A 54180-nucleotide genomic window follows, 5' to 3' on the forward strand; every position below is an offset into this window, starting at 1 on the left:
GCGGCGCGCAGGGCGATCTCAGGCGCCATAGACGGCCGCCGGGGCTGGGGCGCGCGACAGCAGGTCGCGCACGACGGGGCCGAGCTCGTCGGGGTGCCAGCGGCGGCCGGCGTCGCGGGTCTCGCCGTGCTGCCAGCCGTCGGCGACGCTGACGCGGCCGCCGGAGACCTCGAAGACGCGGCCGGTCACGTCGCCGCTGTCGGCGCCGGCGAGCCAGACGACCAGCGGGGACACGTTGCCGGGGGCCATCTCGTCGAAGCCGCTGTCGGGGGCGCGCATGGCGTCGGCGAAGACCTCCTCGGTCATGGCGGTGCGGGCGCTGGGGGCGATGGCGTTGACGGTGACGCCGTAGCGGGCCAGTTCCGCGGCGGCGACCTGGGTCAGTGCGGCGATCCCGGCCTTCGCGGCGCTGTAACTGGCCTGCCCGACGCTGCCCATGAGCCCGGCGCCGGACGTGGTGTTGACGACCCGCGCGGCGACGTCCTCGCCGGCCTTGGACCGGGCCCGCCAGTGCGCGGCGGCGTGCCGCAGCGGGGCCGCGGTGCCTTTGAGGTTGACCCGCATGACGGCGTCCCACTCGTCCTCGGCAAGGTTGACGACCATCCGGTCGCGGGCCAGGCCGGCGTTGTTGACGAGGGCGTCGAGGCGGCCGTGCTCGGCGACGGCCCTGCCGATGAGGGCGGCGGCGAAGTCCCAGTCGGCGATGTCGCCGGGGAACGCCACCGCGCCGGTGAGCGCCGCGACCTCGGCGAGCGCGCCGGCGTCGAGGTCGTTGACGACGAGACGGGCCCCGGTCTCGGCGAACGCGAGCGCGTGCGCCCGCCCGAGTCCCTGCGCGGCCCCCGTGATGACGACGGATCTCATACTCGCAGCACCTCTCGCTGGTACCGGCGGACCTTGTCCCGTACGCCGACGGGATCGTTCGGGTCGGCGCGGATGACGACCCGGGCGACGCCGAGGGAGCGCAGCGTCTCCAGGTCCCCGACGTTGCCGGGGGCCCGCATGGTGATCTCGACGTCGTCGATGGTGCGGCCGGCGGCGGCGCATTCGGCGGCCAGGGCGGCGCGCAGCTCGGCGAACCGGTCGCCGGTGACGCCGAGGGGGTACCAGCCGCTGCCGAAGCGGGCGGCGCGGCGCACGGCGGCCATGGAGTGCCCGCCGACGATGATCGGCACGCCGCCGGGGCGGGTGGGCCGGGGGCGGCTGTGCACGTCCTGGAACGACACGAACCGGCCGGTGTGCGAGGCCGGCGCCCGGGTCCACAGGGCCTGCATGGCGGCGAGGTAGTCGTCGGCGCGGGCGCCGCGCTCCTCGAACGGCACGCCGACGGCGTCGTACTCCTCGCGCAGCCAGCCGACGCCGATGCCGGCCAGGAGCCGCCCGCCGCTGAGGACGTCGACGGTGGCGAGGCGTTTCGCGAGCTCGACGGGGTGGTGCTCGGGCAGGATGAGCATGGCGGTGCCCAGCCGCAGCCTCGTCGTGTGCGCGGCGGCGAAGGTGAGCCAGTGCAGCGGGTCGGGGATGTCGTCGTCGGCGCCGAGGCTCATCCGGCCGCCCGGATCGTAGGGGTAGGCGGAGGTGTAGTCGTCGGGGACGATCACGTGCTCGACGGCCCAGACCGACTCGCAGCCGAGATCCTCGAGCAGCTGGACGAAGCGGGCGGTGGTGGCGGGATCGGCGGCGCCGGTGCCGCCGAGAACGGGCATGACCCCGAGTTTCAGCTCCACGACGGGTACTCTACCAAACGCTTGCTTGGTAGCGTAAGCGCATGGATTTCAGGTTCCGCAAGGGCGTCGCCGTCGTCACCGGTGCCACCGGCGGCATCGGCTCCGCCGTCGCCCGCCTCCTCGCCGCCCGGGGCAGCCGCGTGCTGCTGGCGTACCGTGGCAACACCGCGGCGGCACAGGCCCTCGCCGCCGAACTGCCGGACGCGACCGCCCACCGCGTCGATCTGGCCGATCCGGCGTCGTGCGCGGCGCTGATCGACGCCGCACCGGTCGTGCACACGCTCGTGCACGCCGCCGGTCCTCATGTACCGATGCTGCACCTGAGCCGGGTCGCGCCGGAGCGGTTCGCCGCGCAGCTCAACGACGACGTGGCCGGGTTCTTCAACATCCTCGCCGTAGCGCTGCCGCGACTGCGCGAGTCACGGGGCAGCCTGGTCGCGGTCACCACCGCCGCCACCCGCCGGTTTCCCGTCCGCGACGGGCTCTCCGCGGCCCCGAAGGCGGCGGTGGAGGCGTTGGTACGCGGCATCGCCGCCGAGGAGGGACGCTTCGGTGTCCGCGCGAACTGCGTGGGACCGGGCATGCTCACCGACGGCATGGCGGTCCGCCTGATGGCCGACGGCGACCTCGACGAGCGGGCCCTGGAGGTGACGCGGGCCAACATCCCGCTGCGGATGTTCGGCACGGCCACCGATGTCGCCGAGGCGGTGTGCTTCCTCGCCAGCGACCGGGCCAGGTTCATCACCGGCCAGAAGCTCGACGTCGACGGCGGCTACGCCGCCTGACCGGACCCGCGCGGGGTCTGGCGATGGACATCACCGAGCGGACCGGACGGCGGGAAGGTGCTCACCGACGGCGAGTCGCCGAGCGGGCCGATCGGTGCGGATCCCGCGTGGTTCCTGCCGTTCGCGATCGGGGATGTCGATCCGGAACGCGTGCGGGCGGCGCTACTCGCGTGCAAGGAGTACACCTTCGCCGAGGAGCACCATGACGCGATCCTGAACAGTCTCGGGCTGCCGTCGTGCAACTGATGCACGGACCCGGAGATCGATGAGGGCGAGGCTCCCGGGCGCAGACGCCCGATGGGGTAGGCGGCCGGGCACCGTCATGGTGTCCCGGCGGATGGGGTGACCCGTGCGCCGAGGTAGGCGTCCAGCGCGGCGGCGCCGGCGAGCATGGCGCGGCTCCTGGCCGACAGGCGGGCGTGCCAGTCGCCCAGCATCGACTCCAGCGGCGCGACGCCTCCGGCGGCATGGACCTGGGCGATCACCGCGGCGATCTGCTCCAGCAGGTAGCCGCCGCGCCTGAGCTGGTGGGCCAGCAGCGCGTCGCGGACGTCGGCCTCGCTGTAGACCCGGTAGCCGGTGCGCGGGTCGCGGCGCGGCCGGATCAGCCCGGCGCGTTCCCACTTGCGCAGCGTCGCCGGGCGGATGCCGAGCCGCCGCGACAGCGGGCCGACGAACGTGTCGCCGCGGCCCCGTGGCACCGGGTCGAGGTCGCGGAGCGCGGCCTCGACGGCCTGGAGGGTGCGGCGGTCGTCGAGCAGCTGGGCGTGGCTCTCGTCGATGAGCCGCAGCGCGTCCTCGGTCGCGTCGCGGTGGACGGCCTGCATGACGGCGGTGGCCGTCTGGTGGCCGTGCCCGGGCACCAGCGCGAGGAACGCGCGCAGGGCGAGGGCGTGCAGCGGCGTGTAGGTGCGGTATCCGTGCGGGGTGCGGCCCGCGCCGGGCAGGATGCCGGCCGCCTCGTAGTTCCGGATCGCCTGGGTGGACAGGCCGTGCCCGCGCGCCAGGTCGACCGGCCTGAGCCGTTCGCCGTCTTGAAGGTTTCGCCCCACAGCACCACTCACCACCGCGTCCAGGTTTCAACCGGAGGTTCAACGATACCGTTGATGGCATGACGATTGGTACCGAGGATGTCATGCGGCTGCTGCCCACCCGGCCGCGGCTGCTCGCGCTCGGCGAGCCCACCCACGGTGAGGAAAGCCTGCTCGGCGTGCGCAACGAACTGTTCCGGCAACTCGTCGAGCGGGAGGGCTACCGGACGATCGCGATCGAGAGCGACTGCCTCATGGGCCTGGTCGTGGACGACTACGTCACGTCCGGCGAGGGCACGCTGGACGAGGCCATGGAGCACGGCTTCAGCCACGAGTGGGGCGCCTTCCCCGGCAACCGCGAGCTGGTGCGCTGGATGCGCGCATACAACATGCGCGCGGACGAGGAGGGCCGGCCCGGGCCCGAGCGGTTGCGGTTCGCCGGGTTCGACGGCCCCCTGGAGATCACCGCCGCCGCGAGCCCACGGCAGGCCCTGATCGGGCTGCACGCCTACCTCTCGGCGCGGGCCGACGCCGACCTGCTCCCGTGCGACGCAGGCACCCTCGAGGGTCTGCTCGGCGCCGACGACCGCTGGACGAACCCAGCCGCGATGTGGGACCCGGCGCACTCGGTGGGCCGGACCCCGGAGGTCGTGCGGCTGCGGGTGCTCGCCGACGACCTCGTGTCGGTGCTCGAGGCGCAGAGGCCGCAGCTGATCGCGACGTCAACGCGGGAGGAGTGGGACCGGGCCCGGCTGTACGGGCGCACGGCCACCGGCCTGCTGCGGTACCACTTCCGGATGGCCGACACCACAGAGGGCCGGATGGCGTGGCTGCTGGCCCTGCGCGACTCGATGATGGCCGCCAACCTCCTCGCTGTCGCCGAGCGCGGCCCGGCCCTGGTGAGCGCCCACAACGGCCATCTGCAGCGGCACAAGAGCACGATGCGGATGGGTGGGGAGCCGGTGCAGTGGTGGAGCGCCGGCGCGATCGTCGACGCTCACCTCGGCGGCGATTACGGCTTCCTGGCCACCGCCGTCGGCACCATCCGGCACCGTGGCGTGGACGCCCCGCCGCCGGACACCGTCGAAGGCCTGCTGTACGCGCGGCCGGAGGACCGGTGCGTCATCGGCCCGGTCCTCGGCGGCGGCACGCCCGTGCCGCGCGTGTCCCCGTGGTTCGGCTACGCCCCGCTGGACCCGGCCATGCTGTCCGGCCTGGACGGGATCGTGTTCGTCAAGGACGCCGTGCGATAGGAGCCGTCGGACTCACGGATGCCGAAGCGGCGGAACACCCGCAGCAGCGGCCCCGGCAGCCACCAGTTCGCCCGGCCGAGCAGCCGCATCGTCGCCGGCACCAGCAGCGCCCGCACGATCGTCGCGTCGACGACCAGGGCGATGATCATGCCGATGCCGATCATCTTGATGAACGAGATGCCGCCGGTGGCGAAGCCGCCGACCACGACGATGAGCAGCAGGGCGGCCGAGGTGATGATGGCGCCGGTGCGCTGCGGGCCGGTCGCGACCGCGGTGGTGTTGTCGCCGGTGCGGTCCCACTCCTCGCGGACCCGGGACAGCAGGAACACCTCGTAGTCGGTCGACAGCCCGAACAGCACGGCGAGGATGAGCACTCGCTGGCTCGCCTCGAGGTCGCCGGTTGCGGTGACGCCCAGCGCGCCGCTGCCGGCAGCGCCCGCCGGGGGATTGACAGTCGTCGTAGCATATCAAATATCAAAAGAGGAGCTGCGATGGGGAGAAGCCGCTGGACCCGCCGGATCCTCGAGCTGGACCCGGTGCGCGACCACGCCGAGATCTACCGGATCTCCGCCGGCTACGAGTTCCCGTGGGACTACCAGCGGGCCTTGGAGCTGGCGCTGCTGCGCACGTACTGCGTGCCGAGCATCTCGGCGCTGCTGGACGCGACCGGCGAGTTCCGCGACCGGCCGCAGCGCCGCTACGACGACACCGCCCTGCTCATGACCGAGCTGGCCGCGCACGGCTACGACTCGGTGCGCGGCCGCGAGGCGCTGCGGGTGATCAACCGGGCGCACGGGCGGTACGCGATCGGCAACGACGACATGCTCTACGTGCTGTCGACGTTCATCTACGTCCCGATCGACTGGATCGAGCGGTACGGCTGGCGCCGGCTCACCGGGCACGAGCGCGTCGCCGCCTACGAGTTCTACCGGGCGGTCGGCCGGCGGATGGGCATCCGCGACATCCCGGACGGCTTCGCCGAGTTCCGCCGCTTCAAGCTCGACTACGAGGCCGCGACGTTCCGGTACAGCGAGTCGAACCACCGCATCGCCCGGTACACCATCGGCCTGTTCGCCGGCTGGTTCCCGGCCCCGCTGCGCCCGGCGGTCCGGCTCGGCCTGCGCACCATGCTGGACGCGCCGATGCTGGCGGCGTTCGGCCTGCAACCGGCGCCGCGATGGGTGTCCGGCGCGGCCCGGGCCGGCCTGCGCGCCTGGGCCCTGGTCGTGCGGCTGCTGCCGGCGCGGCGCCGATCCCGGCTCGGCGTCGACCCGCGCAACCGCACCTACCCGGGCTACCCGCAGGGGTACCGCCCGTCGGACCTCGGCGCGCCGCCCCCGCCCGCCGACCTCGACCCGTCGTGGCTGCGCCCGCCCGGCCCATGAGCGGGTCGGGCGGGATCCCGCCTCAGGCGTAGAGGCCGTCGATGACGCCGGCGTAGCGGTCGATGATCACCCGGCGGCGCAGCTTCAGCGTCGGCGTCACCTCGCCGGTCACCGGCGACCAGGCCGACGGCAGTACGCGGAACGTCTTGATCTGCTCCGGTCGTGACAGCTTCGCGTTGGCGGCGTCGACCGCCGCCTGGATCTCCGCCAGCAGCACCGGGTCGGCCGACAGCTCCGCCAGCTCCGGGGTGAGGCCGCGGGCGCGGGCCCACGCCGGCGCCATCTCCTCGTCGAGGACGACGAGCGCGGTCACGTACGGGCGGCGGTCGCCGATCGCCACCGCCTGGCCGATCAGCGGATGCGCCCGCAGCAGGTTCTCGATCTGCGCCGGCGCGATGTTCTTGCCGCTGGAGGTGATGATGAGTTCCTTCTTGCGGTCGGTGATGGTGAGGAACCCGTCGCCGTCGAGCACCCCGACGTCGCCCGTGGCGAGCCACCCGTCGGCGTCCGTCGCCGGCTCCACCCCGCCGTCGGGGCGCAGGTAGCCCAGGCAGACCAGCGGGCCGCGCACCAGGATCTCGCCGTCGTCGGCGAGCCGCAGCTCCATGCCGGGGTTGACCCGTCCGACGGTGCCGGTGCGAAACGCTTCGGGGGCGTTGATCGTGGCGGTGCCGGTGGTCTCCGTCATGCCCCAGACCTCCAGCACGTCCAGCCCGCAGCCGGCGAGGAACCGCAGCACCGCGACCGGGATCGGCGCCGAGCCGCTGCCGGTCCAGCCGGCCCGGTCCAGGCCCAGGCGTGCCCGCACCGGCCGGAGGACCTTGTCGTCGAGGGCGGCCACCCGGGCGGCGAGCTCCTCGGGCACCGGCCGGCCGGCCTCGCGTAGCTCGTAGGACTCCTGGGCGGCCGCGCTCGCCGCCTCGAACGCGCCACGGACGGCGGGGTCGGCCGCGGCGAGGAAGCCCTGGATGCCGGCGACCATCTTCTCCCACACCCGGGGCACGCCGAAGAACGACACCGGGCGCACGGCGAGCAGCCCGGCGGCGAGCTGCGTCGGGTCGGCGCAGATGGTGACGTGCCCGGCCCGGTACACCGCGTTGTAGATACCCAGCATCCGCTCGGCGATGTGCGCGAGCGGCAGGTACGCCAGCGCGGGGGAGTGGTCCGGCACCGGCACCGTCGCCTCCAGCACGACCGCCTGGTACACCACGTTGCGGTGGCTGAGCAGCACGCCCTTCGGGTCGCCGGTGGTGCCCGAGGTGTAGAGCAGCGTGACGGGCTGCTCCGGTCGCACCGCCCGCCAGAGCCGCTCGAATCCGGCCGGGTCGGCCGCCGCGCCCGCCGCTTCGAGGTCGTGCAGCGCGACGGTGGCGGCCTCGGGCGGGCCGTCGACCTGCACCACCGCGTGCAGCGCGGGCAGCTCGTCGAGGAACGGCCGGATCCGGTCGAGCTGGGCGGTGTTCTCGACCACGATCACGCGTGCCTGGCTGTGCTGGGCGAGGTAGCGCACCTGCTCGCCGCTGAGCGTGGCGTAGGCGGTGGCCGGCACCGCGCCGAGGTGCGCGGCGGCGAGGTCGACCAGCCAGTGCTCCGGCCGGCTGGACATGAGCATCAGCATGCGGTCGCCGGGGCGCAGGCCGGCGTCGTGCAGGCCCAGGGTGATGGCGGCGACCCGGTCGCGCACCTGCGCCCAGGTCAGGGTGCCGGTGCCGCCCAGCGTGCTGAGGGCGGGCAGGTCGCCGAACTCGGCGGCGTTGCGGTCGAGCAGCGAAGGGATGGTCAGGCCGGCGGCGGTCGCGGCGAACCGCTGCGCGAGGTCGTCCTGGGTGTCGGTGGCAGGGGTCATCGTGGTGCCTCCCTTACCCGGCGACCGTGAACGGGGTGTGGTCACCGGAGTGTCGTGGCGTCAGACGTCGCCGGAGCGAGGCACGGGCACACCGCCGTCGCTCCTGTGGGCACTGTAAACGACGGTTAACTTTCTGGGAAGGTGGCGGGCGTCAGGCGGCCAGCGCGGTGAGCGCCAGCCGGGCGACGAACGCGTCGGCGCCGCCGGCCTGCGTGAAGCGCAGCGCCCGGCCCAGGTCGGTGACCAGGTTGATGGCGGCGTGCACCAGCACCCGGGCGTCGGCCGCCGGTAGGCCGGGCCGGACCTGGGTGAGCAGCCGCACCCACTCCTCCACGTGCAGCCGCTGGACCTTGCGCAGCTCGTGCCGGTCCGGCTCGGGCAGGTTGTTGTTCTCGGCGAGATACACCAGGACGAGATCGCTCTCGCCGAACGCGAACCCGACGTAGGCCTCGACCAGCCGGCGCAGGGCGTCGTCGGGGTCGGCGGCGCCCCGCAGTGCCGCCGCCGTCGACGCGGCGAGCCGGTCGGACGCGCGGTAGTACGCGGCGGCGAGCAGGTCACCCTTGCTCGGGAAGTAGCGGTACACGCTGGAGGCGTTGATCCCGGCGGCGCCGCCGATGTCCTCCATGGCGACGGCGTGGTAGCCGAGCCGGTGGAACAGCCGGATCGCGGCGGCGAGCAGCAGCTCCCGGCGCGACTCGAGCCCGGGCGCCGGCTGCTCGACGGGGTGCCCGTCGGTGCCCTCCGCGGTCCGGCCGGTCGCGGCGCGCGCGGAGCGGATCGCCGACGCGGACGGCGGGTCGGCGCGCAGCATCGCCCAGCCGAGCCGCTGCAGCGTCGCCTCGGCGCGGGTCTTCGGCGCGGTGGCCCGGTGGGTGGTCAGGCTGCCGAAGGTGCTCAGCGAGGCGCGCACCAGGAACTCGGCGCCGCCCGCGGACAGCTCCGGGCGCAGCCGGCGCAGCGGCTCCGTGAGCCTGCCGTTGAGGGCGGCGAGGGCGGTGCGGAACTCGGTGCGGTGCTCGTCGGCGAGGTAGCGCCACTCCCACTGGTAGAGCGCGCCGACCTTGCGCCGCTCGACGGTGAACCGCGCCAGGGACGCCAGCTGGGCGTCCAGGACCGCCGCCGGGTCGTCGCCCGGCGCCTCCTGTGCCGCGTCCAGTGCCGCCGTGACCAGCTCGCGGGTGGCGTGGACCAGGATCGCGTACTTGTTGGGGAAGTGCCGGTAGACCGCGGGCCCGCTGATCCCGACCGCCGCCGCGATCTCGTCGATGCCGACCAGGTGATACCCGCGCTCGCAGAACAGCTCTGCCGCGACGAGCGAGATCTGGGCCTTGCGGTTCTTCGGCCGCTTCCTGGGGGCGAGGTCGGTGGCTGGCACAAACGCAGAGCCTAACGCCCCGGGCCGGCGGCAATGCCGCCCATGTCACAGCCGATTCGCGCCGGTGGCCTTGACGGGCACGGAAAACGTCGGAGAAAGTTAACGCAGATTCGCACGCCGGCGCGCTGACGCGGCGGCGTCGGCCCGGAGAGGTTGCGATGACACAAGAGGCTTACGTGTTCGACGCGGTGCGGACGCCGCGCGGACGCGGGAAACAGCACGGTTCCCTGCACGGGGTGAAGCCCGTGTCGCTGGTCGTGGGGCTGATCGACGAGCTGCGCTCCCGCCATCCCGGCCTGGACCCGGCCACGATCGACGACATCGTGCTCGGTGTCGTCTCGCCGATCGGCGATCAGGGCGCGGACATCGCCAAGACCGCGGCGATCGCGGCCGGGCTGCCGCACACCGTCGCCGGGGTACAGCTGAACCGGTTCTGCGCCTCCGGCCTGGAGGCGGTGAACATCGCCGCGCAGAAGGTCCGCGCGGGCTGGGAGGACCTGGTCCTGGCCGGCGGTGTCGAGTCCATGTCGCGGGTGCCGATGGGCTCCGACGGGGGCGCGTGGGCACTGGACCCGGAGACGAACTACACCACGCAGTTCATCCCGCAGGGCATCGGCGCCGACCTGATCGCGACCCTGGAGGGCTACACCCGCGAGGACGTCGACTCCTACGCGGTCGAGTCGCAGACCCGCGCGGCCAAGGCGTGGGCGGGCGGATACTTCGCCCGGTCGGTGGTGCCGGTCCGGGACCGCAACGGCCTGGTGGTGCTCGACCACGACGAGCACGTCCGCGCGTCCACCCCGGAGGGCCTCGCGGCGCTGCCGCCGTCGTTCGGGGCCATCGGCGAGCTGGGCGGCTTCGACGCCGTCGCGTTGCAGAAGTACCACTGGGTCGAACGCATCGAGCACGTGCACACGGCCGGCAACTCCTCCGGCATCGTCGACGGGGCGTCGCTCGTCCTGGTCGGCACCGAGCAGGCGGGCGCGGCGGCCGGGCTGACCCCACGGGCGAGGATCGTCGCGGCCGCCGTGTCCGGCGCCGACCCGACGATCATGCTGACGGGCCCGGCCCCGGCCAGCCGCAAGGCGCTCGCCAAGGCCGGCCTCACCGTCGAGGACATCGACCTGGTCGAGATGAACGAGGCGTTCGCCGCGGTCGTGCTGCGCTTCGCCAAGGACATGGGCTTCTCCCTGGACAAGGTCAACGTGAACGGCGGGGCGATCGCGATGGGTCACCCGCTGGGTGCGACGGGCGGGATGCTGCTCGGCACGATCGTCGACGAGCTGGAGCGCCGCGGCCAGCGGTACGGACTGGTCACCCTGTGCATCGGCGGCGGCATGGGCATCGCGACGATCGTGGAGCGGATCTGATGACCATTCGATACGACCGGGGTACCGACGGCGTCGTCGTGCTGACCCTCGACGACCCCAGCCGCGGCGCCAACACCATGAACGAGGCGTTCCTGGCCGCCCTGGACACCGTCCTGGACCGCCTCGAAGCGGAGCGCGCCGACATCACCGGTGTGATCATCACGTCGGCGAAGCAGACCTGGTTCGCCGGCGGCGACCTGGACATGCTCGGCAGCATCGGCGCGGACCAGGCCGCGCAGGCGTACGCGGCGGGGAAGCGCGTCAAGGACCAGCTGCGCCGCCTCGAGACGCTGGGCCGGCCCGTGGTCGCCGCGATCAACGGCACGGTGCTGGGCGGGGGGCTCGAACTGGCCCTCGCCTGCCACCACCGCGTCGTCGCCGACGACCGCAGGATCGAGATCGGGTTCCCCGAGGTCACGCTCGGCCTGCTGCCGGGCGGCGGCGGCGTGGTCCGCACGGTGCGGCTCCTCGGGATCACCGAGGCGCTGCTGCAGGTCCTGCTGAAGGGCCAGCGGCACAGGCCGGCGAAGGCCCTGGAGATCGGGCTGGTGCACGAGGTGGTGCCCGCCGGGCAGGTCATCGACGCGGCCCGGGCGTGGATCGCGGCGAACCCCGAGGCGGTGCAGCCCTGGGACGTGCGCGGCTACAAGATCCCCGGCGGCACGCCGAGCAGCCCGAAGCTCGCCGCGAACCTGCCGGCGTTCCCGGCGAACCTGCGCAAGGAGCTCAAGGGCGCCCCGTACCCGGCGCCGCGGAACATTCTCGCCGCGGCGGTCGAGGGCGCGCAGGTGGACCTGGCGACCGCGTTCGACATCGAGGCCCGCTACTTCACCGAACTGGCCACCGGCCAGATCGCGAAGAACATGATCCAGGCGTTCTTCTTCGACCTGCAGGCCGCCAACGCCCGCGGCTCCTCGACGCCGCCGTTCACGAAGGTCGCGGTGCTCGGCGCGGGCATGATGGGCGCGGGGATCGCCTACGTGTGCGCCCGCGCCGGCATGCAGGTGCTGCTCAAGGACGTCACCGTCGAGGCCGCCCAGCGGGGCAAGGCATACTCGGAGCGCCTGGTGGCCAAGGGCCGCGGCGGGCCCGACCTCCTGGACCGGATCACCCCGACCGCCGACCCCGCCGACCTCGCCGGCGCGGACCTGGTCATCGAGGCCGTGTTCGAGGACCCGGCGTTGAAGCACAAGGTGTTCGCCGAGATCGAGCACCTCGTCGCCGCGGACGCGCTGCTGTGCTCCAACACCTCCACCCTGCCCATCACCCTGCTCGCCGACGGCGTGCGCCGCCGGGAGGACTTCGTCGGCCTGCACTTCTTCTCGCCCGTGGACAAGATGCCCCTCGTCGAGGTCATCCGGAGCGGCACCACCACCGACGCCACCGTCGAGCGCGCCCTCGGCGTCGTGCGGCAGCTGCGCAAGACACCGATCGTCGTCAACGACAGCCGCGGCTTCTTCACCAGCCGCGTCATCGGCACCTTCACCAACGAGGGCGTCGCGATGCTCGCCGAGGGCATCGCCGCGCCATCGATCGAGCAGGCCAGCTCGCAGGCCGGCTACCCCGCGCCGGTGCTGCAACTCATGGACGAGCTGACCCTCACCCTGCCGCGCAAGATCCGTCGGGAGACCGCCGCCGCGGTCGCCGCCGCAGGCGACACGTGGACGCCGCACCCGGCCGACGCGGTCATCGACCGCATGATCGACGAGTTCGGGCGGCCCGGCCGGTCCGGCGGCGCCGGGTTCTACGAGTACGCCGACGGCAGGCGCACCCGCCTCTGGCCCGGCCTGCGGGAGCACTTCGCCAAGGACGACGTGCGGCCGCCGCTGGTCGACCTGCAGGAGCGGATGCTGTTCGCCGAGGCGCTCGAGTCCGTGCGGTGCCTCGACGAGGGCGTCCTCACCTCCGTCGCCGACGCCAACATCGGCTCCATCCTCGGCATCGGCTTCCCCGGCTGGACCGGCGGCGTCCTGCAGTACATCAACCAGTACGACGGCGGGCTGCCCGGCTTCATCGGCCGGGCCCGGGAACTCGCCGCCCGGTACGGATCCCGCTTCGACCCGCCCCAGCTCCTGCTCGACAAGGCCGCCCGCGGAGAACAGTTCCGCTGACCCGGCACCGGTCCGCCGCCGGGCCCGGAGCCGCAACGGCCCGGGTCCGGCGCGCGCGGCCGGCCGGCTACCCGGCCGGTGCGGCCGGATCGGGTGCCGGGACGTCCAGCATGGGCACCAGGAACCGGCGGGCGACGGCCCGCAGCTCCTCCTCGTCGTCGAGGTCGACGACGAGGCTCGGGGTGATGAGGAAGGACGCGGAGAGCCGGGTCCACAGCTCGGCCACCAGCTCCACGTCCACCTCGGCGGAGATGGTGCCGGCATGCTGCTCGCGGCGCAGCTGGCCGGCGACGAACCGCTGCACGGTGGCGTGGGTCCTGCCGCCGTCGCCGACGATCGACGGCACGACCAGGTCGGGCTCGGCGCTCATCAGGCCGCCGATCAGCGGGTTGTGCCGGATCGCCTGCAGGGCGCTGACGAAGCCCAGCACGACCCGGTCGGCGACCGTCTCAGCCTGCTCGATGTCCACGAGGAACCGGTCGAAGTAGCGGCGGAACTCGCGGCGCACGACCTGCTCGACCAGCGCGTCCTTGGCGGCGAAGCGCCGATAGGCGGTGATGCGCGAGACCCCGGCCCGCCGGGCGACGTCCTCCATGGTGGAGCGCCGCACACCCATCCGGCTGAACTGCTCGTAGGCCGCGTCGAGCAGGCGCGTGGTGATCTCGTCGTTGTCCCCGGTGCGCTCGACCGCCTCGGCGAACGCCCGCTCCAGCAGCGAGTCCGAGTCGGAGGTCGCGACCAGGGCCGACAACAACGGTTCCACAGCCCGCCTCTCCCCGACTCCCGGACGCGGTCATCATACCGACGACCGCCGCCGTCCCGGGTCGGCCCGGCGGGCGAGCGTCCCCGCCGACCGGACGTGGGCCAGCGACACGGTGGCCAGGCTCAGGTCGTCCGGCGCCGGGTCGTCGACCAGCACGATCCGGCGCAGGCCGGGCAGGTCGGGCAGGATCGGCCGCCAGCGGGCGAGGTCGGCCGGGCCCGCCAGCACGAGCAGCTGGGCGGCGCTGTGCCGGGCCAGCAGCCGCAGCCCGTCGGTGCCGAGGGCGGGCCCGACCGGCACCGGCGTCGCGCCGGCGTGCACGGCGGCGGCGTCGATCAGCCACGACTCGGGCCGGCCGGCGAGCATGATCAGGACGCGGCCGCCGGGCCGCAGCCCGATCACGGTGAGCCCGCGGGCCAGCACGGCGACGTCCTCGGGCGGGTCGGTCTCGGCAGCGTCCACGACATGCTCCCTCAGGTCACTGAGCGGTCCAGCCGCCGTCCACGTGCAGGACGCTGCCGGTGACATAGCTGGCCGCGTCCGAGGCGAGGAACGCGACCGCGCCGACGACCTCCTGCGGGCGGCCGAACCGGCCCATCGGGATGCGCTCGCGGAGCCGCCGCGACCACACCTCGTGGTTGCGCAGGTCCTCGGTCATCTGCGTCTCCAGGTATCCGGGCGCCACCGCGTTGACCCGCACGCCGGCGTGCGCCCACTCCAGGGCCAGGGTCCGGGTCAGCTGCTCGATGCCGCCCTTGCTGGCGCTGTAGGCGGCCAGCCGGGGCAGCCCCACCTGGCCGTGCACCGACGACATGTTGATGATGCTGCCCGCGCCCCGCCGGAGCATGACGGCCCCGGCCGCGCGGGCGCAGATGAAGGCGCCGGACAGGTTGGTGTGCAGCACCCGCTGCCAGTCGGCCGTGGCGAGCAGCTCGCTGCGCTCCAGCGCGGGGCTGATCCCGGCGTTGTTGACCAGGATGTCCAGGCGGCCCCACCGCCGCTGGGCCAGGTCCACGACCGCGTCGGCGGTGGGCTCGTCGGTGACGTCGCCGACGACCACCTCCGCCGTGCCGCCGGCCGCGACGATCCGCTCGCACACGGCGCGCAGCGGGCCGGCGGACCGGGCCTGCAGGATCACGGTCGCGCCGTGCCCGGCCAGCCCTTCGGCGACCGCGGCGCCGAGACCCCGCCCGGCCCCGGTGACCCAGGCGACCCTGCCGAGCAGCGGTCCGGTCGTCGGTCCGGTCGTCGGTCCGGGCATCGGTCCGGGCGTCGGTCCGGGCATCGGTCCGGGCATCGGTCCGGTCATCCCAGGGCTCCGCGGGAGGCCTGATGCCGCCGCACGGCGCGGCGGGCGCCCGACCAGCGGTGCACCTCGGACGTGCTCATGCCGCCACCCGCGCCTGCACCATGGGCACGAGGAACTGCCGCGCCACCGCCGCGAGCTGCGCCTCGTCGTCGAGATCGACGATCTCGCCGGGGATCGCCAGGAAGGACGCCGAGACCCGGACCATCATCTCCGCGGCGAGGTCGGTGTCCAGCTCGCTCGACACGTTGCCGGCGCGCTGCTCGCGGCGCAGCTGCCCGGCCAGGAACTGCCGCACGGTCGCGAGGGTCTGCCCGCCGTCACTGATCATGGATGGCGCGACCAGGTCCGGCTCCGCCGCCATCAGGCCGCCGATCAACGGGTTGCGCCTCAGCGCGCGCAGGGAGCTCACGAACCCCACGACCACGCGGTCGGCCACCGTCTCGGCCCGGCCGATGTCGACGAGGAACTGGTCGAAGTATCGCCGGAACTCCCGCCGCACCACCTCCTCGACCAGCGCGCTCTTGTTGGCGAACCGCCGATAGACGGTGACGCGGGAGACCCGGGCGCGGCGCGCCACGTCCTCCATGGTGCAGCGCTGGATGCCCACCCGGCAGAACTGCTCGTAGGCCGCGTCGAGCAGGCGTGCCCTGGTCTCGTTCTCATCATCGATGCCTTTGACTGCGTCAATGTATGCGCGTTCGACGAGTGACGTCACGATCACCTCCTTGAACCGTCTTGTGATGGCCGACACGGTGTGGTCTTATACGTGAAACACCGAGGCAATCTGCGTTTCATCGTATCAGATCTGCGTTTGACCTCAAGAAGGAGAGACGGCATGGACCGGCTCAGCAGACGAAACGTGTTGGCGGCAGGTGGCGCGCTCGGCGCGCTCGGCGCCCTGGGGATGGCGACTCCGGCCTGGACCTGGGCGCCCGGCGGCTCGGTCGCCGGCGCCGGCGCGGGCCTGGACCCGCGGTACGTGTGGGACGAGGAGGCCGATCCGCTGGTCGCCTCGCTGATCGACCGCGGCGACGTGCCGCGGGTCAACGAGCTGCTGCGGACCTGGACCAGGAACGGCCAGGCGCTGCCGAGCGGGCTGCCGGCCGACCTGCGGGACTTCATGGAGCGGGCCCGGCAGCTGCCGGCCTGGACGGATCAGCGCAAGCTGGCCCTCGCCGTGGAGTTCAACAACAAGCGGGGGCTCTACCTGGGCGTGCTGTACGGGCTGGCCAGCGGCATGATGAGCACGGTCATCCCGAAGGAGGCGCGGGCGGTCTACCACTCGCAGGGCGGCGCCGACATGAAGGACCGCATCTCCAAGACCGCGAAGCTCGGCTACGACATCGGCGCGCGCAACGCGTACCAGCCCGACGGCGAGATGATCGTGACCGGCGTCAAGACGCGCCTGGTGCACGCCGCCGTGCGGCACCTGCTGCCGCAGTCGCCGTACTGGTCGGCCGTCGCCGACGAGGACATCCCGATCAGCCAGCGCGACATCATGGTCACCTGGCACAGCCTGCCGACGACGGTCATGCAGAAGCTGACCGCCTGGCGGGTGCCGATCCCGGCCGCGGAGTCCGAGGCGTTCCTGCACTCCTGGCAGGTCGGCGCGCACCTGCTCGGCGTCAAGGACGAGTACATCCCCGCCTCGTGGGCGGAGGCCGACGCGCAGGCCGCGCAGGTGCTCACGCCGGCGCTGGCCCCGACCCCCGAGGGCGTCAAGCTGGCCGACATCCTGCTCAACCTGGGATCGGTGATCGACGGCGGCCTGCTGACCAAGCCGATCCTCGGCGCGTTCACCCGCTTCATGCTGGGTGACCAGATCGCCCAGTGGCTGCACATCGACCGGGAGCCGGTCTGGGACACGCTGCTGCGCACCGCCTGGGGGCCGTTCATCGCCGTCCGGGAGGGGCTGCTGCCCTTCCCGCTGGCGCCCTCGGCCTACTGGCTCTTCGACGAGTTCCTGCGCAAGGCGGCGCTGCTGTTCCTGTCCGAGGCCCGGCCGATCAGCATCGAGATCCCGGTCACCAACCGCCCGACCTGATCTCGACGGTACCAAGAAACGCATGTCGTATCGACGTATCATTCGCGACCGCTTGAAAGGGTTTGAGACATGGCGGAGCTCAGCAGGAGAAAGATTCTGATCTCGGGCGGCGCGCTCGGCGCACTCGGCGCGCTGGCGGCGGTGTCCCCGGCGCACGCGGCGCCCTGGACCTGGCCGTCAAACGGTTCCATCGCCGGTGCGGGTGCCGGCGCGGCCGCCGACCCGCGCTGGGTGTGGGACGCCGAGGCCGACCCGCTGCTCGCCTCGCTGATCGACCGGGGCGACGTCCCGAGGGTCAACGAGCTGCTGTGGGACTGGGACCGCAACGACCAGCCGCTGCCCGCGGGGCTCCCGGCGGACCTGCGGGACTTCATGGAGCACGCCCGGCAGCTGCCGGCGTGGGCGGACCGGGCGAAGCTCGAACGCGCCGCGCAGTTCAACAAGTCCCGGGGGCTCTACCTCAACCTGCTCAACGGCGTGGGCGGCGGCATGCTCAGCACCGCCATCCCCAAGGAGGCCCGCGCGGTCTACTACTCCAAGGGCGGCGCGGACATGGAGGACCGCGTCGCCAAGACCAGCATCCTCGGCTTCGCCGTCGGCGACCTGAACGCCTACCGCCCCGACGGCGACTGCATCGTCCAGGCCGTCAAGACCCGCCTGGTCCACGCGGCGGTGCGGCACCTGCTGCAGCAGTCGCCGCACTGGGACGGCACCATCCCGATCAGCCAGGAGGACATGCTGGTCACCTGGCACACGCTGCCCACCTTCGCGATGCGCAGAATGCGCGAATGGCAGGTGCCGATGACCACCGCCGACGCCGACGCCTACCTGCACGTGTGGCAGGTGACCGCCCACCTGCTCGGCATCAAGGACGAGTACATCCCCGCCAGCTGGGCCGCCGCGAACACCCAGTCCGACCAGGTCCTGCCCCGCAACATGGGCCCGACGCCGGAGGGCGTCATCCTGACCGACATCCTGCTGGGCCAGCTCGCCGAGCAGACCAGCCCCGGCAGCATCAGCCGACCGCTGGTCAACGCGCTCGCCCGCTACCTCGTCGGCGACCAGGTCGCCGACTGGGACGCCATCCGCCGCGAGCCGGTGTGGGGGCCGCTCATCAGCACCGTCTGGCCGCTGCTGGTCAAGTTCCGCGAGGGGCTCATCCCGCTGCCGCTGGTGCCCGAGGTCGCCTGGATCATCGACGAGGCGGCCCGCAACTACATCCTGTTCTACCTGACCAAGGGCGAGGCGACGAAGCTCGAGATCCCCGTCATCAACCGCCCCGAGTGAGCCGGCGATGACCGAACCCTTCGGGCGGCGGCGGTTCCTCGGCTACGTGCTGGCCGGCCCGGTCCTGGTGACCGCGGCCGAGCTCGGCCTGGCCCCCGACCCCGCCGCCGCCCAGGCCCCCGAAGCCCAGGTGCCCTCACCCGAGATCACGGACCTGCTCGACCTCAACGACCTGATGACCGCGGCCGCGCTGCCGACGTCCGGCCTGATCTCGGTCGAGGTCAACCCGGACGGCACGGTGTCGTTCGCGCTGCCCCGCGCCGAGGTCGGGCAGGGCATCACCACCTCGACGGCCATGCTGATCGCCGAGGAGCTGTCGGTGCCGCTGCAGCGGGTGCGCGTCACCCTCGCCGACGCCCGGCCCGAGCTGCTGTTCAACCAGCTCACCGGCGGCTCCAACACCACGATCGCCACCTACACCCCGATCCGGGTCGCCGCCGCCGTCGCCCGCCACCGGCTGCTGCAGGCCGCGGCGACCGAACTCGGCGTGGCCGCCGCCGACCTCAGCCTGCGCGACGGGGTGATCCGCGACCGCGCCGGCCGGGGCATCGCCATCGGTGAGCTCGCCGCGAAGGCCGCGAGCGCGACGACCGTGCCCGTCGCGGTGGAGCTCACCCCCAGGGCGTCCTTCACCGTCATCGGCCGCCCGACCAGCCGCGTCGACGCCCTCGACGCGGTGACCGGGCGCAAGAAGTTCGCCATGGACCTCGACGTCGCGGGCGCGAAACCGGCGATGGTGTGCCGCCCGCCCACCGTCAACGGCAAGGTCGGCTCGGTCGCCAACCTCGCCGAGGTGCGTGGCATGCCGGGCGTGACCGACGTCGTCGTCATCTCCACCGGCGTGGCGGTGCGCGCGGAGACGTTCGGCCAGTGCATCGACGCCGTGCGGGCGCTGCGCGTGACCTGGCGGCCCGGCACCGCCGAGGGCAGCTCCGACCAGACCGTCCTGCGGTCCCTCGCCGCCGCCGAGATCCCGCTCGGGCTGCGCCCGCCGACCCCGGTCGTGGAGGGGAAGTTCACGTTCCACTTCCGCGGCAACAGCGCGTTGGAGCCGAACTGCGCGATCGCCGACGTACGCGCCGGCCGGGCCGAGATCTGGTCGGCGCTGAAGTCGCCGATCGTCGCCAAACAGGTCATCGCGGCCAGGCTCGGGCTGCCGGCCGCCAGCGTCACCGTGCACGTCACCGAGGGCGGCGGGTCGTTCGGGCGCAAACTGTTCTTCGACGCCGCGATCGAGGCGGCCGAGGTGTCCCAGAAGACCGGCAAGCCCGTCAAGCTCATGTGGCACCGGGCCGACGACTCCCGCCAGGGGCGCGTGCACCCGATGGCCACCTCGCGCGTGCGGGTGTCGTACCTCGGCGGGACGGTGCTGAGCTACACCCAGCGGCACACCAGCGTCGCCACCGATCTCAGCCACGGTCTCGGCGAGATCATTACCGCGTTCGCCGCCCGGCTGCCCGTCGGGGACATCGGCTTCTCGGAGACCTTCTTCCAGCTCAGCCAGCAGATGTCCTACAACTTCGGGGTCAGCAGCCGGCTGCTCAGTGAGACCGACACGAGCTTCAACACCGGCAGCATGCGCAACGTCTACTCACCCGACGTCACCTGCGCCCGCGAGCTGATCGTGGACCAGGTCGCGGCCCGGATGGGCAAGGATCCGTACCGGTTCCGGCGCGAGTTCCTGCGCGACGAGCGCTGCCGCGCGGCACTGGACGCCGTGGCCACCGCCGGCGGGTGGGGCCGGTCGATGCCGGCCGGCACCGCCCAGGGCATCGCGTTCCACGCCGAGTACAAGGCGGTCAGCGCCGCACTGGTGGAGATCGACTGCCGGCCGGGCACCGTCAACCGGCCGATCCGCGACGGCGTCACGGGGCCGCGGGTGACCAAGGTCGTGTTCGCGGTCGACGTGGGGCTCGCCGTCAACCCGCGCGGCCTGGAGGCGCAGATGATGGGCGGCGTCATGGACGGTATCGCCCTGGCGCTGACCTCCAGCCTGCACCTGCGCGACGGATACTTCCTCGAGGCGAGCTGGGACAACGCCTTCTACACCCGGCAGTGGAACACCCCGCCCGAGCTGCGGATCATCGTCCTGCCCAGCACCTCCGAGCAGCCCGGCGGCGCCGGCGAGCTGGGCGTCGCCGCGTCGATGGCCGCGGTCGCGTGCGCCTACGGCCGGGCCACCGGCACGATGCCGACCAGCTTCCCGGTCAACCACGGCACGCTGTCGTTCACGCCGAAGCCGACGATCCCGCCCGTCCCGCCGTCACCGACCGACGGCCTGTTGCAGCAATGGGAGCCCTGACATGCCCGAGCACACGTTCCGCGTCAACGGCGAGCAGGTCACCGTCGACGTCCCCGACGACGTGCGCCTGCTCTGGGTCCTGCGCGACGTCCTGGGCATCACGGGGCCGAAGTACGGCTGCGGCATCAGCGTATGCAAGGCCTGCACCAGCCACCTCAACGGCAACGGCATCACGCCCTGCGCGGTCCCCGTCGGTGAGCTCCGGCCGACCGACGAGGTGACGACGATCGAGGGGCTGGCGGCCACCGCCGGCCGGGACCTGCACCCGATGCAGCAGGCCTGGCTCGACCACGACGTGTCCCAGTGCGGATACTGCCAGCCCGGCCAGATCATGGCCGCGGTCGCGCTGGTCCGCCGCGTCGCCGCCGAGGGCCGGGCCATCACCGACGCCGACCTGGACAGCCTGCGCAACGTCTGCCGCTGCGGTACGTACCCGCGCATCCGCCAGGCGATCCGGGCGGGCGCGGCGAACATGTGAACCCCGTCCACGGGACCGCCGCCGGGGTGCCGCCGCCGGAGGTCCCGTGGATGAGGGGACGTTGGTCCCGTCGGTGTGGGTGGTTGTCCTCTGCGCTGCGGCGGTGCTGGTGATCGATGCTTCTGGCATCACAACGGAGCATTACCAGCGCCCTGGAGGGCATGCCATGAAGCGCAAGACGCTCGACATCCTCGTCGGTCTGGGCCTGGTCGTCCTGGCGGGTCTCCTGCTGGTCGCTGGTGTGGTGCTGACCAGTAACGCGAGCTTCGCCAACGACTATGTCAAGGATCAGTTGGGTCAGCAGCAGATCACGTTCAAGACCGCGGACACGATGACGGCGGAGGAGAAGCAGTCGGCGTGCCTGGTGAGGTACGCGGGTCAGCAGCTGACGAGCGGGAAGCAGGCGGAGTGCTACGCCAACGAGTTCATCGGCCTGCATCTGAAGTCGATCGCGGGTGGGAAGACCTACGCGCAGCTCGGTGATGTGCAGACGGATCTGCGGGCGCAGATCGCGAAGCTGGCCAAGGACGACCCGGCCGCCGCGGACCTGCAGAAGCAGCTGACGGATGCCACCGCGGCGCGGGAGACGGTGTTCAAGGGTGAGACGTTGCGTGGGCTGTTGTTGACTTCGTACGGGTTCAGCGAGTTCGGGGTGAAGGCCGGTCAGGCCGCGCTGGTGGCGTACGGCGCTGCCGGGCTGCTGCTCCTGCTGGGTGCCGCGGGCCTCATCCACGCCGCAGCGACCCCGGGCAGCAAGGGCTTCGCGGTCCCGGAGGCTGCCGGCAAGGGACTCGTCAACGCCTGAACCGCAGGCAACCTGACCCGGGCCTCCCACAGGGAGCCCGGGTCGCGTGCGTCCGGCCGGTGTTCAGCCCGTCCCGGGTCCGCCGGGGCGGGCGGTCTCGGCGTACCGGGGGAGCTGCCCGCCGCCGTCGACCAGCAGGCTCGCCCCGGTCATGTACGCCGCGAGCGGGGAGGCCAGCAGCAGCACCGCGTCGGCGATGTCGGCGGGGGTCGCCATGCGGCCCATCGGGACGGTCGCGGCGACCGCGGCCAGGGCGGCCTCGTCACCGTAGTGCGCGGCGTTGTCGTCGGTGCGCACCACGCCGGCGGTGACCGTGTTGACCCGGACCTTCGGCGCCCACTCCAGGGCCAGGGCGCGGGTGAGCGTCTCGAGGCCGGCCTTGGCCGCGGCGTATGCGGCGGTGCCCGGCGCCGGGCGGATCGCGGAGACGCTGCCGATGTTGACGATGAGCCCGCCGCCGTCCTGCGCCTGCATGACGGCGTTCGCGGCCTGCGAGACGAAGAACGGCGCGAGCAGGTTGAGCCGGACCACGGCGGTCACCAGGTTCGGCGACACGGTCGCGGCCGGCGCGGCGGGGGAGCCGCCGGCGTTGTTGACGAGCAGGTCGAGGCGCCCGAACGCGTCGGTCGCGGCCGCGACCAGCGCCGTGGCCTCGGCGGGCTCGCGCACGTCGGCGGCGGCGAAGTCCACCCCGGGCGGCAGGTCGGCGGGTTCGCGCCGGCCGCAGACCAGGACCCGGTAGCCGGCGGCGGCCAGGCGGGCGGCGAGCTCCCGGCCGATGCCGCGGGTGCCGCCGGTGACCAGCGCGGCGGGGTCAGAGCCGCTCGATGACGGTGACATTGGCCGTCCCACCGCCCTCGCACATGGTCTGCAGCCCGTACCGGCCGCCGGTGTCCTCCAGGGCGTGCAGCAGCGTCGTAATCAGCCGCGCCCCGGTCGCGCCGAGCGGGTGGCCGAGCGCGACGGCGCCGCCGCGCACGTTGACGCGCGACGGGTCGGCGCCGGTCTCCCGCTGCCAGGCGAGGACCACCGGCACGAACGCCTCGTTGATCTCGACCAGGTCGATGTCGTCGATGGTGAGGCCGCTGCGCCGCAGGGCGTGCGCGGTGGCCGGGATCGGGCCGGTGAGCATGTACACGGGGTCGTCGGCGCGGACGCTCAGGTGGTGGACGCGGGCGCGGGGGCGCAACCCGTGGGTGCGCACCGCCGCCTCGGAGGCGACCAGCAGCGCCGCGGCGCCGTCGGAGATCTGGCTGGCGAGGGCCGCGGTGACGATCCCGCCGGGGGTGAGCGTCGGCAGGCCCGCCATCCTCTCCAGCGAGGTGTCCGGGCGGGGCCCCTCGTCGGCGGTCACGTCGCCGAGCGGCACCGTCTCGCGGACGAAGCGGCCCTCGGCGCGGGCGGCGACGGCCTTGCGGTGGCTGTCCAGCGCGTACACCTCCATCTCCGAACGCCCCAGCGACCACTTCGCGGCGATCAGCTCCGCGGCCCTGAACTGGCTGATCTCCTGATCACCGTAGCGGCGCTGCCAGCCGGCGGAGCCGCGGAACGGGTCGTCGAAGCCGTACTCGCGGCCGGCGAGCATCGCGGCGGAGATGGGGATCGCGCTCATGTTCTGCACGCCGCCGGCGACCACGAGGTCGGCGGTGCCGGACATGACCGCCTGGGCGGCGAAGTGCAGCGCCTGCTGGGAGGAGCCGCACTGCCGGTCCACCGTGACGCCCGGGACCGCGTCGGGCAGGCCGGCGGCGAGCCAGGAGGTGCGGGCGATGTTGCCGGCCTGCGGGCCGATCGCGTCGACGCAGCCGAAGATGACGTCGTCGACGGCCGCCGGGTCGACGCCGCTGCGGTCCATGAGCGCGGTCAGCACGTGCGCGCCGAGGTCGGCGGGGTGCACGCCGGCGAGGCCGCCGCCCCGCCGCCCGACCGGGGTACGCACCGCTTCGACCAGGTAAGCCTCCGTCATACCCGACACCTTACCAAGCGAGCGCTTGGTTGGTAAGGTGCGTGACATGGAACCGTTGAGTGCCCGGACGCTGCCGGACCTGGTGCGCGCCGGCGCCGAGCACCATCGCGACCGCGAGGCGGTCGTCGACGGACCGGTCCGGCTCACCTACGCCGGGCTGGCCGAGGAGGTCGCACGGTTCGCCGGGGCCCTTGCCGCCAGGGGTGTCGGCAAGGGCGACCGGGTCGCGCTGTGGGCCCCGAACTCGTGGCGGTGGATCGTGGCCGCGCTCGGCGTCGTCACCGCCGGCGGCGTCCTCGTGCCGCTGAACACCCGCTTCAAGGGCCCGGAGGCCGGCTACATCCTGTCCCGCAGCGGCGCCCGGCTGCTGCTGGTCGACGACGGGTTCCTCGGCAACCGCTACGTCGACTCCCTCGCCGGCTCGAAGCTTCCGGACTTGTCGGACATCGTACCGTTCGACGAGTGGGACGCGTTCGTCGCGGGTACGGCCGACGTCACCGCCGACGTGGGGCCCGACGACCTGTCCGACCTGTTCTTCACCTCCGGCACCACCGGGCGGCCCAAGGGCGCCATGCTCACCCACCGGCAGAGCACCCAGGTCTACGTCGCCTGGAGCGAGCTCGCCGACCTGCGGGCCGGGGACCGGTACCTGCTGGTCAACCCGTGCTTCAACACGTTCGGCTACAAGGCCGGCGTGATCGCCTGCCTGCTGCGCGGCGCCACGATCGTGCCGCAGCCGGTCTTCGACGTCGCGGCTTCGCTGCGCCTGATCGAGCAGGAACGGATCACCGTGCTGCCCGGCCCGCCCACCCTGTACACCTCGATGCTGGACCATCCGGACCGGCCGTCGCGCGACCTGTCCAGCCTGCGGGTCGCGGTCACCGGCGCCACGACGGTCCCGGTGGTCATGATCGAGCGGCTCCGTGAGGAGCTGAAGCTCGCCACCGTCCTCACCGCCTACGGGCTCACCGAGTCCTGCGGCACCGCGACGATGTGCCGCCCCGACGACGACCCCGTCACCGTCGCGACCACCTGCGGCGCCGCGATCGACGGCGTCGAGGTCACCGTCGACCCGGTCAGCAGCGAGATCCTCGTCCGCGGGTACAACGTGATGCGCGGCTACTGGCAGGACCCGGCGGCGACCGCCGACGCGATCGACGCCGACGGCTGGCTGCACACCGGCGACATCGGCGCCCTCGACGAGCGCGGCTACCTGCGCATCACCGACCGGCTCAAGGACATGTTCATCGTCGGCGGCTTCAACGTCTACCCGGCCGAGATCGAGCAGGTCCTTGCCCGGCACGAGGCGGTCGGCGAGGTCGCGGTCATCGGCGTGCCGGACGAGCGGCTCGGCGAGGTCGCCCGCGCCTACGTCGTCCCGCGCCCCGGCTCCGCCGCTTCGGAGGAGGAACTCGCCGTGTTCTGCAAGGAACGGCTCGCCAACTACAAGCTGCCCCGCTCCTACGTGTTCCTGGACGCGTTGCCGCGCAACGCCAGCGGCAAGGTGCTCAAGACGGCCCTGCGCGGTGCGGCGTGACTTCCCCCCGCCCGACGGACACGGTCATCGTCACCGGGGGTGCCAGCGGGATCGGCGCCGCGATCGTCCGCCTCGCCGCGTCCCAGGGCCTGCGGCCGGTCGTGTGGGACCTGACCCCGACCGACGGCGGGTTCGTCGTCGACGTCCGCGACCCTGCGGCGGTCGCCGCGGCGCTCGAGGCGAGCGGACCGGCGCGGTACCTGGTCAACAACGCCGGCCCGGCCAGCGGCGGCGCGCCACTCGGCTTCGTCGAAGGCGTCACCGCGACCGTCGGCAGCGTCGAGGCGGTCACCGCCGCCTGGCTGGCGACCGGCCCGCCCGCGGATGCCGCGGTGGTCAATGTCGCCTCCGTCGCCGGAAACCTCGTCGGCACCGACTCGGCGTGGTACTCCGCCGGCAAGGCCGCGATCGCCGGCTACACCCGCCATCTCGCCACCCGCTTGGCTCCCGCGGTCCGCGCGAACGCCGTCGCGCCCGGGTTCATCGACACCCCGCGGATGGCCGGCTTCGCCGACACGCCGCTGGGCCGGGACCTCATCGCGCGCAACCCGATGCGCCGCGCCGGACGCCCCGAGGACGTCGCCGCCGCCGTGCTGTTCCTGCTCTCCCCGTCCGCCGCCTACATCAACGGCGTCCTGCTGCCCGTCGACGGTGGCTGGACCGTGTCCCAGTAGAGGAAGGGTCATGCCCGAAGCCGTCATCGTCTCGGCCGTGCGCTCGCCGATCGGCCGCGCCTACAAGGGAACCCTGTCCGGCGTGCGCGCCGACGACCTCGCCGCGCAGGTCGTGCGGCTCGCCCTGGACCGCGTCCCGGCCCTGGACCCGGCCACGCTGGACGACCTGATCCTCGGCTGCGCCCAGCCGGCCGGCGAGCAGGGGTACAACCTCGGCCGGCAGGTCGCGATGCACCTCGGCTACGACATGGTGCCGGGGACCACCGTCAACCGGTACTGCGCCTCGTCGCTGCAGGCGATCCGGATGGCGTTCCACGCCATCAAGGCGGGGGAGGGGCACGCGTTCGTCGCCGCCGGCGTCGAGGTCGTCTCGCACTATCCCGCCGGCAAGGCCGACGGCATGCCGGACACCCGCAACCCACGCTTCGACGGCATCGTCGGCGCCCGGCCCTGGTCGGACCCGCGTGCGCGCGGCGCGCTGCCCGACGTGTACATCGCCATGGGAGAGACCGCCGAGAACGTCGCCGAGCTGTGCGGGATCACCCGTGGCGAGCAGGACGAGTTCGCGGTGCGCAGCCAGAACAACGCCGAGAAGGCCCTCGCCGACGGCTTCTGGGACCGCGACATCACGCCGGTCACCCTGCCCGACGGCACGGTCCTGCGGTCCGACGACGGCCCGCGCGCCGGCGTGACGCTGGAGAAGGTCGCGGCCCTGCAACCGGCCTTCCGCCCCGACGGCACCGTCACCGCCGCCAACTGCTGCCCCCTCAACGACGGCGCCGCGGCCCTCGTCGTGATGAGCTCCACCCGCGCCCGGTCGCTGGGCCTCACGCCGCTGGCCCGCATCGTCAGCACCGGCGTCTCCGCGCTCAGCCCCGAGATCATGGGCCTCGGCCCGGTCGAGGCCTCCCGCCGCGCCCTCGCGCACGCGGGCCTCACGATCGGCGACATCGACCTGATCGAGATCAATGAGGCCTTCGCCGCTCAGGTGATCCCGGCGTACCGCCAGATGGGCGCCCCGCTCGACCGGGTGAACGTGCACGGCGGCGCCATCGCGGTCGGCCACCCGTTCGGCATGACCGGCGCCCGCATCGCCACCACCCTGCTCAACGGCCTCGTGCACCGCGACGCCCAGTTCGGCCTGGAAACCATGTGCACCGCCGGCGGCCAGGGCATGGCCATGGTGATCGAGCGGCTCTCATGACGGGCTTCCTCGACGGCAAGGCGGTCGTCGTCACGGGCGCGGGCCGGGGCCTGGGCGCCGCCTACGCGCGGCTCGCGGCTGCCGAGGGGGCCGCGGTACTGGTCAACGACGTCGACGCCGACCTGGCACATGCCGTCGCGGCATCGATCACGGCCGACGGCGGCCGCGCCGTCGCGGCGGCCGGCACCATCGGCACCTGGGACGGCGCCGGGGAGGTGATCGACCGGTGCGTCGCCGAGTTCGGCGCGATCGACGGCCTGGTCAACAACGCCGGGATCTTCCGCCTCGCCCACCCTGCCTCCCAGGACCCGGACGAGTTCCGCGCGGTCATCGAGGTGAACCTGCTCGGCACCGCGTACTGCGGCCTGCACGCGATCCGGGCGATGCTGTCGCAGGGCGGCGGGTCCGTGGTGAACGTGACGTCGGGCGCGCACGCGGGGTCGGCGGCGATGGGTGCCTACGGTGCCAGCAAGGGCGGCGTCGCGTCGCTGACCTACTGCTGGGCGGCGGACCTCATCGGCACCGGCGTGCGGGTCAACGCCGTCTCACCCAACGCGCACACCCGGATGGCCGACGCGTTCGAGGCGTACCTCGGCGCCGACGCCCAGGGCCAGAACGTGCACAAGCCACCGGCGCAGAACGCCCCGGCGGTCATCTACCTGCTCTCCGCCGCGGCAGCCGGGGTGCACGGCCAGGTCGTCCGCATCGACGGCGACGAACTGTCGATGATCGCCCACCCCGTCGTCCAGGGCACCGGCGCGCAGGACCCTTCGTGGACGGTGGAGAAGGTCGCGGCGGCATTCGAGGCCGGCGCCGTCGGCCCGATCAGCCCCGTCGGCCTGCACCGCGCCTGAACCACCGGCCGCGGCCGTGGTGGCGCAGGCGGCTGGCCGCGGCCGGGACCGCGGCCGCGCTCGTCCTCGCCGGGGGCGATCGTCTACGCGGTCACCCGCGGGGGCGGCGGCGGAGACGACATCGGGGGGCCGGACGTCCCCGTGGTGACCGGCTCCGCGGTGACCCCCTCCGCGGGCCGGACGGCCGACCAGGATGAGGAGCGGCTCAAGGGGATGATCAACGACGAGCGCATCGTCGCCCGTGTCGGCGACAGCAGCTCGAAGACCGCCGCCGACTGGCTCGACGACCACCGCACCGAGCTGCTGGCCTGAGCTTGGCCGCGGTGGCCGCGGCCGGGTCACCGCGTCTTCGACAGGCCGTCCAGGAACAGTGAGGTGCAGTCCTCGGCGAGGCGGGTGATCGGGTACGCCGCCGTGGGCTTGAACCAGCGCACCGACAGCCAGACGGCGTCACGCATCAGGCGGTAGAGGATCTTGGGGTCCAGGTCGTCGCGGATGACGCCCTCGGCGATGCCGGCCTCGATGACCGACAGCCAGGTCTGCTGGACCTCCTTGCCGGCGGTGCGCAGGTATCCGAACCGTTCGATCTGGGTGAGGTAGTTGACGTCGTTCTGGTAGATCTCGGTGGCGTGCGGGTGCGCCTCGACGACCTCGAGCGAGGCCACGATGAGGTCGTGCAGGCGGGTCCGTGGGTGGCTCTCGCCGTCCAGCACCCGCTTGTACCGGGTGCGCAGGTCTTCCAGGTAGGAGGTCACGATCTCGTCGACCATGGCTTCCTTGGACTCGAAGTGGTGATACAGGCTGCCGGACAGGATGCCGGCCTCGTCGGCGATCTCGCGCACCGTCGTGGCGGACACGCCCTTGCGGGCGAACAGCGCCGCGGCGCTGGCGAGAATCCGTTCGCGTCGATCCCCAGGCTCTCGCGCCATCCCGCTCTTCCTCACCGACGTCGTTGTGCAGCCTCGTCTATCCCGTTCGCACCAGGAGTCTACGTGGACCGCGGCCGTGAGATACGGCTCGGACGCGAGTGTAGCGTAATCAAGCAAGCGCTTGGTACGTTCACCGGGCAAGGTCCAGCCTGCGCGGTGAAGAAGGCGGCGATGGCGAACAAGCAGATGACCGAAGACGAGGTCGTGGCACAGCTGCGCTCGGGCATGACGATCGGGATCGGCGGCTGGGGATCCAGACGCAAACCGATGTCCCTGGTGCGCGCGATCCTGCGCTCCGACCTCACCGACCTGACCATCGTCAGCTACGGCGGGCCCGACGTCGGCCTGCTGCTGGCCGCGAAGAAGGTCCGCCACCTGGTGTACGGGTTCGTGTCGCTGGACACGATCCCGCTCGAGCCGCATTTCCGGGCGGCCCGGCAGTCCGGCGCGGTGGAGGTGACCGAGTACGACGAGGGGATGCTGCGCTGGGCGCTGTACGCCGCGGCCTGCCGGCTGCCGTTCATGCCCAGCCGGGCGGGCCTGGGCTCCGACGTGCTGAAGGTCAACCCCGGCCTGCGCACCGTCGCCTCGCCGTACGGCGACGAGGAGCTGGTCGCGATCCCGGCGGTGCGCCTCGACGCGGCCCTGGTGCACCTCAACCGGGCCGACGTGCACGGCAACGCCCAGTACCTGGGGCCCGACCCGTACTTCGACGACCTGTTCTGCACGGCGGCCGACAAGGCGTACGTGTCATGCGAGCAGATCGTGGACACCGCCGAGCTGACCCGGGACGCCCCGGTGCAGTCGCTGCTGCTGCAGCGGTGGATGGTGCACGGCGTGGTCGAGGCGCCCCGTGGCGCCCACTTCACCTCCTGCGCCCCCGACTACGAGCGGGACGAGGCGTTCCAGCGCGAATACGTGCAGGCCGCCGCCGACCCGCAGGCGTGGGCCGCCTTCTACGACCGCTACCTGGGGGTCCCAGCATGAGTGCCGTCACCCGCGCGGAGGTCTGCGTCGTCGCGTGCGCCGAGGTGTGGCGCGGCGACGGGGAGATCCTCGCCAGCCCGATCGGCCTCGTGCCGAGCATCGCCGCCCGGCTCGCCCGCGCCACCTTCTCGCCCGACCTGCTGCTGTCCGACGGCGAGGCGTACCTCGCCCAGGGCACCTGGGCGATCGGCGGCACCCCGCCCGTCATCGAGGGCTGGATCCCGTTCCGGGCCGTGTTCGACCTGCTGTACACCGGCCGCCGGCACGTGATGATGGGCCCCAGCCAGATCGACCGGTACGGCAACGCCAACATCTCCGCCATCGGCGACTTCGCCCGCCCCACCCGCGCGCTGCTCGGGGTCCGCGGCGCGCCCGGCAACACCGTCAACCATCCCACCAGCTACTGGGTGCCCCGGCACGGGCACCGCTCGTTCGTGGCCGCGGTCGACATGGTCAGCGGCGTCGGCTACGACCGCGCCGCGGCGAACCCGGCCGCGGGCCGGTACCACGAGATCCGCCGGGTGGTCAGCAACCTCGGCGTCTTCGACTTCGGCACCGACGACCACCGGATGCGCCTGGTCTCGGTGCACCCCGGCGTGAGCGTCGACGAGGTCCGCGCGGCCACGGGATTCGACCTGGCCGTGCCGGCGGACGTACCGCAGACGCGGATGCCGACACCGGAGGAGCTCGCCCTCATCCGTGAGGTCATCGACCCGGCGAACGTCCGCGCCAGGGAAGTCGACACGTGAGCGCGCTCAGGACGCCGATCTGCGAGCTGTTCGGCGTCCGGTACCCCATCGTGCAGACCGGCATGGGCTGGGTCTCCGACGCCAGGCTCACGGCCGCCACCGCCAACGCGGGCGGCCTCGGCATCCTCGCCAGCGCCACCCTCTCCTACGAGGAGCTGGTCACCGCGGTCGCCGACGTGCGGAAGCTGACCGACGCGCCGTTCGGGGTCAACCTTCGCGCCGACGCCCCGGACGCCGCAAAGCGCGCCGATCTGCTCATCCGGGAAGGTGTACGGGTTGCCTCGTTCGCCCTGGCGCCGAAGCCCGAACTGATCGAGCGGCTCAAGGCCGCCGGTGTGGTGGTGGTGCCGTCCGTCGGCGCGCGCCGCCACGCGGAGAAGGTCGCCGCCTGGGGCGTGGACGCCGTCGTCGTGCAGGGCGGCGAGGGCGGCGGGCACACCGGCCCGGTACCCACCAGCCTGCTGCTGCCCCAGGTGGTCGACGCCGTCGACATCCCGGTCATCGCCGCCGGCGGCTACTTCGACGGCCGCGGCCTGGTCGCCGCCCTCGCCTACGGCGCCGCCGGGATCGCGATGGGCACCCGGTTCCTGCTCACCAGCGACAGCCCCATCAGCAGGAACGTGCAGCAGCGGTACCTGGACGCCACCGTCACCGACACCGTCGTCACCGCCGCCCTCGACGGCGTCCCGCAGCGGGTCCTGCGCACCCCGTTCGTCGACGGGCTCGGCGAGACCGGCGCGCTGCGGCGGCTGCCGCGGGCGGTCCGCAACGCCCAGGCGCTGCGCAAGCTGTCCGGCCGGTCCTGGCTGAGCATGCTGCGCGAGGGCCGGGCCATGCGCGGCAGCCACGACCTGCGGCTCGGCCAGCTCGTCCTGGCGGCCAACACGCCGATGCTCATCCGCGCCGCCATGGTCGACGGCCGCGCCGACGCCGGCGTCATGGCCACCGGCCAGGTCGCCGGCCTCATCGACGACCTGCCCAGCTGCGCGGAGCTCATCGAGCGCATCATGGCCGAGGCCACGGACACGCTGAAACGGCTCGCCTGATGCCCGCCTACGCCATCGAGGACGTCATCCCGGTCGTGCATCCGACGGCGTACGTCCACCCGACCGCGGTGCTCATCGGCGACGTCCACGTGGGTGCCGGCTGCTACGTCGGCCCCCTGGCCAGCCTGCGCGGCGACTTCGGCCGGATCGTCCTTTCGGCCGGCTCGAACGTCCAGGACTCCTGCGTGCTGCACACGTTCCCCGGCACCGTGCTGAGGCTCGGCCCGGACGGGCACGTCGGGCACGGCGCGGTCCTGCACGGGTGCCGGGTCGGCGAGGGCGCCCTCATCGGCATCAACGCGGTCGTGCTGGACGGCGCCGAGATCGGCGAGTTCGCGTTCGTCGGGGCGCACTCGCTCGTCAGGGCCGAGTTCGTGGTGCCGCCGAGGACCCTGGCGGCCGGCGCGCCGGCCAAGGTCGTGCGGGACCTGACGGACGTGGAGTTGGCCTGGAAGGCGCACGGGACCGGGGTGTACCAGGCCCTCGCGGTGCGCAGCCGTGACTCGCTTCGCCCGGTCACGCCGCTGCCGCACGAGGAGCCGGACCGGCCGCGGCTGTCGACGTCCGCCGCGACCGCGGTCCCGCTGGATCAGGCCCGGCGCGCCTCTGGTGGACCAAGCAAGCGCTTGGTAGAGTCGTGATCATGCCGAACAGGACACAGGGGCACGGGCTGCTCGCCGGTCGCACCGTGCTGGTGACCGCCGCCGCGGGCACCGGCATCGGCTTCGCCACCGCCGAGCGGTGCGTCGAGGAGGGGGCCAGGGTCGTCGTCTCCGACCGGCACGAGCGCCGCCTCGCCGAGACCGCCGAGCGCCTCGGTGTGCCCGGCATCCCGTGCGACGTCACCGACCAGGCCCAGGTGGAGCACCTGTTCGCCGCCGCCGTCGAGCACTTCGGCGGCGGGCTCGACGTCCTGGTCAACAACGCCGGGCTCGGTGGCACCGCCGCCGTCGTGGACATGACGGACGAGCAGTGGAGCACCGTGCTGGACGTGACGCTCACCGGCACGTTCCGCTGCACCAGGGCGGCGCTGCGGCACATGATCCCGCGTGGCACCGGCGTGATCGTCAACAACGCCTCCGTCATCGGCTGGCGGGCGCAGGAGGGTCAGGCGCACTACGCCGCGGCGAAGGCCGGGGTCATGGCGCTCACCCGCTGCTCCGCCCTCGAGGCGGCGCACGCCGGGGTGCGCGTCAACGCGGTCGCGCCGAGCCTGGCGATGCACCCGCACCTGGCGAAGGTCACCACCGACGAGCTCCTCGCCGAGCTGTCGACCCGGGAGGCGTTCGGCCGGCCGGCGGAGCCGTGGGAGGTCGCCAACGTGATCGTGTTCCTGGCCAGCGAATACAGCTCGTACATGACCGGCGAGGTCGTCTCGGTCAGCAGCCAACACCCCTAGGAGCCAGCCATGGTCGACGACAGCGCCGTCGGGGTGACCGGCGAGCCGTTCACCCTCGACGTCGAACGCGGCAAGATCCGCGAGTTCGCCCGGGCCACCGGCTCGGCGAACCCCGCGTACCTCCAGGCGGAGCACCCCGTGATTCCGCCGACGTTCCTCACCACCGCGTTCTTCTGGCAGACCGGCGACGCCGACCCCTGGCAGGCGGTCGCGATGGACCAGCGCAAGGGCCTGCATGCCGAGCAGGAGTTCGTGTTCCACGGCCCTCCGCCACGCGCCGGCGACCGGCTCACCGGCAGGTCCAGAATCGAGTCGGTGACCCGCAAGGAGGGCCGCAGCGGCGTGCTCACCTTCGCGGTGATGGTCACCGAGTTCCACGACGAGACCGGCCGGCACGTCGCCACCGCCCGCCTCACGGGGGTCGAGACAGCATGAGCACCTTCGGCCCTCTGACCCGCACGGACCTGGTGCGGTACCAGGGAGCGTCCGGCGACTTCAACCCGATCCACCACGACGAGCCGTTCGCGCTGTCGGTGGGCATGCCCGCGCCGCTGTCGCTGGGCATGCTGCAGGCCGGGTTCCTGGCGACCTGGGCTACCGACCGGTTCGGCGCCGAGGCGATCCGGTCGTTCCGGGTCCGCTTCGCCGCCCAGGTCTTCCCCGGCGACACCGTCACCTGCGACGGCAGCGTCGTGCGGCGCGACGCGGACAGCTTCGACGTCGAGATGACGTGCACCACCCAGGACGGCACCGTCGCCGTGTACGGCTGGGCCACCTTCACCACGGAGGCATCGTGATCGAGTCCACAGTGGACGAACTCGGGGTGGCCGAGATCGTCATGGCCAACCCGCCGGTGAACGCGCTGCCGGTGGCGGGCTGGTTCGCCCTCGCCGCCGCCCTCGACGCGGCCGGCGCCGACCCGGCCGTGCGGGCCGTGGTGCTGCGCGCCGAGGGCCGCGGCTTCAACGCCGGCGTCGACATCAAGGAACTGCAGGCCGCGACGGGCTTCGGCGCGCTGGTCGGGGTGAACCGCGGCTGCGCCGCCGCGTTCAGCGCCGTCTACGACTGCCCCGTCCCGGTCATCGCGGCCGTGCACGGCTTCTGCCTCGGCGGCGGCATCGGCCTGGTCGGCAACGCCGACGTCATCGTCGCCTCCGACGACGCCACCTTCGGGCTGCCCGAGGTCGACCGGGGCGCGCTCGGCGCGGCCACCCACCTGTCGAGGCTGGTGCCGCAGCACAAGATGCGGGCCATGATGTACACGTCGGCGACCGCGACCGCCGCGGAGCTGCACGCGTTCGGCTCGGTCCTGAGCGTCGTGCCCCGCGCCGAGCTGCGCGCCGCCGCGTTCGCCGTCGCCCACGACATCGCCGGCAAGGACCCCGCGGTCATCCGCGCGGCGAAGGAGTCGCTCAACGGCATCGACCCGTGGGACCCGAAGCGCAGCTACCGCTACGAGCAGGGCTTCACCTTCGAGCTCAACCTCACCGGGGTGGCCGACAGGGTCCGGGAGGACTTCGGCCAATGATCTCCCTGACCGACACCGCCGAAGAGGCCGAGTTCCGGGCCGAGGCCCGCGACTGGCTGCGCGCCAACGTGCCCGGCCCGCTGCCGTCCGGCGACACCCGCGACGGCTTCGCCGCGCACCTGCACTGGGAACGCGCCCTGTTCGACGCCGGCTGGGCCGTGGTGTCGTGGCCGCGGCGGTACGGCGGGCGCGACGCCACCCTGTGGCAGTGGCTGATCTTCGAGGAGGAGTACTACGCCGCCGGCGCGCCGCAGCGCGTCACCCAGAACGGCATCTTCCTGCTCGCACCGACCCTGTTCGAGTTCGGCACCCCCCAGCAGCAGGACACGCTGCTGCCGCGGATGGCGGCGGCGCAGGACCTGTGGTGCCAGGGCTGGTCCGAGCCCGGCGCCGGCAGCGACCTGGCCGCCATCAGCAGCCGCGCCGTTCGTGAGCCCGGCGGCGGCTGGCGGCTCAACGGGCAGAAGACGTGGACCACCCGCGGCGCGTTCAGCACCCACCTGTTCGGCCTGTTCCGCACCGACCCGGAGGCCGCCCGCCACCGCGGCCTCACCTACTTCCTCGTCCCGCTGGACGCCGACGGGGTCACCGTCCGCGGCTTCGGCCGCCTCGACGGCGACGAGGGCTTCGCCGAGGTCTTCCTCGACGACGTGCACGTCGCCGATGACGCCGTCCTCGGGGAGCCCGGCAAGGGCTGGCAGGTCGCCATGTCCACCACCGGCTCCGAACGCGGCCTCACGCTGCGCTCCCCGGGCCGGTTCCTGCACACCGCCCAGCGGCTCGTCGCGCTCGCCGCCGCGCAGGGCGACCGGCTGCGCCCCGCCCTCCGGGAGCGGGTCACCCGCGCCTGGCTCGGCGCCCGCGCCTACCAGCTGTTCACCCTCAACCAGGTCACCGACCTCGTCGAGGGCCGCGCACCCGGCGCCAGGTCGAGCCTCAACAAGCTGTACTGGTCCCGGCTGGACATCGAACTGCACGAGATCGCCCTGGAACTGCTCGGCGGCGACGCGGCCCTCGACTCGCCGTGGACCCGCGGCTTCCAGTTCTCCCTCGCCGGGCCGATCTACGCCGGCACCAACGAGATCCAGCGCAACATCGTCGCCGAGCGGGTGCTCGGCCTGCCCCGAGCGTGAAGGAGCCACCGTGCGGTTCGCGTTGACCGAGGACCAGGTCGCCCTGCGCGACGCGGTGCGGGCGCCCCTCGCCACGGGCGACTGGTCAGCCGTGGCCGCGACGGGCGTGTTCGCGGCCATGACCGACCTGGGCCTGGACGAGACCGATCTCGTGCCGGTCCTCGAGGAGGTCGGGTACGCCGCCGTCGCGCTGCCGGTCACCGCGACCGCGTTCGTGGCGGCGCCGCTGCTGGCCGCGCTCGGCGACGACCGGGGCCCGCGGGTCGCGATTGCCGGGCCGGGCGGGCTGACGCCGTTCGGCGGCCACGCCGACCTGATCCTGCACCTCGACGGCGGTGCCGCCCGGATCGGCGGTGCCAGGACCGCCGCGTCCACGGTGGACACCAGCCTCGACGCGGTCGTGTCCGTCGCGGGTGAGGTCCTCACCGGCGACCCGGCGCTGGTCGGGGCGGCCGCCGCACGGGCCGCCCTCGGCCACGCCGCCGAGCTCGTCGGGCTCGGCCGGCGGATGCTGGAGCTGACCGTCGGCTACGTCAAGCAGCGGCAGCAGTTCGGCGCGCCCGTCGGCAGCTTCCAGGCCGTCAAGCACCAGCTCGCCGACGCGTACCTCGGCCTGGAGTTCGCCCGCCCCGCCGTCCTGGCCGCAGCCTGGGCGCTGCGCGAAGGCGTCGACGCGGGACCGGCCGTCGACGGCGCCGTGGTGCTCGCCGCGGACGCCGCGCACGCGATGAGCCGCGCCGCGATCCAGTGCCACGGCGCCATCGGCTACACCGTCGAGTACGAGCTGCACCACTACGCCAAACGCGCCTGGGCCCTCGCCGCCCTCGCCACCCCCGGCGACCGGCTCGACGCGCTCGCCACCACCATCGGCCTGCCGGACCCTGAGGAGCTCACATGACCGAGGAAGACGTCGTCCGGTACCGCACCGAAGGCCCGGTGGCGGTCGTGACGATGCACCGGCCGCAGTACCGCAACGCCCAGAACTCCGCGATGACCTACGCCCTCGACGACGCGCTGTACCGCGCCGCCGACGACGACGAGGTGAAGGTCATCGTGCTCACGGGGGAGGGAAAACACTTCTCCGCCGGGCACGACATCGGCACCCCCGGCCGGGACATCGACACCACGTTCCCGCGCCGCGCCGGGCTGTGGTGGGACCACGTCGGCAAACCCGGCGCGGAGAGCCGCTTCGCCCGCGAGTCCGAGGTGTACCTCGGCATGTGCCGGCGCTGGCGGGAGCTGCCGAAGCCGACCATCGCCGCCGTGCAGGGCGCCTGCATCGCCGGCGGGCTGATGCTCGCCTGGTGCTGCGACCTCATCGTCGCCGCCGACGACGCGTTCTTCGCCGACCCGGTCGTGCGGATGGGCATCCCCGGCGTCGAGTACTTCGCCCACCCGTGGGTGATGGGCCCCCGCCACGCCAAGGAGTTCCTGTTCCTCGGTGAGCGCGTGTACGCCGACCGCGCCCTGCAGCTCGGCATGATCAACCGGGTGGTGCCGCGCGCCGACCTGGAATCGTCCACGATGGACATCGCCCAGCGGATCGCGCAGATGCCCCGCCTCGGCCTTGCCCTGACGAAGAAGGCCGTCAACCAGGCCGAGGACCTGATGGGGCTGCGCGCCGGCATGGACTCCGTGTTCGGCCTGCACCACGTCGCGCACGCGCACAATGCCGAAGTGGGCCAGGACTCCCTCGCGGGGCACGACGCCAGGTCCATGCGCGACGGCGGTCGCTGATGCCGCACCGGTACGACGGCCGCGTCGCCCTGGTCACCGGCGCGGCCTCCGGCATCGGCCGGGCCACCGCCGCCCGCCTGCGCGACGAGGGCGCCCGCGTCGCCGGCCTCGACGTCGCGACCGTGGACCTCGACGGCGTGCACGGCATCCGCTGCGACCTGCGCGATGAGGACCAGGTCGACGCCGCCGTCGCCGAGGCCGCCGAGTGGGGCGGCCGGATCGACCTCCTGGCCAACGTCGCCGGGGTCGCCTCGTCCGCGCACACCACCGACGTGACCCTCGCCGAGTGGGACCGGATCCTCGCGGTGAACCTCACCGGCACGTTCCTCGCCTGCCGGGCCGCGCTGCCGCACCTGATCGCCGCGCAGGGCGCCGTGGTCAACGTCGCGTCGCTCGCCGGGGTCCGCGGCTGGCGGTACAGCGCCGCGTACTCCGCCGCGAAGGGCGGGGTCGTCGCGCTCACCCGGGCCCTCGCCGTCGAGTACGCGCCGGACGGGGTGCGGGTCGCGTGCGTCTGCCCCGGCTCCGTGGACACCCCGCTGAAACGCGACCTGGTGCCCGCGCCGGACCAGGACCCGCGGCTGGCCGGGCACGCCCGGGCGCTGCTCGACCCGCCGGTCGCCGACCCGGCCGAGGTCGCCGCCGCCATCGCGTACCTCGGCTCGGCCGAGGCCCGCTTCGCCACCGGCGCCGTGCTGCGTCTCGACGGGGGCGCCGGTGTCTGAGTACCCGCCGGACGTGATCGCCGCCCACCACGCCTCCGGCGCCTGGACCGCCGACACGATCGCCGCGCTCGTCGCCCGCAACGACCCGTCCCGGGTCGCGTTCGTCGCGCCCGAGGGCACCTTCACGTGGGGCGACTACGACGCGCTCTCGTCCCGCCTCGCCCGGTCCTATGTGGACGCCGGGTTCGCGCCGGGGGACCGGCTCGCCGTCCTGCTCACCGGCGGCGCGCTCACCCACGTCGCCTACCTCGCCGCGCAGAAGGCCGGCCTGGTCACCGTCGGCATCGGCCCGCGCGCCGGCGACGCCGAGATCACCCACCTGCTCGCCAAGACCGGTGCGGCCGGCCTCGCCACCGCCCCGTCGCACCGCGGCCGCCCCGGCGCTTCGATCGCGGCGCGCTGCGGCGCGATGAGGCACGTCGTGCTCGACCTGGACGCACTGCCCGCCGCCGGGTTTGCCGGCCCGGGGCTCGGCGCGGACGACCTGTTCTTCGTGAACTCGACCTCCGGCACCACCGGGCTGCCGAAGTGCGTCCGGCAGACGATGAACAACCGCAAGTACTTCGGGCCCCTCGCGCACGCCGCCGGCCGTTTCGGCGACCACGAGGTCTTCGCCAGCGTGCTGCCCGCACCGTACGGCTTCGGCCTGTGGAGCGCGCACGTCGTGCCCGCCATGTACGGCTACCCGACCGTGCTCACCGCCGAGTTCGACGCCGCCGAGACGCTGCGCCTCATCGAGGAGCACCGGGTCACCGTGCTGTGCGCCGTCACCGCCCAGTTCATCATGCTGCTGAACTCGCCCGCGTTCGCGAGCACCGACCTGTCGTCGCTGCGGGTCATGTTCACCGGCGGGGAGCGGGTACCGGTGGCGCGGGCCCGCGAGTTCGAGGAGCGGACCGGCTGCGCGGTGCTGCAGTTCTACGGCTCCAACGAGGCCGGCCCGCTGTCGGTGACCACCGTGGACGACCCGCAGACCGCCCGGCTGACCACCGCCGGGCGCCCGGTCCCCGGAGCCCGGCTGCGCCTGCTCGCCGACGACGCCGACGTCCCCGGCGGGCCGGGGCAGGTTGCCGCGAAGGGACCCGGCTGCACGCCCGGCTACCTCGACGACGACGCCGCCAACGCCGCCCTGTTCCGCCCCGACGGCTGGCTGCTCACCGGCGACGTGGCCACCGTCGACGCCGCCGGCTACCTGGCCATCACCGGCCGGATCGCGGACTTCATCATCCGCGGCGGCCACAACGTCAGCGCCCTCGTCGTGGAGGAGGCCGTCGGCGGCCACCCGGCGGTCGCTCAGACCGCCGTCGTCGCCGCGCCCGACCCCGTCCTCGGCGAACGTGTCTGCGCCTACGTCGTCACCCGCTCGCCCCTGACCCTCGACGCGCTGCGCGTCCACCTCGACGCGGCCGGGGTGTCCAAGCAGAACTGGCCCGAATACCTGGTCACCCTGCCCGCGCTGCCGCTGGGCACCGGCGGCAAGGTCGACAAGGCCGGCCTGCGCGCCGACGCGGCCGGTCGCTTCGGGGGCGAGCCGACCGGATAGCGTGACGGCATGGCAGATGCTGCGACGTACCGGGAGCTGGGGGAGGCGGCCTGGGCGTGGACCCTCGGCCAGGTGCACCACGACGAGGACGGGCCCTGGCTGGCCGAGCGGGTCGTCGACGGCGAGCCGAAGCCGGCGGGTGCGCGGGACTGCTTCTACGACGGCATCGCGGGTCTCGCGCCGGTCCTCGCCGAGCTGCGCCTGGCCCGGCCGCTGACCCGGGCCGAGACGGCGCTCGCCGACGGGATCGCCGAGCGGCTGGCGGCGCAGGCCGGGACGCGCGTCGAGCCCTCGCTCTACGACGGCCTGGCCGGTGACGTCACCGCGTTGCGGCTGCTCGCGCCGGGACGCGAGGGCGTCGCGCTGGAGCGTCTCGCGCGGCTGCGCACCCCCGCCGGATGGCCGACCACGATGCGGGCCGACTCCCGTGAGCCGTCCACCGACGTGGTCATGGGCAGCGCCGGGATCGTGCACGCCGCGGTCTGGGTCGGCGGCGACCGGGCCGAGGAGATCATGACGACCGGCGGCGAGGCGCTGCTGGCCGTCGCCGAGCCGACGGACGCGGGCCTGGACTGGCGGATGTGGCCCGGCTACCGCTCCAGCAGCCCGAACTTCTCGCACGGCACCGCCGGCGTGGCGGCCGCCCTCGCGGTGGCCGGGCGGGCGCTGGACCGCGCGGACTTCGTCGAGGCCGCGCGGCGCGGCGCCGATCATCTCCTCGCCGTGGCGGACCTGTCCGGCGGCGGGTTCGTCGTGCCGCACACGTCGCCGCCGTCGCAGCGGGAGGTCGAGCCGGTCACGTACAACTGGTGCCACGGACCGGCGGGGACCTCGCAGCTGTTTCCGGCCCTGGCCCTCGCCGGGGTCGAGGAGGTCGGCGGTCACCCGGTCGGCGAGCTGCGCCACCGCTGCCTGCACTCGGTCCTCACGTGCGGTCTCCCGGCCCGCCTGCGCCCGGGCTTCTGGGACAACGACGGCCGCTGCTGCGGCACCGCGGGCGTCGGCGACATCCTCCTGGACGCCGCCCAGGACAGCACCGGCCCCGCGCCGTACCTCGACGGCGCACGGACGATGGCCGACGCCCTCGCCGACCGCGCGATCCGCGACGGGACGGGCGCCTATTGGCGGTTCGTCGAGCACCGGCAGGACCCGCCGCTGCTGCCGCCGGGCACGGGCTGGATGCAGGGCTCCGCCGGCATCGCCGCCTTCCTGCTGCGCCTCGCCCGGGTGGAGGAGGAGGGCCTCACGGCCGCGGTCGTCGACCGGCCCGACCAGTGGTGGGCCGTGCCCGCCGCCCGCCGCGTCACCGGGAGCCGCGTCACCGGGAGCTGAGTCATCGACCGCCGCGTCATCGACCGCCGCGTCACTGGCCGCCGCGTCACCACCGGGCGGCGCGTCACCGGGTGGTGGTGACGCGGGCGGTGGTGAAGCGGGTGACCAGGTCCGGTTCGGCGAAGACGGTCACGGCCGCGAGCCCGCCGGCCGCCGGGGTGAGCACCGCGACGCCGAACGGTTCGCCGTGCCACCACGCCAGGGCCGCCGGCTGGCCGTTGGCGCCGGCCGGCTCCATCTGCCACGCGCCCGGGGCGTCCATCGACGGCGCCGCGAGCGCCACACAGGCGGCGTTGCCCTCGGCCCGGACCCCGGACGGCAGCAGCTCGAGAACCGCGTCGGTGCGCAGGACACGCTCGAACGCGGCCGGGTCCGCCTGCTCCCACGCCGCCATGTACCGGTCGAGCAGCGCACGGCTCTCCCGGTCGGCCGGCTCGGTGAGCCGGTCCGGCGACGGCGCCACCTCGGCCAGCCGGGCCCGGGCCCGCTGCAACGCGCTCTTGACCGCGGCCACGCTGATGTCCAGCATCCGCGCCACGTCGGCGGCCGGGAAGGCGAGGACCTCACGCAGCAGGAGCACCGCCCGCTGCCGGGCCGGCAGGTACTGCAGCCCGGCGACGAACGCGAGGCGTACCCCTTCCCGGGCCACCACCTCGGTCGCCGGGTCCGCGCCGACGAGCGCCGTCGGGATCGGCTGGATCCACAGTGCGGGCTCCTCCGGATCGGTCGCGAGCCCCGACGGCAGCGCCCGGCGGCTCCGGCCGGTCAGCGCGGTGAGGCAGACATTCGTGACGATCCGGTACAGCCACACCCGCACCGTGGACCGCTCCTCGAATGCGGGCCAGGCGCGGAACGCGCGCAGGTACGCCTCCTGGACCGCGTCCTCGGCCTCGTCCCACGACCCGAGCATGCGGTAGCCGTGCGCGAGCAGCCCGCGGCGCTCGTGCTCGAACCGTTCGGTCAGGGTGTCGGCGCGGTGGTCAGTCGTCATGTCGGTGCAGACCTCGTTCGACCGCGAAAGGAATCGGCGGCGCACCGATTCTTCCACCGGTCACGCCGGGTCTGTACCCGTACCGGCGGCGCAGCGGGCGACGCGGGTGAGAGGAGCGACGATGAGTGTGGACGACGATCCGGTCCGGCGGCACTGGGTCCGGTCGCGGCAGCGGTGGCAGGGCGAGACGGACGCGACCGAGCCGTGGGAGTCGCTGACGGCGGAGCCACCCGGCGTGGGGCACCGGGAGGCCGACGCGGGCGGCGTGCCGGCGCTGTGGGTGGAGCCGCACGAGGCGCCCGGCGGCGCGGTCATGCTGTACATCCATGGCGGCGGGTTCGTCAGCGGCAGCGTCTGGACGCACCGCAAGCTGGCCGGCCACCTGGCGTCGGCGACCGGCACCAGGGCGCTGCTGGTCAGCTACCCGTTCGCCCCCGAACAGGTGCACCCGGCGCAGCTGGACCAGGTCACCCGCGCGTACACCTGGCTGCTGGACCAGGGCACCGACCCGGCGCGGCTCGCGCTGGCCGGCGACTCCTGCGGCGCGTGGCTCGCGCTGTCGCTGGCCCTGCGTGCCCGCGACCGGGGGCTGCCGCTGCCGGCCGCGCTGCTGCTCATCTCGCCGTGGGTCGACCTGACCCAGAGCGGGACGAGCTACCGCACGAACGCCGCGACCGACCCGTTCTTCACCAAGGACCTCGTCGACGGCCTCGCGGCGGGGTTCCTCGGACCGGCGGACGCGGCGGACCCGCGCATCGACCTGCTGCAGGCCGACCTGACCGGGCTGCCGCCGATGAAGATCCAGGCGGGCGGGGACGAGGCGCTGCTCGACGACAGCCGCACGCTGCACGCCATCGCCGGAAAGGCGGGCGTGGAGGCCGACCTGGAGGTGTTCCCGGGGCAGCTGCACACGTTCCAGATGGCCGCCGGCACGACCGCGGTGGCCGACCGGGCCGTCAGGTCGCTGGCGAACTGGGTTCGGCCACGCCTGCGCGGCTGACGAGGGTCTGGGCGACCTGGCCGTCGCCGATGCGGCGGCCGTCGACGGTGGCCTGCACGTCGAAGAGGTAGCGGCGGCCGCGGACGTCGGCGATGACGGCGGTCACCACGAACTGCTCGCCGGTGCGGGCGGGGCCGGTGTGCCGCACCCCGATCCAGGTGCCCAGCGACGCGGTCGCCGGGGCGAAGTGCGGGCGCAGCGCGTCGGCGGCGGTGTCCTCCAGGCAGGCGATCAGCGCGGGCGTGCTGAGCACCGGCGCCGCGTCCGGGACGTGGTCGGTGGTCTGGCCGGCGGTGACCGTGAAGGTGCGGGTGCAGGAGACGCCGGGGGCGAGGTCGCTGCGCAGCAGCCGGTGCGGCGACTCGTCGCGGGTGCGCCGTGGCGCACGCGGAGGTCCGCGACGAGCCGCTCGCCGCGCAGCAGCCGCAGGGTCTGCACCCGGCCGCCGGTCCCGCCGCCGACCGTGGTGAGCCGCAGCGGGGCGTCGCCGGCGCCGGCCGGGTCGCCGTGCCAGATGAGCTGCTCCACGTGGGCGCCCGCCGGGATCGGCAGCATCGGCAGGACGCGGAGGTCCGCCGGGGTGCCGGCGGGTGCTGTCCAGAGGTCCGGCACGCGACGCTCCCTACCTTGACATGCTCGAAGGGCCGGGAACAGAATGACACAACCAAGCGCTTGTTTGGTAGAGGTCTTGGGGGTATTCGTGCACGACCTGTTCCCCGCCGGTGCCGCGCCGGCGCCCGGCAGCGTCCACGAGCGTTACGTCGCCGACCGCCTCGCCGGCGTGCGGGACGGCGAGACGCTGCCCGACACGGTCCGCCGGCACGCCGCCGCGCAACCGGACGGCATCGCCTTCGTCGCCGGCGAGGACCGGCTCACGTGGGCGCAGTTCGACGCCCGCTCCACCGCGTTCGCCCGGCGGCTCGCCGACGCCGGGCTGCCGCGCGGCGCCCGCGTCGGCGTCCTGCTGCCCGACGGCGTCGAGGTGCACGTCGTGTACCTCGCCGCGATGAAGGCCGGCATGATCGTCGTGGCGATCGGGCCGCGCGCCGCCCGCCTCGAGGTCCGGCACCTGCTGAGCGTCGGCGGCGCGACCGCGCTCGTCAGCCGGTCCGACCACCGCGGCGAGCCCGTCAGCGACCTCGTCGAGGGGCTCGGCATCGTCGTACACCTCGAAATCGACCGGCTCGAGGACGGCGTCGTCGCGCCGAGGTCGCCGCACGAGCTGCGCCGTGCAGAGATCCACCTGCTGAACTCGACGTCCGGCACGACCGGCATGCCGAAGTGCGTGGTGCACAACCAGGACCGGTGGTTCTACTACCACGAGCTCGCCGTCGAGTGCGGCGACCTGCGCACCGACGACGTGTTCCTGACCCTGATCCCCGCGCCCTACGGCTTCGCGCAGTGGACCGCCAACTTCACCCCGACGCTGCTGGGCGCGCCGACCGTCGTCATGCCCCGCTTCTCCGCCGACGAGGCGCTGCGCCTCATCGAGCGCGAGCGGGTCACCGTGGTCTGCTGCGTCAGCACCCAGTTCATCATGATGCTCAACTCGCCCGTCGCCGCCGAGGTGGACCTGTCGTCGCTGCGGGTCATGTTCACCGGCGGCGAGGCCGTGCCGTTCGAGCGGGCCGCCGAGTTCGAGCGCCGCACCGGCGCCAAGGTGCTGCAGTTCTTCGGCTCCAACGAGACCGGCGCGCTGTCGCGGACCTCCGTCACCGACACCGTCGACCAGCGGCTGCGCACCGCCGGGAAGGTCATCGACGCGATGCGGGTGCGGCTGTTCGCCGAGGACGGCACCGACGTCACCGCCGCCGGCGGCCCCGGCCAGGCCGCGTGCGCGGGCCCCGCGACGTGCCTGGGCTACTTCGCCGACCCGGCCGCGAACGAGGCACTGTTCACAGCGGACGGCTGGATGCTCACCGGCGACATCTGCACCGTCGACGCCGACGGCTACCTGCGGGTCGTGGACCGCAAGTCCGACTTCATCATCCGCGGCGGCAAGAACATCAGCGCCGCCGCCGTCGAGGACCACGTCGGCTCGCACCCCGCGGTCGCCATGGTCGCCGCCGTCGCGGCGCCGGACCCGACGTTCGGCGAGCGGGTCTGCGCGTTCGTGGTGCTGCGCGAGGACGCCAGCCTCGACCTCGACGACCTGCGCAAGCACCTCGACGCGCGCGGCGTCTCCCGGGACAACTGGCCCGAGCGCCTGGAGATCGTGCCCGACCTGCCCCGCGGCTCGGGCGGCAAGGTCGCCAAGGCCCAGCTCCGCCAGCGCCTGCGCGCCTGAGCCACGGCCGGGCGTCCGGTGGGAGCCGGGCGCCGGGCGCCGCCGGCTCCTTCGCCTGAGCCACGGTCGGGCTTCCGGCGGGAGCCGGACGCCGCCGGAGCATGCCGCGACGGGTTGCCCGGTGCGGGTTCGGAGCGCGTTGTCACGGCGGGCGCAACAGGGACACCGTCAGCTGTTCCGCGACGGCGCCGAGCCACTGCACGACCAGGTCGACGTGCCACACCTCGGGGTTGTGCGCCGTGCCCAACAGGCCGCCGAGCCCGGTGGGCGCGTCGCCGTGCCCGGCCGCGAGGTACCCCTCGACCTCCTGCGCCGTGGCAGGACCCGGGCTCATCCCGCCGGGAAGGTAGACCTGCGCGGGGTTTGCCCGGGCCCATGCCTCCGCCGCCGGGCCGAACCGGGCCAGCAGATACCGGCGATGCTGGTCGGGAGCCGTCATCATGAGCGGGGCGCCCCGGTAGCCGGGCGGGACGGGATCCCCGGGCATGCGCTGCCGGCGAGGATCGCCGCGCCGAGCGGACCCTCCACCGACCACAGCAGCAGGAACAGGAACACGTCGAGGGCCGGGTTGGCCTCCGGCGGCGTCTCGGCGGCCAGGAGCCGCTGGTCCTGGACCTCCTCGGTGCCGAGCGTGGCGCCGCTGTGGACGGCCTCAGTCGTCGTCGACGAGCGGTGCCGCGAACCTGACCGACGCCTTCCTGAGCCCGTCGGGGTCCAGGTCGCCGGCCTGCGCGGCGATCCGTTCGTCGAGCCGCCGCACGAAGTCGATCACTGCGGTGAACGGGTGGGGCGTCGCCGGTTCCCCCGGCTCGTGCGGTGTCCGTGACCGGTCGGGATGGGCGAAGCACGAGCCGTCGCCGATCCAGCCGTTCGCGGCCGCGATGACGGCGTGCCCGGCGTGGTCGCCGCCGTCGACGGGCTCGCCGCCGGGGCGGGAGAACAGCCGGTCCGGGTCGAGGTCGTGGCCGAACAGGCGCAGGACCGCAGACCGTGCCGGCTCGGCCCGCTGCGGGCCACGGGCGATCCGGAACCGCATGGTCTCACTCATTGCTCATCCGTTCGTCGGGTCGTCCGCCGGTGCGGAAAGCTTGGCCGCGTGTTCCGGGGGCCGCGTCTGGATGAAACCCGGCCCGCCGCGGCGATACCCCTGTGTCGCCCACCCGGCAGTCCCCACCGCCCTGCCGCTCCGGGGCCGGCGGGGCGGGAAGTCGATAAGGCGCGCTTATCGGAGCGTGCTGGATGGGTATTGGACCGGGGCGCGGGACTGCCGCACCCTGGCCACATCGATGACGGTCAGGGGTGGCGATGCACGAGTCGACACGCGCCGGGTTGGCGCGGGAACAGGCCGGGGACCTCGCCGCGGCGGAGCGGCTGTTCCGTGAGGCCGACGCGGACGGCGACGCCGACGCCGGGGCGCATCTCGGCGCGCTGCTGTTCGAGCGGGGCGACGTCGCCGGTGCCCGGGAATGCCTGCGCCGGTCGGATCAACGCGGCAGCGCGCTCGGCGCGTTCCGGCTCGGGTTCCTGCTGGCCAACCAGCGCGACTACGCGGCGGCCGAGGAGGCCTACCGGCGGGCGGTCGAGCGCGGCAACGAGTGGGCGGCGGGCAACCTTGCGACCCTCGGCCGGTACCGCGAGCGCCGCGACGCGTCCGACCCGGCCGCGCTGGTGCGCGCCGGGGTGACCTACGCCGAGGCCGGCGACACCGCCCGCGCCGAGCAGGCCTACGCCGCGGCCATCGACGCCGGGCACCCCGACCATACCGCCAACGCCTGGTTCAACCTGGGCACACTGCACCAGCACAACGGCAGCGTCGGGGCGGCGGTGCGGGCGTACCGGACGGCGATGGCGTTGCGGCACCCCGAGTTCTCCCCGAAGGCGGCGGTGAACCTGGGCTTCGTGCTGTTCAACGCCCTCGACGACGGGCCGGGCGCCAGGGCGGCGTTCGAGGCGGCCGTGGCGTCCGGCCATCCCGTCCAGGCGCCGCTCGCGGCCCGCAACCTGGCCGCCATGGACCGGGTGCTGGCCGGCCACGACGATCTGGAGCCGGTCGACGACGACGTGAACGTGGCCGTCGGTCGCGGGCCGGGCGGCTTCAAGATCCGGCGCTGGCGCCCTCGGGGGCGGTGAGCAGGTCGCGCAGCCGGCCGCGCTGGATCTGGCCCGTGGCCGGGGTCCGCGGGATCGACGTCGCCGTTGCGACCCGCCGCGGCAGCTTGAACCCGGCCAGGCGACCGTCCACATGGGAGCGCACCTGCGCCACCGTCGGCGGCGGGCAGCCGTCGGGCAGCACGAACACCGCGCAGACCACCTCGCCCCACCGGTCGTCCGGCAGGCCGACGACCGCGACGTCGAGCACGCCCGGCAGGTCGCGCAGCGCGTGCTCGACCTCGGCCGGACCGACGGACTCGCCGCCGGTGCGGATCACCTCGCGGGTGCGGCCGGTCAGGAACAGGTAGCCTTCCTCGTCGATGCGGCCGACGTCGCCGGAGCGGTACTCGCCGGTGAGCGGGGCCGCGCCGAGGTAGCCGTTCATGAGCGCCGGGCCGGCGACGCAGACCTCGCCGTCGTCGGCCAGCCACAGCGCGTTCGGCGTCGCGGCGCGCCCGACGCTGCCGGGCTTGCGGGCCAGGTCCCAGTCGTGCAGGGCCGCCATCCGGCCCGCCTCGGTGGAGCCGTACAGGATCGTCGTGGTCGTGCCGGGCAGCCTGGCCTTGATCCGTTCGACGAGGTCGGCGGCGACACTGGAGGTGCCGGTGTCGGCGTGCAGCAGCGACCGCAGGTCGGCGGTGCGGTGCTCGCGGTCCAGCAGCCGCTCCCAGACCGCCGGGATGCAGTACAGTGCCGACGGCCGCCGCCGCTGGACCACGTCGATCACCTCGACGGCGTCGGCGCGGCGCACCAGGTGCACGGCGGTGCGGTGCTGCCACGCCTCCATCACGTAGTGCCAGCCGCCGTAGTGGTACAGCGGGAACGTGCACACCACGCCGCCGTGGCCGCGCAGCCCGCTGGTGAACGTGCCGCCGCCCGGCGCGGCCCGCAGCCAGCTCGCCCGGTGGCTGACCAGGGCGCCCTTGGGGGTGCCGGTGCTGCCGCTGGTCAGGTAGACGATGTGCGGCGCGCGGTCGTCGACCGTCCTTGGATCGAAGCGGCCGGCCCCCATTTCCAGGGTTTCGTGGTGTACGACTCCCGCCTCGCCGAACGGCACGTCCGACAGCGCGAGCCTCGGGTCGAGGTACCGCCGGACCGCGTCGCGCTCGTGCACCGGGAGGGCGGGGTTGAGCGGGGCGAACACCGCGCCGAGCCGGGCGCAGGCGACGAACACGTCCAGGGATCGCAGCGTCGGCGTGGCGCACCACAGCACGACGTCGCCGGTCTGCACGCCGAGCCCGGCGAGGGCGTTGGCGGTCCGGTTGGCGGCGACGTCCAGTTCGGCGAACGTCACCGCGTCCGCGCCGAGGGTGGCCGCCGTCTGCCGGGGAGCGGTCAGCGCGGCCAGGGTCACGATGTCGCCGATGAGCAGGCTCATGCTCATGCTCATGCCGCCACCTTCCGCTGCGCTCCAGGCGTCGGCATGAGCCAAACCTGCGACATGATTCGCTCGCGGGGCTCGCTCATGGCGCCACCTTCCGCTGCGCTCCAGGCGTCGGCATGCGCCAAACCTGCGACATGATTCGCTCGCGGGGCTCGCTCATGGCGCCACCTTCCGCTGCGCTCCAGGCGTCGGCATGAGCCAAACCTGCGACATGATTCGCTCGCGGGGCTCGCTCATGGCGCCACCTTCCGCTGCGCTCCAGGCGTCGGCATGAGCCAAACCTGCGACATGATTCGCTCGCGGGGCTCGCTCATGCTGCCACCTTCCGCTGCGCTCCAGGCGTCGGCATGCGCCAAACCTGCGACATGATTCGCTCGCGGGGCTCGCTCATGCGGCATCCCAGGCGCCGACGGTGACCTGTGCCGGGCCGGCCGCGCCGTGGGCGGCCTTGTCGCGGGTGATGTCCAGGGCCTTCGGCAGCGCGTCGATGCCGTCGAGCCGGTGCGTCACCAGGCAGTCGACGTCGACGTCGCCGCGGCGCACCAGGCGCAGCGCCTGCTCGAACGCCCCGGCGCTGGGGGAGTAGCCGCCGGCCCCGGACCGCGGGTGCAGCAGTGCCACGGAACGCTCCCGCAGCAGTCCCAGCGGGGCGCTCGCGTGCCGGGGCAGGACCGCGACCATCACGATCCGCCCGCCCCGGCGTACACACCGGGCGGCGAGGTCCAACGTGGACGTTCCGGCGAGCCCGGCGCTCGGCATGCCGCCGGCCGTCTCGAACACGACGTCGGCGCCGATGCCGTCGGTGGCGTCCAGGACCGCGGCGAGCACGTCGCCGGCCGCGTCGACGACCAGGTCGGCGCCGGCCCGCAGCGCCAGCCGGCGTTTGGCGGGGCTGCGGCCGGTGACGATGATCTGCCCGGCGCCGCCGTGGCGGGCGACCTGCGTGTGCAGCACGCCCATCACCCCGGCGCCGAGGATCAGGACGGTGTCGCCGGGCCTGACCTCGGCGATCGCGTGGCCGTGCAGCGCGCCGCCGGCGGCGGCCTGCGACGCGGTGACCCCGTCCGGCACGGCGACGACCGACTTCGCCGGGACCGCGACCCGCTCGGCGAACGCGCCGGGGCGGGTGAAGCCGAGCACACCGGGGGAGCGGCACGCGTCGGGGCGGTCGCGCCGGCATGCGGCGCACGTGCCGCAGGCGGCCGTCTCCACCGCGGTCACCCGGGCGCCGACGGTGAGCCCGGACCCGGCCGCGCCTCCGGCAACGGTTGCGCCGGCGACTCCGGATCCGGTCGCGCTGATCGTCCCGGCGAACTCGTGGCCGCCGAAGCGGGTCGGGCCGGCGGCGAGCCTGGCGGTGAGGACGTCGTGCATGGCGACCGGGTCACCGGCGATGAGCATGCACTCCGTGACGCTGGGCTGGACACAGGCGACGTCGATGACGACCTCGTCCGGCCCGGGGACCGGGTCCGGGACCTCCTCGATGGTGGTGTCGCCGAAGCCGTGCAGTACCAAAGCCCGCATCTCGTGCTCTCCTCGACCGCTTGACGGTGCGGTTAGATTTTGTATTCAATATGCAAATCTCGTCAAGGGAGGCACGGATGGAGCGGGAGCTCATCGTCACCGGGGTCGGCGGGCAGGGCATCCAGCTGCTCGCGAAGACCCTTGCCCTCGCCGCCACCCGGGAAGGGCGCTATGCGATGCTCGCCGCGGACTACGGCGGCGAGATGCGCGGCGGGCCGTCCAAGGCCGGTGTCGTCGTCGGCGACGCACCGCTGCACGCCCTGCCGATCCTGCCGTCGGCCTGGTCCGCGATCTTCGCCCACCACCGCTTCACCGAGGGCGTGCAGGACCGGCTGCGTCCCGGCGGCATCGTCGTGGCGAACACCCCGCTCGTCGACCCCGACGGCTTCCGCGCCGACCTGCGGGTCTTCGCGGTCGACGCGATGGCCGCCGCGAAGTCGGCCGAGGCGCCGCAGGCGTCCGGCTTCGTGCTGCTCGGCGCCTTCAACGCCCTCACCACCATGGTCGAGCCGGCGTCGCTGGTCGCCGCCATGGAGGAGCTGCTGCCGCCGTACCGGCGCCAGCACGCACCGGCGAACGCCAGGGCCCTGGAAGCCGGCGCCGCGACCGTCAGGGCGGGCGTCGCATGAGCCTCGAACTGCTCGACGGCGGCGCCGCCATGGCCGAGGCCGCGATCGCCGCCGGCTGCCGGTTCTTCACCGGCTACCCGATGTCGCCGTTCACCGGCCTGCTCGAAGAGATGTCACGGCGGATGCCGGCCGCCGGCGGGGTCTGCCTCAACGCGGAGAGCGAGATCGAGGGCGTCAACATGACCCTCGGCGCCGCCGCGGCCGGCGCTCGCGCCGCGACCGGCTCGTGCGGGCAGGGCATCGCGCTCATGCAGGAGGCGATCGCCGAGGCCGCGCTCAACGAGACCCCGTTCGTGGTGTTCAACCTGGCCCGCAACCAGCAGGACTACTTCCAGGCCACCCGCGGCGGCGGGTGGGGCGACTACCGCACGATCACCCTCGCCCCGAAGGACATCCCGGAGGCGGTCGAGCACACCCAGCTGCTGTTCCACCTCGCCGACAAGCACCGGGCGCCGGTGATGCTGTACGGCGACCCGCTGCTCGCCCAGACCCGTGTCGGCGTGGACGTCCGGCCCCTGGACTTCGGCCCGTTGCCGGTCAAGGACTGGGCCCTGGACGGCACCGGCGGCGGCACCGGCCGCAGCCGCCAGATCTGGACGTGGGCGATGGGCAAGGCCAACGACCCCGGCCCCGGCCCGGACGGGCACTGGCGCGCCGTCGCCGACAAGTTCGACCGCATCGCCGCGCAGGAGCAGCGCCACGAGGAGTCCATGGTGGACGATGCGGAGACCGTCGTCGTCGCGTTCGGCACCGCGGCGAAGTTCGTCGAGCACGTCGTGGCCGAGCTGCGCGCCGAGGGCCACCGCATCGGCTGGTTCCGGCCCGTCACGCTCTGGCCGTTTCCCGGCGCCGCGCTGCGCCGCGCCACCACCGGCGCCCGCAACGTCCTGGTGTTCGAGCTCAACGCTGGGCAGATGCTCGACGACGTGCGCATCCACGCCGCCGACCGCGACGCCGTCCGCTTCGTCGGCGGCGTCAGCATCGCCGAATCCGGGCTGTCCTACGGCCCGCTGCTCGACGCCCCCGTGATCCGCGAACGAATCCTAGGTGCGACATGATCATCGACACGTCAGGTCCGCCGGTCCTCCCCGCCAAGCAGGTCGCCGACTTCAAGCCGAGCCTCCTGCTGGGCGAGCACTCGCTGTGCCCGGGCTGCGGCGAGCCCGTCGCCCTTCGCATCCTCCTGGAGGTCCTGCAGGAGCTGGACATCGTGCAGCGCACCATCGGCGTCGTCGGGCACGGCTGCTACGGCAGTTTCGTGCGCATCATGGACGTCGACGTCCTGCAGTGCCTGCACGGTCGCGCTCCCGCCTGCGCCACCGGCATCAAGCGGGTCCGTCCCGGCGTCGCCGTGTTCACCCTGCAGGGCGACGGCGACATGGCCAACGAGGGGCTGCAGGAGGTGCTGCACGCCGCCGCCCGCGGTGAGAACATCACGTGCGTGATGCTCAACAACGGGGTCTTCGGCGACACCGGCGGCCAGCAGACCGCCACCACCGTCCTCGGCCAGCGCACCAAGACCAGCATCGACGGCCGCGACCCGGACGTGCACGGCTACCCGATCCCGGTCGCCGACCTCGTCGCGTCGCTGCAGGGCAGCGCCTACGTGGCTCGCGGCGCCGTATCGACCGCGGCCGGGGTGCTGCAGGCCAAACGCATGCTGCGCAAGGCGTTCCAGACCCAGCTCGACGGCGGCGGCTTCAGCCTGGTGGAGATCCTCACCATGTGCCCGACCGGCTGGTTCGTGCCGACCGCCGAGGGCCCCTCCTACCAGCAGGGCACGATGGAGCAGACCTACGGCATCGGCGAGCTGGTGACCCGGTGAAACTCGAGCGCGCCAACACCAGCGAGGCGGTCGCCGCGCACGTGCTGGACCTGCTGTTCGCCGGCGAGCTGCGCAGCGGGCAGCGCCTCGACCTCGACGAGATCGCCGAGCGGCTGGGCGTGAGCCGGGTGCCGGTCCGCGAGGGCCTCATCCAGCTCGAACGCGACGGCCTGGTCGAGCGGGCCCACTACAAGCGGGCGTTCGTCGCCGAGTTCGACGACGCGACCGTCCGCGAGGCGTTCGAGCTCTACGGCATGCTCAGCGCCCTCACCAACCGCCGCGTCGCCGCGCACCGCGACCCAGCGGTCCTGGAGTCGCTGGCCAAGCTCGACGAGCGCCTCGCCGAGTGCGACGACCCGGCCGAGTTCGAGTCCCTGGCGCGGGAGTTCCGCCGCGTCGTCAACGTCGCCGGCGCCCGCAACCACCTGCGGGCGCTGCTGCGCACGTTCAGTGGCCTGGTGCCGGCCGCGGCCCGGTTCTCCATCGACGACGCCCTGCCCGCCGAGCGCGCCGCCCTGCACGCCGAGTATGCCGCGATCCGCGACGGCGACCCCGCCGCCGCCGGTGCCGCGGCCCTGACACACCTGCGCCTCACCGCGGACAACGCCGTCGCCGCCCTGCGCCGCCGCGGCGTCTTCCCACCCTCCGACGTGGACACTCCCGAGTGGACGGACGCGGCTGCCGTACTGAAAGGAGCGAACCCATGAGCGGTCCGGAACCCAGGCCGGCGCCGGGACGAAGCGGAGGCGTGGGCGTGGGCGTGAGCCGTGGCACTCTCGTCATCGATGCCGACGCGTGCAAGGGCTGCGAGCTGTGCCTGGCCGCCTGCCCGCCCAACGTGCTGACCATGTCCGCGACCGTCAACGAGCAGGGCTACCGGTATCCGGAGCTGCACGACGGCTGCACCGGCTGCACCGCCTGCCAGATCGTCTGCCCCGACTTCGTCTTCGCGGTCTACCGGTTCACCCCGCCGCCCGGCTGACGGCGGGGCCCCGCGAGCCGTCAGCCGGACGAGTTGTCGCTGATCAGGAAGCCGGCGTCCACCCGTGCGCCGCCGCTGTTGTAGCAGGCCACGTCGCGCACGACGGTGTCCGTCGGCGTGTGTGTCCACGGGAAGAGCAGATTGCAGAAGTCCGAGCCGCCGCCGGCCGCGGTCACCTGGACGGTGTCCG

Annotated in this window: 60 protein-coding genes (2 of these 60 running past the window's edge); 38 read left to right on the forward strand and 22 right to left on the reverse strand. The window is 73.6% G+C overall.

Going from position 1 to position 54180, the window contains the following annotated elements; translation table 11 throughout:
- The 3 genes in view from OHA72_RS39235 to OHA72_RS39245 are tightly spaced (each overlapping or abutting the next) and all read right to left on the reverse strand, a layout consistent with a single transcriptional unit that may run on beyond the window.
- Window positions 1-29, reverse strand: partial view of an acyl-CoA dehydrogenase family protein gene (locus tag OHA72_RS39235; RefSeq protein ID WP_327001136.1) — the 5' end (the start) only. Its footprint begins 1132 nt before the window's first position; 29 of the gene's 1161 nt are visible here — the first part of the coding sequence; its start codon is at window positions 27-29; the stop codon falls past the left edge of the window.
- Window positions 19-864 (reverse strand): SDR family oxidoreductase, encoded by an 846-nt coding sequence (locus OHA72_RS39240; RefSeq protein WP_327001137.1) that lies wholly within the window; start codon window positions 862-864, stop codon window positions 19-21. Before OHA72_RS39240 ends, OHA72_RS39235 begins: the two co-directional genes overlap by 11 nt.
- Complete coding sequence (locus OHA72_RS39245) at window positions 861-1727, reverse strand: LLM class F420-dependent oxidoreductase (RefSeq protein WP_327001138.1); 867 nt, start codon at window positions 1725-1727, stop codon at window positions 861-863. The genes OHA72_RS39240 and OHA72_RS39245 overlap by 4 nt, the downstream gene beginning before the upstream one ends.
- Window positions 1728-1768: 41 nt before the next feature.
- On the opposite strand from OHA72_RS39245, the gene OHA72_RS39250 reads away from it, so the two are divergent.
- Together OHA72_RS39250 and OHA72_RS39255 are read left to right on the forward strand one after the other, a co-directional pair.
- Entirely contained in the window at window positions 1769-2512 is a 744-nt protein-coding gene (locus OHA72_RS39250; protein ID WP_327001139.1) for an SDR family NAD(P)-dependent oxidoreductase, read from the forward strand.
- Between the two features lie 57 nt (window positions 2513-2569).
- Entirely contained in the window at window positions 2570-2758 is a 189-nt protein-coding gene (locus OHA72_RS39255) for a hypothetical protein (protein WP_327001140.1), read from the forward strand.
- Between the two features lie 74 nt (window positions 2759-2832).
- Here OHA72_RS39255 and OHA72_RS39260 read toward each other — a convergent pair whose 3' ends face one another.
- Window positions 2833-3576 (reverse strand): TioE family transcriptional regulator, encoded by a 744-nt coding sequence (locus OHA72_RS39260; RefSeq protein WP_327001141.1) that lies wholly within the window; start codon window positions 3574-3576, stop codon window positions 2833-2835.
- Window positions 3577-3623: 47 nt separating this feature from the next.
- Here OHA72_RS39260 and OHA72_RS39265 point away from each other — a divergent pair, with 47 nt between their 5' ends.
- On the forward strand, window positions 3624-4796 hold the full coding sequence (locus OHA72_RS39265) for an erythromycin esterase family protein (protein WP_327001142.1): 1173 nt from the start codon (window positions 3624-3626) through the stop codon (window positions 4794-4796).
- Here the strand turns inward: OHA72_RS39265 and OHA72_RS39270 are convergent.
- Window positions 4724-5170: an MMPL family transporter gene (locus OHA72_RS39270; protein ID WP_327001143.1), complete on the reverse strand. Its 447-nt coding sequence runs from the start codon at window positions 5168-5170 to the stop codon at window positions 4724-4726. The genes OHA72_RS39265 and OHA72_RS39270 overlap by 73 nt on opposite strands.
- A gap of 117 nt (window positions 5171-5287) precedes the next feature.
- On the opposite strand from OHA72_RS39270, the gene OHA72_RS39275 reads away from it, so the two are divergent.
- Window positions 5288-6181, forward strand: a complete 894-nt coding sequence (locus tag OHA72_RS39275) for an oxygenase MpaB family protein (RefSeq protein WP_327001144.1) — start codon at window positions 5288-5290, stop codon at window positions 6179-6181.
- A 22-nt stretch (window positions 6182-6203) separates the two neighbouring features.
- On the opposite strand, the gene OHA72_RS39280 is transcribed toward OHA72_RS39275, so the two are convergent.
- Window positions 6204-8027, reverse strand: coding sequence for an AMP-dependent synthetase/ligase (locus OHA72_RS39280; RefSeq protein WP_327001145.1), 1824 nt, complete (start codon window positions 8025-8027; stop codon window positions 6204-6206).
- Between the two features lie 151 nt (window positions 8028-8178).
- On the reverse strand, window positions 8179-9405 hold the full coding sequence (locus OHA72_RS39285) for a TetR/AcrR family transcriptional regulator (RefSeq protein ID WP_327001146.1): 1227 nt from the start codon (window positions 9403-9405) through the stop codon (window positions 8179-8181).
- Window positions 9406-9563: 158 nt separating this feature from the next.
- On the opposite strand from OHA72_RS39285, the gene OHA72_RS39290 reads away from it, so the two are divergent.
- Complete coding sequence (locus OHA72_RS39290; RefSeq protein ID WP_327001147.1) at window positions 9564-10775, forward strand: acetyl-CoA C-acetyltransferase; 1212 nt, start codon at window positions 9564-9566, stop codon at window positions 10773-10775.
- A complete protein-coding gene (locus tag OHA72_RS39295) occupies window positions 10775-12886 on the forward strand; it encodes a 3-hydroxyacyl-CoA dehydrogenase NAD-binding domain-containing protein (protein ID WP_327001148.1) in 2112 nt (703 codons plus the stop codon). The genes OHA72_RS39290 and OHA72_RS39295 overlap by 1 nt, the downstream gene beginning before the upstream one ends.
- 67 nt (window positions 12887-12953) lie before the next feature.
- Here OHA72_RS39295 and OHA72_RS39300 read toward each other — a convergent pair whose 3' ends face one another.
- The 4 genes from OHA72_RS39300 to OHA72_RS39315 form a co-directional block, all read right to left on the reverse strand.
- Window positions 12954-13649: a TetR/AcrR family transcriptional regulator gene (locus OHA72_RS39300; protein WP_327001149.1), complete on the reverse strand. Its 696-nt coding sequence runs from the start codon at window positions 13647-13649 to the stop codon at window positions 12954-12956.
- A gap of 33 nt (window positions 13650-13682) precedes the next feature.
- Complete coding sequence (locus OHA72_RS39305; protein WP_327001150.1) at window positions 13683-14111, reverse strand: AMP-binding protein; 429 nt, start codon at window positions 14109-14111, stop codon at window positions 13683-13685.
- A gap of 16 nt (window positions 14112-14127) precedes the next feature.
- Entirely contained in the window at window positions 14128-14910 is a 783-nt protein-coding gene (locus OHA72_RS39310; RefSeq protein WP_327001151.1) for an SDR family NAD(P)-dependent oxidoreductase, read from the reverse strand.
- A gap of 124 nt (window positions 14911-15034) precedes the next feature.
- The gene (locus OHA72_RS39315; RefSeq protein WP_327001152.1) at window positions 15035-15673 is read right to left on the reverse strand and encodes a TetR/AcrR family transcriptional regulator; all 639 of its coding nucleotides are present in this window, start codon (window positions 15671-15673) and stop codon (window positions 15035-15037) included.
- Between the two features lie 120 nt (window positions 15674-15793).
- Here OHA72_RS39315 and OHA72_RS39320 point away from each other — a divergent pair, with 120 nt between their 5' ends.
- From OHA72_RS39320 to OHA72_RS39340, 5 genes are all read left to right on the forward strand, one after another.
- Window positions 15794-17002, forward strand: a complete 1209-nt coding sequence (locus OHA72_RS39320) for an oxygenase MpaB family protein (protein ID WP_327001153.1) — start codon at window positions 15794-15796, stop codon at window positions 17000-17002.
- Window positions 17003-17071: 69 nt separating this feature from the next.
- A complete protein-coding gene (locus OHA72_RS39325; protein ID WP_327001154.1) occupies window positions 17072-18289 on the forward strand; it encodes an oxygenase MpaB family protein in 1218 nt (405 codons plus the stop codon).
- A 7-nt stretch (window positions 18290-18296) separates the two neighbouring features.
- Window positions 18297-20591, forward strand: a complete 2295-nt coding sequence (locus OHA72_RS39330; protein ID WP_327001155.1) for a molybdopterin cofactor-binding domain-containing protein — start codon at window positions 18297-18299, stop codon at window positions 20589-20591.
- A 1-nt stretch (window position 20592) separates the two neighbouring features.
- Complete coding sequence (locus OHA72_RS39335) at window positions 20593-21069, forward strand: (2Fe-2S)-binding protein (protein WP_327001156.1); 477 nt, start codon at window positions 20593-20595, stop codon at window positions 21067-21069.
- 166 nt (window positions 21070-21235) lie between these two features.
- The gene (locus tag OHA72_RS39340; RefSeq protein WP_327001157.1) at window positions 21236-21874 is read left to right on the forward strand and encodes a hypothetical protein; all 639 of its coding nucleotides are present in this window, start codon (window positions 21236-21238) and stop codon (window positions 21872-21874) included.
- A gap of 63 nt (window positions 21875-21937) precedes the next feature.
- On the opposite strand, the gene OHA72_RS39345 is transcribed toward OHA72_RS39340, so the two are convergent.
- Complete coding sequence (locus OHA72_RS39345; RefSeq protein ID WP_327001158.1) at window positions 21938-22714, reverse strand: SDR family oxidoreductase; 777 nt, start codon at window positions 22712-22714, stop codon at window positions 21938-21940.
- Window positions 22689-23840: an acetyl-CoA C-acetyltransferase gene (locus OHA72_RS39350; protein ID WP_327001159.1), complete on the reverse strand. Its 1152-nt coding sequence runs from the start codon at window positions 23838-23840 to the stop codon at window positions 22689-22691. The genes OHA72_RS39345 and OHA72_RS39350 overlap by 26 nt, the downstream gene beginning before the upstream one ends.
- A 46-nt stretch (window positions 23841-23886) precedes the next feature.
- Here OHA72_RS39350 and OHA72_RS39355 point away from each other — a divergent pair, with 46 nt between their 5' ends.
- From OHA72_RS39355 to OHA72_RS39375, 5 genes are all read left to right on the forward strand, one after another.
- Window positions 23887-25377, forward strand: coding sequence for a FadD3 family acyl-CoA ligase (locus OHA72_RS39355; RefSeq protein WP_327001160.1), 1491 nt, complete (start codon window positions 23887-23889; stop codon window positions 25375-25377).
- On the forward strand, window positions 25374-26051 hold the full coding sequence (locus tag OHA72_RS39360) for an SDR family NAD(P)-dependent oxidoreductase (protein ID WP_327001161.1): 678 nt from the start codon (window positions 25374-25376) through the stop codon (window positions 26049-26051). Before OHA72_RS39355 ends, OHA72_RS39360 begins: the two co-directional genes overlap by 4 nt.
- Before the next feature lie 10 nt (window positions 26052-26061).
- Entirely contained in the window at window positions 26062-27255 is a 1194-nt protein-coding gene (locus OHA72_RS39365) for an acetyl-CoA C-acetyltransferase (protein ID WP_327001162.1), read from the forward strand.
- Window positions 27252-28109 (forward strand): SDR family NAD(P)-dependent oxidoreductase, encoded by an 858-nt coding sequence (locus OHA72_RS39370; RefSeq protein WP_327001163.1) that lies wholly within the window; start codon window positions 27252-27254, stop codon window positions 28107-28109. The genes OHA72_RS39365 and OHA72_RS39370 overlap by 4 nt, the downstream gene beginning before the upstream one ends.
- Before the next feature lie 144 nt (window positions 28110-28253).
- A complete protein-coding gene (locus OHA72_RS39375) occupies window positions 28254-28421 on the forward strand; it encodes a hypothetical protein (protein WP_327001164.1) in 168 nt (55 codons plus the stop codon).
- A gap of 26 nt (window positions 28422-28447) precedes the next feature.
- On the opposite strand, the gene OHA72_RS39380 is transcribed toward OHA72_RS39375, so the two are convergent.
- Window positions 28448-29038, reverse strand: a complete 591-nt coding sequence (locus OHA72_RS39380; protein ID WP_327001165.1) for a TetR/AcrR family transcriptional regulator — start codon at window positions 29036-29038, stop codon at window positions 28448-28450.
- Window positions 29039-29209: 171 nt separating this feature from the next.
- On the opposite strand from OHA72_RS39380, the gene OHA72_RS39385 reads away from it, so the two are divergent.
- From OHA72_RS39385 to OHA72_RS39450, 14 genes are all read left to right on the forward strand, one after another.
- Window positions 29210-30025 (forward strand): CoA transferase subunit A, encoded by an 816-nt coding sequence (locus tag OHA72_RS39385; protein WP_327001166.1) that lies wholly within the window; start codon window positions 29210-29212, stop codon window positions 30023-30025.
- A complete protein-coding gene (locus OHA72_RS39390) occupies window positions 30022-30774 on the forward strand; it encodes a CoA-transferase subunit beta (RefSeq protein WP_327001167.1) in 753 nt (250 codons plus the stop codon). The genes OHA72_RS39385 and OHA72_RS39390 overlap by 4 nt, the downstream gene beginning before the upstream one ends.
- 62 nt (window positions 30775-30836) lie before the next feature.
- Window positions 30837-31820 (forward strand): NAD(P)H-dependent flavin oxidoreductase, encoded by a 984-nt coding sequence (locus OHA72_RS39395; RefSeq protein WP_327011751.1) that lies wholly within the window; start codon window positions 30837-30839, stop codon window positions 31818-31820.
- Window positions 31820-32461, forward strand: coding sequence for an acyltransferase (locus OHA72_RS39400; RefSeq protein ID WP_327001168.1), 642 nt, complete (start codon window positions 31820-31822; stop codon window positions 32459-32461). The genes OHA72_RS39395 and OHA72_RS39400 overlap by 1 nt, the downstream gene beginning before the upstream one ends.
- A gap of 2 nt (window positions 32462-32463) precedes the next feature.
- Complete coding sequence (locus OHA72_RS39405; protein ID WP_327001169.1) at window positions 32464-33219, forward strand: SDR family oxidoreductase; 756 nt, start codon at window positions 32464-32466, stop codon at window positions 33217-33219.
- Window positions 33220-33228: 9 nt separating this feature from the next.
- Complete coding sequence (locus OHA72_RS39410) at window positions 33229-33654, forward strand: FAS1-like dehydratase domain-containing protein (protein WP_327001170.1); 426 nt, start codon at window positions 33229-33231, stop codon at window positions 33652-33654.
- On the forward strand, window positions 33651-34016 hold the full coding sequence (locus tag OHA72_RS39415) for a MaoC/PaaZ C-terminal domain-containing protein (protein ID WP_327001171.1): 366 nt from the start codon (window positions 33651-33653) through the stop codon (window positions 34014-34016). Before OHA72_RS39410 ends, OHA72_RS39415 begins: the two co-directional genes overlap by 4 nt.
- 41 nt (window positions 34017-34057) lie before the next feature.
- Window positions 34058-34747, forward strand: coding sequence for an enoyl-CoA hydratase family protein (locus tag OHA72_RS39420; protein WP_327011752.1), 690 nt, complete (start codon window positions 34058-34060; stop codon window positions 34745-34747).
- Window positions 34744-35880, forward strand: coding sequence for an acyl-CoA dehydrogenase family protein (locus tag OHA72_RS39425; protein WP_327001172.1), 1137 nt, complete (start codon window positions 34744-34746; stop codon window positions 35878-35880). Before OHA72_RS39420 ends, OHA72_RS39425 begins: the two co-directional genes overlap by 4 nt.
- A 10-nt stretch (window positions 35881-35890) precedes the next feature.
- Window positions 35891-36778 (forward strand): acyl-CoA dehydrogenase family protein, encoded by an 888-nt coding sequence (locus OHA72_RS39430; protein ID WP_327001173.1) that lies wholly within the window; start codon window positions 35891-35893, stop codon window positions 36776-36778.
- A complete protein-coding gene (locus OHA72_RS39435; RefSeq protein WP_327001174.1) occupies window positions 36775-37617 on the forward strand; it encodes an enoyl-CoA hydratase in 843 nt (280 codons plus the stop codon). Before OHA72_RS39430 ends, OHA72_RS39435 begins: the two co-directional genes overlap by 4 nt.
- Entirely contained in the window at window positions 37617-38342 is a 726-nt protein-coding gene (locus tag OHA72_RS39440; protein WP_327001175.1) for an SDR family NAD(P)-dependent oxidoreductase, read from the forward strand. The genes OHA72_RS39435 and OHA72_RS39440 overlap by 1 nt, the downstream gene beginning before the upstream one ends.
- On the forward strand, window positions 38335-39885 hold the full coding sequence (locus OHA72_RS39445; RefSeq protein ID WP_327001176.1) for a class I adenylate-forming enzyme family protein: 1551 nt from the start codon (window positions 38335-38337) through the stop codon (window positions 39883-39885). The genes OHA72_RS39440 and OHA72_RS39445 overlap by 8 nt, the downstream gene beginning before the upstream one ends.
- A gap of 9 nt (window positions 39886-39894) precedes the next feature.
- A complete protein-coding gene (locus OHA72_RS39450; RefSeq protein ID WP_327001178.1) occupies window positions 39895-41217 on the forward strand; it encodes a lanthionine synthetase LanC family protein in 1323 nt (440 codons plus the stop codon).
- A gap of 64 nt (window positions 41218-41281) precedes the next feature.
- Here OHA72_RS39450 and OHA72_RS39455 read toward each other — a convergent pair whose 3' ends face one another.
- Window positions 41282-42208 carry an RNA polymerase subunit sigma-70 gene (locus OHA72_RS39455; protein WP_327001179.1) on the reverse strand — a complete coding sequence of 309 codons (927 nt, stop codon included), beginning with the start codon at window positions 42206-42208 and terminating at the stop codon, window positions 41282-41284.
- Window positions 42209-42329: 121 nt separating this feature from the next.
- On the opposite strand from OHA72_RS39455, the gene OHA72_RS39460 reads away from it, so the two are divergent.
- The gene (locus tag OHA72_RS39460; RefSeq protein WP_327001180.1) at window positions 42330-43208 is read left to right on the forward strand and encodes an alpha/beta hydrolase; all 879 of its coding nucleotides are present in this window, start codon (window positions 42330-42332) and stop codon (window positions 43206-43208) included.
- Here the strand turns inward: OHA72_RS39460 and OHA72_RS39465 are convergent.
- Together OHA72_RS39465 and OHA72_RS39470 are read right to left on the reverse strand one after the other, a co-directional pair.
- Window positions 43165-43461: a thioesterase family protein gene (locus OHA72_RS39465; protein WP_327001181.1), complete on the reverse strand. Its 297-nt coding sequence runs from the start codon at window positions 43459-43461 to the stop codon at window positions 43165-43167. The genes OHA72_RS39460 and OHA72_RS39465 overlap by 44 nt on opposite strands.
- Window positions 43440-43820 (reverse strand): hypothetical protein, encoded by a 381-nt coding sequence (locus tag OHA72_RS39470; RefSeq protein ID WP_327001182.1) that lies wholly within the window; start codon window positions 43818-43820, stop codon window positions 43440-43442. Before OHA72_RS39470 ends, OHA72_RS39465 begins: the two co-directional genes overlap by 22 nt.
- A gap of 76 nt (window positions 43821-43896) precedes the next feature.
- Between OHA72_RS39470 and OHA72_RS39475 the strand changes: the two genes are divergently transcribed.
- Window positions 43897-45495, forward strand: coding sequence for a class I adenylate-forming enzyme family protein (locus tag OHA72_RS39475; protein WP_327001183.1), 1599 nt, complete (start codon window positions 43897-43899; stop codon window positions 45493-45495).
- Between the two features lie 142 nt (window positions 45496-45637).
- On the opposite strand, the gene OHA72_RS39480 is transcribed toward OHA72_RS39475, so the two are convergent.
- Window positions 45638-45982 carry a hypothetical protein gene (locus OHA72_RS39480; protein WP_327001184.1) on the reverse strand — a complete coding sequence of 115 codons (345 nt, stop codon included), beginning with the start codon at window positions 45980-45982 and terminating at the stop codon, window positions 45638-45640.
- Between the two features lie 165 nt (window positions 45983-46147).
- Complete coding sequence (locus tag OHA72_RS39485; RefSeq protein WP_327001185.1) at window positions 46148-46543, reverse strand: hypothetical protein; 396 nt, start codon at window positions 46541-46543, stop codon at window positions 46148-46150.
- Between the two features lie 257 nt (window positions 46544-46800).
- On the opposite strand from OHA72_RS39485, the gene OHA72_RS39490 reads away from it, so the two are divergent.
- Complete coding sequence (locus OHA72_RS39490; RefSeq protein ID WP_327001186.1) at window positions 46801-47625, forward strand: tetratricopeptide repeat protein; 825 nt, start codon at window positions 46801-46803, stop codon at window positions 47623-47625.
- Here OHA72_RS39490 and OHA72_RS39495 read toward each other — a convergent pair.
- Together OHA72_RS39495 and OHA72_RS39500 are read right to left on the reverse strand one after the other, a co-directional pair.
- The gene (locus OHA72_RS39495; protein WP_327001187.1) at window positions 47591-49036 is read right to left on the reverse strand and encodes a class I adenylate-forming enzyme family protein; all 1446 of its coding nucleotides are present in this window, start codon (window positions 49034-49036) and stop codon (window positions 47591-47593) included. The two genes, OHA72_RS39490 and OHA72_RS39495, sit on opposite strands and share 35 nt — an antisense overlap.
- 381 nt (window positions 49037-49417) lie before the next feature.
- Entirely contained in the window at window positions 49418-50554 is a 1137-nt protein-coding gene (locus OHA72_RS39500) for a zinc-dependent alcohol dehydrogenase (RefSeq protein ID WP_327001188.1), read from the reverse strand.
- A gap of 77 nt (window positions 50555-50631) precedes the next feature.
- On the opposite strand from OHA72_RS39500, the gene OHA72_RS39505 reads away from it, so the two are divergent.
- Genes OHA72_RS39505 through OHA72_RS39525 form a run of 5 tightly spaced genes read left to right on the forward strand, consistent with a single transcriptional unit; the run spans window position 50632 to window position 53990 of the window.
- Window positions 50632-51183: a 2-oxoacid:ferredoxin oxidoreductase subunit gamma family protein gene (locus OHA72_RS39505; protein WP_327001189.1), complete on the forward strand. Its 552-nt coding sequence runs from the start codon at window positions 50632-50634 to the stop codon at window positions 51181-51183.
- Window positions 51180-52241: a hypothetical protein gene (locus OHA72_RS39510; protein ID WP_327001190.1), complete on the forward strand. Its 1062-nt coding sequence runs from the start codon at window positions 51180-51182 to the stop codon at window positions 52239-52241. Before OHA72_RS39505 ends, OHA72_RS39510 begins: the two co-directional genes overlap by 4 nt.
- Entirely contained in the window at window positions 52238-53008 is a 771-nt protein-coding gene (locus tag OHA72_RS39515) for a thiamine pyrophosphate-dependent enzyme (RefSeq protein ID WP_327001191.1), read from the forward strand. The genes OHA72_RS39510 and OHA72_RS39515 overlap by 4 nt, the downstream gene beginning before the upstream one ends.
- Window positions 53005-53715 (forward strand): GntR family transcriptional regulator, encoded by a 711-nt coding sequence (locus tag OHA72_RS39520; protein ID WP_327001192.1) that lies wholly within the window; start codon window positions 53005-53007, stop codon window positions 53713-53715. Before OHA72_RS39515 ends, OHA72_RS39520 begins: the two co-directional genes overlap by 4 nt.
- A 53-nt stretch (window positions 53716-53768) precedes the next feature.
- Window positions 53769-53990, forward strand: coding sequence for a 4Fe-4S dicluster domain-containing protein (locus tag OHA72_RS39525; RefSeq protein WP_327001193.1), 222 nt, complete (start codon window positions 53769-53771; stop codon window positions 53988-53990).
- 20 nt (window positions 53991-54010) lie between these two features.
- Here OHA72_RS39525 and OHA72_RS39530 read toward each other — a convergent pair whose 3' ends face one another.
- A protein-coding gene (locus OHA72_RS39530) for a hypothetical protein (RefSeq protein WP_327001194.1) crosses the window boundary here: on the reverse strand, window positions 54011-54180 show its final stretch. Its footprint extends 886 nt past the window's final position; the window shows 170 of its 1056 coding nt (coding positions 887-1056); the start codon falls outside the window, past its right edge — the gene reads right to left on this strand; it ends in the stop codon at window positions 54011-54013.

The sequence above is a fragment of the Dactylosporangium sp. NBC_01737 genome, from assembly GCF_035963215.1.
Lineage (GTDB): Bacteria > Actinomycetota > Actinomycetes > Mycobacteriales > Micromonosporaceae > Dactylosporangium.

What these genes read in the sequence shown, in the direction of transcription:
- OHA72_RS39240 (WP_327001137.1), bottom strand. Translation starts at nt 864, where the DNA reads ATGAGATCCGTCGTCATCACGGGGGCCGCGCAGGGACTCGGGCGGGCG.
- OHA72_RS39250 (WP_327001139.1), top strand. Translation starts at nt 1,769, where the DNA reads ATGGATTTCAGGTTCCGCAAGGGCGTCGCCGTCGTCACCGGTGCCACC.
- OHA72_RS39265 (WP_327001142.1), top strand. Translation starts at nt 3,624, where the DNA reads ATGACGATTGGTACCGAGGATGTCATGCGGCTGCTGCCCACCCGGCCG.
- OHA72_RS39275 (WP_327001144.1), top strand. Translation starts at nt 5,288, where the DNA reads ATGGGGAGAAGCCGCTGGACCCGCCGGATCCTCGAGCTGGACCCGGTG.
- OHA72_RS39280 (WP_327001145.1), bottom strand. Translation starts at nt 8,027, where the DNA reads ATGACCCCTGCCACCGACACCCAGGACGACCTCGCGCAGCGGTTCGCC.
- OHA72_RS39290 (WP_327001147.1), top strand. Translation starts at nt 9,564, where the DNA reads ATGACACAAGAGGCTTACGTGTTCGACGCGGTGCGGACGCCGCGCGGA.
- OHA72_RS39295 (WP_327001148.1), top strand. Translation starts at nt 10,775, where the DNA reads ATGACCATTCGATACGACCGGGGTACCGACGGCGTCGTCGTGCTGACC.
- OHA72_RS39310 (WP_327001151.1), bottom strand. Translation starts at nt 14,910, where the DNA reads ATGCCCGGACCGACGACCGGACCGACGACCGGACCGCTGCTCGGCAGG.
- OHA72_RS39320 (WP_327001153.1), top strand. Translation starts at nt 15,794, where the DNA reads ATGGACCGGCTCAGCAGACGAAACGTGTTGGCGGCAGGTGGCGCGCTC.
- OHA72_RS39325 (WP_327001154.1), top strand. Translation starts at nt 17,072, where the DNA reads ATGGCGGAGCTCAGCAGGAGAAAGATTCTGATCTCGGGCGGCGCGCTC.
- OHA72_RS39330 (WP_327001155.1), top strand. Translation starts at nt 18,297, where the DNA reads ATGACCGAACCCTTCGGGCGGCGGCGGTTCCTCGGCTACGTGCTGGCC.
- OHA72_RS39335 (WP_327001156.1), top strand. Translation starts at nt 20,593, where the DNA reads ATGCCCGAGCACACGTTCCGCGTCAACGGCGAGCAGGTCACCGTCGAC.
- OHA72_RS39340 (WP_327001157.1), top strand. Translation starts at nt 21,236, where the DNA reads ATGAAGCGCAAGACGCTCGACATCCTCGTCGGTCTGGGCCTGGTCGTC.
- OHA72_RS39345 (WP_327001158.1), bottom strand. Translation starts at nt 22,714, where the DNA reads ATGTCACCGTCATCGAGCGGCTCTGACCCCGCCGCGCTGGTCACCGGC.
- OHA72_RS39350 (WP_327001159.1), bottom strand. Translation starts at nt 23,840, where the DNA reads ATGACGGAGGCTTACCTGGTCGAAGCGGTGCGTACCCCGGTCGGGCGG.
- OHA72_RS39355 (WP_327001160.1), top strand. Translation starts at nt 23,887, where the DNA reads ATGGAACCGTTGAGTGCCCGGACGCTGCCGGACCTGGTGCGCGCCGGC.
- OHA72_RS39365 (WP_327001162.1), top strand. Translation starts at nt 26,062, where the DNA reads ATGCCCGAAGCCGTCATCGTCTCGGCCGTGCGCTCGCCGATCGGCCGC.
- OHA72_RS39370 (WP_327001163.1), top strand. Translation starts at nt 27,252, where the DNA reads ATGACGGGCTTCCTCGACGGCAAGGCGGTCGTCGTCACGGGCGCGGGC.
- OHA72_RS39380 (WP_327001165.1), bottom strand. Translation starts at nt 29,038, where the DNA reads ATGGCGCGAGAGCCTGGGGATCGACGCGAACGGATTCTCGCCAGCGCC.
- OHA72_RS39385 (WP_327001166.1), top strand. Translation starts at nt 29,210, where the DNA reads ATGGCGAACAAGCAGATGACCGAAGACGAGGTCGTGGCACAGCTGCGC.
- OHA72_RS39390 (WP_327001167.1), top strand. Translation starts at nt 30,022, where the DNA reads ATGAGTGCCGTCACCCGCGCGGAGGTCTGCGTCGTCGCGTGCGCCGAG.
- OHA72_RS39395 (WP_327011751.1), top strand. Translation starts at nt 30,837, where the DNA reads ATGGGCTGGGTCTCCGACGCCAGGCTCACGGCCGCCACCGCCAACGCG.
- OHA72_RS39400 (WP_327001168.1), top strand. Translation starts at nt 31,820, where the DNA reads ATGCCCGCCTACGCCATCGAGGACGTCATCCCGGTCGTGCATCCGACG.
- OHA72_RS39405 (WP_327001169.1), top strand. Translation starts at nt 32,464, where the DNA reads ATGCCGAACAGGACACAGGGGCACGGGCTGCTCGCCGGTCGCACCGTG.
- OHA72_RS39410 (WP_327001170.1), top strand. Translation starts at nt 33,229, where the DNA reads ATGGTCGACGACAGCGCCGTCGGGGTGACCGGCGAGCCGTTCACCCTC.
- OHA72_RS39415 (WP_327001171.1), top strand. Translation starts at nt 33,651, where the DNA reads ATGAGCACCTTCGGCCCTCTGACCCGCACGGACCTGGTGCGGTACCAG.
- OHA72_RS39420 (WP_327011752.1), top strand. Translation starts at nt 34,058, where the DNA reads ATGGCCAACCCGCCGGTGAACGCGCTGCCGGTGGCGGGCTGGTTCGCC.
- OHA72_RS39425 (WP_327001172.1), top strand. Translation starts at nt 34,744, where the DNA reads ATGATCTCCCTGACCGACACCGCCGAAGAGGCCGAGTTCCGGGCCGAG.
- OHA72_RS39435 (WP_327001174.1), top strand. Translation starts at nt 36,775, where the DNA reads ATGACCGAGGAAGACGTCGTCCGGTACCGCACCGAAGGCCCGGTGGCG.
- OHA72_RS39440 (WP_327001175.1), top strand. Translation starts at nt 37,617, where the DNA reads ATGCCGCACCGGTACGACGGCCGCGTCGCCCTGGTCACCGGCGCGGCC.
- OHA72_RS39450 (WP_327001178.1), top strand. Translation starts at nt 39,895, where the DNA reads ATGGCAGATGCTGCGACGTACCGGGAGCTGGGGGAGGCGGCCTGGGCG.
- OHA72_RS39455 (WP_327001179.1), bottom strand. Translation starts at nt 42,208, where the DNA reads ATGACGACTGACCACCGCGCCGACACCCTGACCGAACGGTTCGAGCAC.
- OHA72_RS39460 (WP_327001180.1), top strand. Translation starts at nt 42,330, where the DNA reads ATGAGTGTGGACGACGATCCGGTCCGGCGGCACTGGGTCCGGTCGCGG.
- OHA72_RS39480 (WP_327001184.1), bottom strand. Translation starts at nt 45,982, where the DNA reads ATGCCCGGGGATCCCGTCCCGCCCGGCTACCGGGGCGCCCCGCTCATG.
- OHA72_RS39485 (WP_327001185.1), bottom strand. Translation starts at nt 46,543, where the DNA reads ATGAGTGAGACCATGCGGTTCCGGATCGCCCGTGGCCCGCAGCGGGCC.
- OHA72_RS39490 (WP_327001186.1), top strand. Translation starts at nt 46,801, where the DNA reads ATGCACGAGTCGACACGCGCCGGGTTGGCGCGGGAACAGGCCGGGGAC.
- OHA72_RS39495 (WP_327001187.1), bottom strand. Translation starts at nt 49,036, where the DNA reads ATGAGCATGAGCATGAGCCTGCTCATCGGCGACATCGTGACCCTGGCC.
- OHA72_RS39500 (WP_327001188.1), bottom strand. Translation starts at nt 50,554, where the DNA reads ATGCGGGCTTTGGTACTGCACGGCTTCGGCGACACCACCATCGAGGAG.
- OHA72_RS39505 (WP_327001189.1), top strand. Translation starts at nt 50,632, where the DNA reads ATGGAGCGGGAGCTCATCGTCACCGGGGTCGGCGGGCAGGGCATCCAG.
- OHA72_RS39510 (WP_327001190.1), top strand. Translation starts at nt 51,180, where the DNA reads ATGAGCCTCGAACTGCTCGACGGCGGCGCCGCCATGGCCGAGGCCGCG.
- OHA72_RS39515 (WP_327001191.1), top strand. Translation starts at nt 52,238, where the DNA reads ATGATCATCGACACGTCAGGTCCGCCGGTCCTCCCCGCCAAGCAGGTC.